This window comes from Dolichospermum sp. FACHB-1250 (assembly GCF_014696335.1).
GTDB lineage: Bacteria > Cyanobacteriota > Cyanobacteriia > Cyanobacteriales > Nostocaceae > Dolichospermum > Dolichospermum planctonicum.
Genome location: NZ_JACJPZ010000014.1, coordinates 1 through 57,671, shown reverse-complemented (window position 1 = coordinate 57,671; position 57,671 = coordinate 1). Strand labels below are relative to the sequence as shown.

55 protein-coding genes, 1 tRNA gene and 1 pseudogene (1 of these 57 running past the window's edge) are annotated in these 57,671 nt (G+C 37.4%); 32 read left to right on the top strand and 25 right to left on the bottom strand.

Annotated elements, in window-relative coordinates; all coding sequences use genetic code 11:
• Together gntT and H6F39_RS07045 are read left to right on the top strand one after the other, a co-directional pair.
• Window positions 1-204: the final stretch of a guanitoxin biosynthesis MATE family efflux transporter GntT gene (gene gntT, locus H6F39_RS07050; protein WP_137908809.1), read on the top strand. Its footprint begins 1,164 nt before the window's first position; only the last 204 of its 1,368 coding nucleotides appear in the window; the start codon falls outside the window, past its left edge; it ends in the stop codon at window positions 202-204.
• Between the two features lie 284 nt (window positions 205-488).
• Window positions 489-1,937, top strand: coding sequence for a bifunctional orotidine-5'-phosphate decarboxylase/orotate phosphoribosyltransferase (locus H6F39_RS07045; RefSeq protein ID WP_190371104.1), 1,449 nt, complete (start codon window positions 489-491; stop codon window positions 1,935-1,937).
• A gap of 323 nt (window positions 1,938-2,260) precedes the next feature.
• Here H6F39_RS07045 and H6F39_RS21115 read toward each other — a convergent pair whose 3' ends face one another.
• The 3 genes and pseudogenes from H6F39_RS21115 to hsdR form a co-directional block, all read right to left on the bottom strand.
• On the bottom strand, window positions 2,261-2,626 hold the full coding sequence (locus H6F39_RS21115; RefSeq protein WP_370539371.1) for a restriction endonuclease subunit S: 366 nt from the start codon (window positions 2,624-2,626) through the stop codon (window positions 2,261-2,263).
• On the bottom strand, window positions 2,581-2,736 hold the full coding sequence (locus H6F39_RS07035; RefSeq protein WP_137908807.1) for a type I restriction-modification system subunit M: 156 nt from the start codon (window positions 2,734-2,736) through the stop codon (window positions 2,581-2,583). The genes H6F39_RS21115 and H6F39_RS07035 overlap by 46 nt, the downstream gene beginning before the upstream one ends.
• A gap of 79 nt (window positions 2,737-2,815) precedes the next feature.
• Window positions 2,816-4,167: pseudogene (hsdR, locus tag H6F39_RS21110) on the bottom strand (EcoAI/FtnUII family type I restriction enzme subunit R); the annotation flags it as partial.
• Between the two features lie 228 nt (window positions 4,168-4,395).
• On the opposite strand from hsdR, the gene sbcC reads away from it, so the two are divergent.
• A complete protein-coding gene (sbcC, locus tag H6F39_RS07025) occupies window positions 4,396-7,422 on the top strand; it encodes an exonuclease subunit SbcC (RefSeq protein WP_190372468.1) in 3,027 nt (1,008 codons plus the stop codon).
• Window positions 7,423-7,477: 55 nt separating this feature from the next.
• Window positions 7,478-8,155 (top strand): HAD family hydrolase, encoded by a 678-nt coding sequence (locus tag H6F39_RS07020; RefSeq protein ID WP_137908805.1) that lies wholly within the window; start codon window positions 7,478-7,480, stop codon window positions 8,153-8,155.
• A gap of 48 nt (window positions 8,156-8,203) precedes the next feature.
• Here H6F39_RS07020 and H6F39_RS07015 read toward each other — a convergent pair whose 3' ends face one another.
• Complete coding sequence (locus H6F39_RS07015) at window positions 8,204-8,833, bottom strand: CPP1-like family protein (protein WP_137908804.1); 630 nt, start codon at window positions 8,831-8,833, stop codon at window positions 8,204-8,206.
• Window positions 8,834-9,576: 743 nt separating this feature from the next.
• Here H6F39_RS07015 and H6F39_RS07010 point away from each other — a divergent pair.
• Window positions 9,577-10,275: a response regulator transcription factor gene (locus tag H6F39_RS07010; RefSeq protein ID WP_137908803.1), complete on the top strand. Its 699-nt coding sequence runs from the start codon at window positions 9,577-9,579 to the stop codon at window positions 10,273-10,275.
• 120 nt (window positions 10,276-10,395) lie between these two features.
• Here H6F39_RS07010 and H6F39_RS07005 read toward each other — a convergent pair whose 3' ends face one another.
• Window positions 10,396-10,731, bottom strand: coding sequence for a rhodanese-like domain-containing protein (locus H6F39_RS07005; RefSeq protein ID WP_137908802.1), 336 nt, complete (start codon window positions 10,729-10,731; stop codon window positions 10,396-10,398).
• A gap of 171 nt (window positions 10,732-10,902) precedes the next feature.
• On the opposite strand from H6F39_RS07005, the gene mutL reads away from it, so the two are divergent.
• Window positions 10,903-12,579, top strand: a complete 1,677-nt coding sequence (gene mutL / locus H6F39_RS07000) for a DNA mismatch repair endonuclease MutL (RefSeq protein WP_137908825.1) — start codon at window positions 10,903-10,905, stop codon at window positions 12,577-12,579.
• 59 nt (window positions 12,580-12,638) lie between these two features.
• Complete coding sequence (locus H6F39_RS06995) at window positions 12,639-12,896, top strand: hypothetical protein (RefSeq protein ID WP_236097159.1); 258 nt, start codon at window positions 12,639-12,641, stop codon at window positions 12,894-12,896.
• Here the strand turns inward: H6F39_RS06995 and H6F39_RS06990 are convergent.
• Both H6F39_RS06990 and H6F39_RS06985 read right to left on the bottom strand, forming a co-directional pair.
• Window positions 12,891-13,160: a hypothetical protein gene (locus H6F39_RS06990; RefSeq protein WP_190372467.1), complete on the bottom strand. Its 270-nt coding sequence runs from the start codon at window positions 13,158-13,160 to the stop codon at window positions 12,891-12,893. The two genes, H6F39_RS06995 and H6F39_RS06990, sit on opposite strands and share 6 nt — an antisense overlap.
• On the bottom strand, window positions 13,157-13,387 hold the full coding sequence (locus H6F39_RS06985) for a hypothetical protein (protein ID WP_137908800.1): 231 nt from the start codon (window positions 13,385-13,387) through the stop codon (window positions 13,157-13,159). Before H6F39_RS06985 ends, H6F39_RS06990 begins: the two co-directional genes overlap by 4 nt.
• A gap of 306 nt (window positions 13,388-13,693) precedes the next feature.
• On the opposite strand from H6F39_RS06985, the gene H6F39_RS06980 reads away from it, so the two are divergent.
• Window positions 13,694-15,433 carry an AAA family ATPase gene (locus H6F39_RS06980; protein WP_242028618.1) on the top strand — a complete coding sequence of 580 codons (1,740 nt, stop codon included), beginning with the start codon at window positions 13,694-13,696 and terminating at the stop codon, window positions 15,431-15,433.
• A 255-nt stretch (window positions 15,434-15,688) separates the two neighbouring features.
• Here the strand turns inward: H6F39_RS06980 and nagZ are convergent, their stop codons facing one another.
• Both nagZ and H6F39_RS21105 read right to left on the bottom strand, forming a co-directional pair.
• Window positions 15,689-16,774, bottom strand: a complete 1,086-nt coding sequence (gene nagZ / locus H6F39_RS06975; protein WP_190396446.1) for a beta-N-acetylhexosaminidase — start codon at window positions 16,772-16,774, stop codon at window positions 15,689-15,691.
• A gap of 333 nt (window positions 16,775-17,107) precedes the next feature.
• A complete protein-coding gene (locus H6F39_RS21105) occupies window positions 17,108-17,920 on the bottom strand; it encodes a septal ring lytic transglycosylase RlpA family protein (protein ID WP_370539370.1) in 813 nt (270 codons plus the stop codon).
• A gap of 139 nt (window positions 17,921-18,059) precedes the next feature.
• Between H6F39_RS21105 and H6F39_RS06965 the strand changes: the two genes are divergently transcribed.
• Complete coding sequence (locus H6F39_RS06965) at window positions 18,060-19,166, top strand: IS630 family transposase (RefSeq protein WP_190396445.1); 1,107 nt, start codon at window positions 18,060-18,062, stop codon at window positions 19,164-19,166.
• Here the strand turns inward: H6F39_RS06965 and H6F39_RS06960 are convergent.
• A complete protein-coding gene (locus tag H6F39_RS06960; protein WP_190396444.1) occupies window positions 19,138-19,536 on the bottom strand; it encodes a hypothetical protein in 399 nt (132 codons plus the stop codon). The genes H6F39_RS06965 and H6F39_RS06960 overlap by 29 nt on opposite strands.
• A 564-nt stretch (window positions 19,537-20,100) precedes the next feature.
• Here H6F39_RS06960 and pds point away from each other — a divergent pair.
• The 3 genes from pds (at window position 20,101) to H6F39_RS06945 (ending at window position 22,682) form a co-directional block, all read left to right on the top strand.
• The gene (gene pds, locus H6F39_RS06955) at window positions 20,101-21,561 is read left to right on the top strand and encodes a 15-cis-phytoene desaturase (protein WP_190396443.1); all 1,461 of its coding nucleotides are present in this window, start codon (window positions 20,101-20,103) and stop codon (window positions 21,559-21,561) included.
• Window positions 21,545-22,477, top strand: a complete 933-nt coding sequence (gene crtB, locus H6F39_RS06950) for a 15-cis-phytoene synthase CrtB (protein ID WP_190372465.1) — start codon at window positions 21,545-21,547, stop codon at window positions 22,475-22,477. Before pds ends, crtB begins: the two co-directional genes overlap by 17 nt.
• 117 nt (window positions 22,478-22,594) lie before the next feature.
• A tRNA-Ser gene (locus tag H6F39_RS06945) sits at window positions 22,595-22,682 on the top strand.
• Between the two features lie 201 nt (window positions 22,683-22,883).
• Here the strand turns inward: H6F39_RS06945 and H6F39_RS06940 are convergent.
• Both H6F39_RS06940 and H6F39_RS06935 read right to left on the bottom strand, forming a co-directional pair.
• Complete coding sequence (locus H6F39_RS06940; RefSeq protein ID WP_190372464.1) at window positions 22,884-23,189, bottom strand: hypothetical protein; 306 nt, start codon at window positions 23,187-23,189, stop codon at window positions 22,884-22,886.
• 182 nt (window positions 23,190-23,371) lie between these two features.
• Complete coding sequence (locus H6F39_RS06935; RefSeq protein ID WP_190372463.1) at window positions 23,372-24,070, bottom strand: response regulator transcription factor; 699 nt, start codon at window positions 24,068-24,070, stop codon at window positions 23,372-23,374.
• Between the two features lie 19 nt (window positions 24,071-24,089).
• On the opposite strand from H6F39_RS06935, the gene H6F39_RS06930 reads away from it, so the two are divergent.
• Together H6F39_RS06930 and H6F39_RS06925 are read left to right on the top strand one after the other, a co-directional pair.
• Window positions 24,090-25,460: an ATP-binding protein gene (locus tag H6F39_RS06930; protein WP_190372462.1), complete on the top strand. Its 1,371-nt coding sequence runs from the start codon at window positions 24,090-24,092 to the stop codon at window positions 25,458-25,460.
• A 54-nt stretch (window positions 25,461-25,514) separates the two neighbouring features.
• Entirely contained in the window at window positions 25,515-26,906 is a 1,392-nt protein-coding gene (locus H6F39_RS06925) for an amidase (RefSeq protein ID WP_137908796.1), read from the top strand.
• Window positions 26,907-27,018: 112 nt separating this feature from the next.
• Here the strand turns inward: H6F39_RS06925 and H6F39_RS06920 are convergent, their stop codons facing one another.
• The 3 genes from H6F39_RS06920 to ilvC form a co-directional block, all read right to left on the bottom strand.
• Window positions 27,019-27,621, bottom strand: a complete 603-nt coding sequence (locus H6F39_RS06920) for a DUF4276 family protein (protein ID WP_190372460.1) — start codon at window positions 27,619-27,621, stop codon at window positions 27,019-27,021.
• Window positions 27,621-28,769: an AAA family ATPase gene (locus H6F39_RS06915; RefSeq protein WP_190396442.1), complete on the bottom strand. Its 1,149-nt coding sequence runs from the start codon at window positions 28,767-28,769 to the stop codon at window positions 27,621-27,623. The genes H6F39_RS06920 and H6F39_RS06915 overlap by 1 nt, the downstream gene beginning before the upstream one ends.
• 132 nt (window positions 28,770-28,901) lie before the next feature.
• On the bottom strand, window positions 28,902-29,897 hold the full coding sequence (gene ilvC / locus H6F39_RS06910; protein ID WP_137908793.1) for a ketol-acid reductoisomerase: 996 nt from the start codon (window positions 29,895-29,897) through the stop codon (window positions 28,902-28,904).
• Window positions 29,898-30,162: 265 nt separating this feature from the next.
• Here ilvC and H6F39_RS06905 point away from each other — a divergent pair, with 265 nt between their 5' ends.
• The 4 genes from H6F39_RS06905 to H6F39_RS06890 all read left to right on the top strand — a co-directional run bounded on the left by H6F39_RS06905 (window position 30,163) and on the right by H6F39_RS06890 (window position 33,373).
• Window positions 30,163-31,521 carry an NAD(P)/FAD-dependent oxidoreductase gene (locus H6F39_RS06905; RefSeq protein ID WP_190396441.1) on the top strand — a complete coding sequence of 453 codons (1,359 nt, stop codon included), beginning with the start codon at window positions 30,163-30,165 and terminating at the stop codon, window positions 31,519-31,521.
• Window positions 31,522-31,725: 204 nt separating this feature from the next.
• Window positions 31,726-32,010 carry a UPF0175 family protein gene (locus H6F39_RS06900; RefSeq protein ID WP_137908791.1) on the top strand — a complete coding sequence of 95 codons (285 nt, stop codon included), beginning with the start codon at window positions 31,726-31,728 and terminating at the stop codon, window positions 32,008-32,010.
• Window positions 32,011-32,505 carry a DUF3368 domain-containing protein gene (locus H6F39_RS06895; protein WP_190396440.1) on the top strand — a complete coding sequence of 165 codons (495 nt, stop codon included), beginning with the start codon at window positions 32,011-32,013 and terminating at the stop codon, window positions 32,503-32,505.
• 79 nt (window positions 32,506-32,584) lie between these two features.
• Window positions 32,585-33,373 (top strand): Uma2 family endonuclease, encoded by a 789-nt coding sequence (locus tag H6F39_RS06890; protein ID WP_168359398.1) that lies wholly within the window; start codon window positions 32,585-32,587, stop codon window positions 33,371-33,373.
• A gap of 93 nt (window positions 33,374-33,466) precedes the next feature.
• Here the strand turns inward: H6F39_RS06890 and H6F39_RS06885 are convergent, their stop codons facing one another.
• Window positions 33,467-35,383, bottom strand: coding sequence for a lectin-like protein (locus tag H6F39_RS06885; RefSeq protein WP_199290881.1), 1,917 nt, complete (start codon window positions 35,381-35,383; stop codon window positions 33,467-33,469).
• Window positions 35,384-35,795: 412 nt separating this feature from the next.
• Here H6F39_RS06885 and H6F39_RS06880 point away from each other — a divergent pair, with 412 nt between their 5' ends.
• Entirely contained in the window at window positions 35,796-37,082 is a 1,287-nt protein-coding gene (locus tag H6F39_RS06880) for an FAD-binding oxidoreductase (RefSeq protein WP_190396439.1), read from the top strand.
• Between the two features lie 63 nt (window positions 37,083-37,145).
• On the top strand, window positions 37,146-38,504 hold the full coding sequence (locus H6F39_RS06875) for a (Fe-S)-binding protein (protein WP_190396438.1): 1,359 nt from the start codon (window positions 37,146-37,148) through the stop codon (window positions 38,502-38,504).
• A gap of 197 nt (window positions 38,505-38,701) precedes the next feature.
• Here H6F39_RS06875 and H6F39_RS06870 read toward each other — a convergent pair whose 3' ends face one another.
• The 3 genes from H6F39_RS06870 to H6F39_RS06860 form a co-directional block, all read right to left on the bottom strand.
• A complete protein-coding gene (locus tag H6F39_RS06870) occupies window positions 38,702-38,920 on the bottom strand; it encodes a DUF433 domain-containing protein (protein WP_028082764.1) in 219 nt (72 codons plus the stop codon).
• An 81-nt stretch (window positions 38,921-39,001) separates the two neighbouring features.
• Window positions 39,002-39,427: a DUF29 family protein gene (locus H6F39_RS06865; protein WP_190396437.1), complete on the bottom strand. Its 426-nt coding sequence runs from the start codon at window positions 39,425-39,427 to the stop codon at window positions 39,002-39,004.
• A 13-nt stretch (window positions 39,428-39,440) separates the two neighbouring features.
• Window positions 39,441-40,103: a class I SAM-dependent methyltransferase gene (locus H6F39_RS06860; RefSeq protein WP_137909384.1), complete on the bottom strand. Its 663-nt coding sequence runs from the start codon at window positions 40,101-40,103 to the stop codon at window positions 39,441-39,443.
• Window positions 40,104-40,351: 248 nt separating this feature from the next.
• Here H6F39_RS06860 and H6F39_RS06855 point away from each other — a divergent pair, with 248 nt between their 5' ends.
• Together H6F39_RS06855 and H6F39_RS06850 are read left to right on the top strand one after the other, a co-directional pair.
• Entirely contained in the window at window positions 40,352-40,645 is a 294-nt protein-coding gene (locus H6F39_RS06855) for a type II toxin-antitoxin system RelE/ParE family toxin (RefSeq protein WP_137909383.1), read from the top strand.
• Window positions 40,646-40,661: 16 nt separating this feature from the next.
• Window positions 40,662-40,961 carry a HigA family addiction module antitoxin gene (locus H6F39_RS06850; RefSeq protein WP_096670912.1) on the top strand — a complete coding sequence of 100 codons (300 nt, stop codon included), beginning with the start codon at window positions 40,662-40,664 and terminating at the stop codon, window positions 40,959-40,961.
• A gap of 317 nt (window positions 40,962-41,278) precedes the next feature.
• Here the strand turns inward: H6F39_RS06850 and H6F39_RS06845 are convergent, their stop codons facing one another.
• Window positions 41,279-42,994: a bifunctional serine/threonine-protein kinase/formylglycine-generating enzyme family protein gene (locus H6F39_RS06845; protein ID WP_190396436.1), complete on the bottom strand. Its 1,716-nt coding sequence runs from the start codon at window positions 42,992-42,994 to the stop codon at window positions 41,279-41,281.
• A 585-nt stretch (window positions 42,995-43,579) separates the two neighbouring features.
• On the opposite strand from H6F39_RS06845, the gene H6F39_RS06840 reads away from it, so the two are divergent.
• The 5 genes from H6F39_RS06840 to H6F39_RS06820 all read left to right on the top strand — a co-directional run bounded on the left by H6F39_RS06840 (window position 43,580) and on the right by H6F39_RS06820 (window position 48,292).
• On the top strand, window positions 43,580-44,518 hold the full coding sequence (locus tag H6F39_RS06840) for a phosphoribulokinase (protein WP_190396435.1): 939 nt from the start codon (window positions 43,580-43,582) through the stop codon (window positions 44,516-44,518).
• A gap of 177 nt (window positions 44,519-44,695) precedes the next feature.
• Entirely contained in the window at window positions 44,696-45,427 is a 732-nt protein-coding gene (gene radC / locus H6F39_RS06835; protein WP_137909380.1) for a DNA repair protein RadC, read from the top strand.
• A gap of 91 nt (window positions 45,428-45,518) precedes the next feature.
• A complete protein-coding gene (locus H6F39_RS06830; RefSeq protein ID WP_137909379.1) occupies window positions 45,519-45,773 on the top strand; it encodes a SemiSWEET transporter in 255 nt (84 codons plus the stop codon).
• 29 nt (window positions 45,774-45,802) lie between these two features.
• Entirely contained in the window at window positions 45,803-47,425 is a 1,623-nt protein-coding gene (locus tag H6F39_RS06825) for a radical SAM protein (protein WP_190396434.1), read from the top strand.
• A 66-nt stretch (window positions 47,426-47,491) separates the two neighbouring features.
• Window positions 47,492-48,292 carry a PhzF family phenazine biosynthesis protein gene (locus tag H6F39_RS06820; protein ID WP_137909377.1) on the top strand — a complete coding sequence of 267 codons (801 nt, stop codon included), beginning with the start codon at window positions 47,492-47,494 and terminating at the stop codon, window positions 48,290-48,292.
• A 41-nt stretch (window positions 48,293-48,333) separates the two neighbouring features.
• On the opposite strand, the gene H6F39_RS06815 is transcribed toward H6F39_RS06820, so the two are convergent.
• Both H6F39_RS06815 and H6F39_RS06810 read right to left on the bottom strand, forming a co-directional pair.
• Window positions 48,334-49,707 carry a glycosyltransferase family 39 protein gene (locus H6F39_RS06815; RefSeq protein ID WP_190396433.1) on the bottom strand — a complete coding sequence of 458 codons (1,374 nt, stop codon included), beginning with the start codon at window positions 49,705-49,707 and terminating at the stop codon, window positions 48,334-48,336.
• 302 nt (window positions 49,708-50,009) lie between these two features.
• Complete coding sequence (locus H6F39_RS06810; RefSeq protein ID WP_190396432.1) at window positions 50,010-50,414, bottom strand: hypothetical protein; 405 nt, start codon at window positions 50,412-50,414, stop codon at window positions 50,010-50,012.
• A 342-nt stretch (window positions 50,415-50,756) separates the two neighbouring features.
• On the opposite strand from H6F39_RS06810, the gene H6F39_RS06805 reads away from it, so the two are divergent.
• Window positions 50,757-51,683, top strand: coding sequence for an AAA family ATPase (locus H6F39_RS06805; protein ID WP_190396431.1), 927 nt, complete (start codon window positions 50,757-50,759; stop codon window positions 51,681-51,683).
• Between the two features lie 61 nt (window positions 51,684-51,744).
• Here the strand turns inward: H6F39_RS06805 and H6F39_RS06800 are convergent, their stop codons facing one another.
• Window positions 51,745-52,698, bottom strand: a complete 954-nt coding sequence (locus tag H6F39_RS06800; protein ID WP_137909373.1) for a M48 family metallopeptidase — start codon at window positions 52,696-52,698, stop codon at window positions 51,745-51,747.
• 132 nt (window positions 52,699-52,830) lie between these two features.
• Here H6F39_RS06800 and H6F39_RS06795 point away from each other — a divergent pair, with 132 nt between their 5' ends.
• The 4 genes from H6F39_RS06795 (at window position 52,831) to H6F39_RS20605 (ending at window position 57,195) form a co-directional block, all read left to right on the top strand.
• Window positions 52,831-54,390, top strand: a complete 1,560-nt coding sequence (locus tag H6F39_RS06795; protein WP_137909372.1) for a helicase C-terminal domain-containing protein — start codon at window positions 52,831-52,833, stop codon at window positions 54,388-54,390.
• Window positions 54,391-54,471: 81 nt separating this feature from the next.
• A complete protein-coding gene (locus tag H6F39_RS06790; RefSeq protein ID WP_137909371.1) occupies window positions 54,472-54,690 on the top strand; it encodes a DUF2839 domain-containing protein in 219 nt (72 codons plus the stop codon).
• A 150-nt stretch (window positions 54,691-54,840) separates the two neighbouring features.
• Window positions 54,841-55,587 carry a creatininase family protein gene (locus H6F39_RS06785; RefSeq protein WP_190396430.1) on the top strand — a complete coding sequence of 249 codons (747 nt, stop codon included), beginning with the start codon at window positions 54,841-54,843 and terminating at the stop codon, window positions 55,585-55,587.
• A gap of 96 nt (window positions 55,588-55,683) precedes the next feature.
• A complete protein-coding gene (locus H6F39_RS20605; RefSeq protein WP_242028617.1) occupies window positions 55,684-57,195 on the top strand; it encodes a serine/threonine-protein kinase in 1,512 nt (503 codons plus the stop codon).
• Between the two features lie 22 nt (window positions 57,196-57,217).
• Here the strand turns inward: H6F39_RS20605 and H6F39_RS06775 are convergent, their stop codons facing one another.
• Together H6F39_RS06775 and H6F39_RS06770 are read right to left on the bottom strand one after the other, a co-directional pair.
• Window positions 57,218-57,340 (bottom strand): Rpn family recombination-promoting nuclease/putative transposase, encoded by a 123-nt coding sequence (locus tag H6F39_RS06775; RefSeq protein ID WP_236097207.1) that lies wholly within the window; start codon window positions 57,338-57,340, stop codon window positions 57,218-57,220.
• A 25-nt stretch (window positions 57,341-57,365) separates the two neighbouring features.
• Window positions 57,366-57,671: DUF4351 domain-containing protein (locus tag H6F39_RS06770; protein WP_242028616.1), on the bottom strand; the 306-nt coding region annotated here is incomplete at its 5' end.

Sequence of the window (57,671 nt, the reverse complement as noted above, 5' to 3'; positions counted from 1 at the left end):
AATTCTGCCGTTATTTCCTTTGCAGGAGGTTTCATGCCTATAGCTATAACAGGCTGGTATTTTCACAGTAACCATCTTTTATGGTTAGCAATGATATTATTTTCAATAACCGCTATTGTGGTTTTTTCATTTAAACTATTAGATACATTTACAAGTGAGATAAAAATTCCTACCGTTTCTCCTACAACTACTGAATTAAGTTAGCTCAAAGGATAATCATAGCTCGTCAACCACGAAAATTTACTGCCTTAGAGGATGTAGATAAAATACCGGCAATTAGTGCTAGAATTTTATAAATTTATAAAATTTTAGCAAATGGGAAGGAATGATAACATTGACCGCAGATGAACACAGATAAATACAGATAGTCATGTTACCATTGATGGTAGAAAAATTGCATATCAAATCAAATTGCACGACAGTTTGGTATTTTGGTGAATGCTTTAAGGTTAAATAAAATATATTGCCAGATATTGCCAGGAAAATTTATGAACTTTTATGATAAGCTAAATGGAGCGATCGCCCAAAATCAAAGTTTACTGTTTGTAGGACTAGATCCTAATCCAGAAATGCTCCCTGAGCGATATTCCCAGAAATCACATCCCAATACTATGATTGATAGTCTGTGGGATTGGTTGGAATTTACTATCACCCAAACCAGTGATTTAGTCTGTGCTTATAAACCCACTCTGGGATTTTACGCAGCTTTAGGTATTCCAGGATGGGAATTACTACAACGAACTTTAAAAGCTATTCCTGCCCACATTCCGATTATATTAGATGCCAAACATAGCGATCTCAATACTAGTACAATTTTCGCTAAAACTGTTTTTGAAGAATGGCAGATTGATGCAATTACGTTGAGTCCTTATGCGGGACAGGATCACGTAGCCCCCTTTTTAGTTTATCCCGATAAAGCCGTTTTTATTTTGTGTACAACTTCCAATCCAGGTGCAGTGATTTTGCAGCAATATCCCACAGCGGAATCACCTTTTTATTTACAAGTAGTCAAGGAAGCAAAAAATTGGGGAACACCTGAACAACTGGGTTTAGAAGTAGGAACTATTCAGCCAGACATTTTAGCAAAAATTCGCAAAGAAGCACCGGAAAGAGTAATTTTAGCCCGCAGTATTTGGTCTGAAGGTGGTAATCTGAAAAACTTACTATCAGCGGGATTAAATTATAATAGTGATGGTTTACTTCTTCCCGTTTCCCAAGATATGTTAGGAAGCGAAAATCTATCTACACAACTGCAATCTTTAAGGGCGGAAATTAATCATCTCAGAACTGAAATTTCCCAGGAAAACTCTGTTTGTTCTGTCTGGTTTCCTGATGTTTGTTTGTTAAATCAACACCCACTTTTAGATTTGATTTTACAACTTTATGACATTGGTTGTATTATGTTTGGGGAGTTTGTCCAAGCTTCTGGAGCTACTTTTCCCTATTATATAGACCTACGCAAAATCATTTCCAATCCCCAAATATTTCATCAAATAGTGATTGCTTATGCAGAGATTCTCAAAGACTTAACTTATGATAGAATAGCGGGTATTCCCTATGGTTCTTTACCTACTGCTACTGGATTATCATTACATCTAAATTCCCCGATGATTTTCCCCCGCAAAGAAGTAAAAGCACACGGGACGCGCAAGGTAATTGAGGGTAATTTTAATCCTGGAGAAGTTGTTGTAGTTGTTGACGATATTTTGATCAGTGGTAAAAGCGTCATGGAAGGAGCAGAAAAGTTAAAATATGCGGGATTAAATGTCAATGATATTGTGGTATTCATGGATCATGAGCAAGGGGTAAAAGACAGGTTGCGAGAAAATGGCTATCAAGCACACGCGGTTTTAACAATTTCTGAAATTACAGAAACTTTATATGCAGCAGGCCGTATTACTGAGGAGCAATTTAAAACTTTAGTAGAAACAAATTAGACATTTCTGAAGCCCTATTCTGGCCTAAGTCTTGGGTAATAATGATCAGAAAAATAGGGTAGCTAAATCCGCACTGAATTAATTTACGCAATAAATGTATAATTTAATTTAAGTGCGAAAATTTTTTTAAAGGGTAATGAGGTTGACTTTTGCCGGCGAATGTGGTATTTTTATAATGGGAGGCTATGGTTTAAATAAAATTTTGCTTACACTCGATTATATTAATATGACTATCATAGCACAACGAAATCCCAACCAACCCCAAAAATAAAAATTTTTTTTCAAAAAAACTTAGAAAAAATCATTTAAATGATAATTTAAACTTATAACACACATTCCGCTACTTTGGTAACGATGCGTTTTTGTTCATTGAGGGGTGGGAGAGGGAAAAGATAATTTTTTACTGTTGATGTAGCTAATTCTATTTGTTTTGTTGAACCAGAAGATTTTGCTTCTATTTCGCTTTGTACAAAATCACTAGCTATCCAAAAATATATAAACTTAGATTCAATCAAAATAGGACGAATAACAGTTACATGAGAATCTGCAACTACTTTTTTGTAAATATTTTCTTCATGAATATAAATACAAACACGCCCTAAAGTTCCTGTTCCTGTTGAGTTTAAAAGTAAATCTCCTGTTTCTAAAAATCTTTCATCAGAATATTTTTCAACGCTTTCAGGACAAATAAATTTAGCTTTTTGAAGCTCAATTGACTAATACGCTGGGCATCACCATCTACACCCGCATCTTTACGCATGATATCCTGAATAGTTTTAATTGTGGTACTGATTGACATATTTAATAAACTATGTTTGGTACTGTGACTAATATTATACTAAGTCGTCATCTAAAGATGATTAAAAATTTTATCCTATTTTGGCAACCAAATCACCATTTTCATTAATTAAAGCCTGACGCATTCTTTCCGCGTGGTCTATATCTTCACAGAAAACAATGGTTTTATCAAATCGGTTGGTAGCTTTGAGAAATTCGGTAATTTTTTTCGCCACTAAAATATCTCGATTTTCTAATATTAATGTGCGGTTAATGTCTTTTTGGCTGTAAAGTTTATCTGCAATTAATCGCTGATATTTATCTAATTCTCCTGGTGCTGGTTGCCAGCCTTCTAAGTCTTTATCAATGTCAATTCTGACAACTTTATAAGGGGCTAAAAATCCATCTTCTATGCCCTGTTTCAGAGAATAAGTATAAATGGGTTGGCCAAAATAATCTATATTGGAAACCTCTTTAGTTTCCTTGGGTGTAGCTGTTAAACCGATTTGCGTAGCAGCAGAAAAATATTCTAAAATTTCCCGCCATGCAGAATCATCAGCCGCGCTACCACGATGACATTCATCAATGATAATTAAATCAAAGAATCCCCTAGAGAATTGTTTATAGATATTTTTAGATTCCTCTGTTCTTGATACACCTTGATAAAGGGCTAAATAAATTTCATAGGCTGTATCTACCTGACGTTTAATGATTTTCGTCATGGGAGAACCAAAGGGTTTAAAATCATTGGTTTTAGTTTGGTCTATGAGAATATTTCTATCTGCTAAAAATAAGATTTTGTTTTTAGTTTTAGATCTCCATAACCGCCAAATAATTTGAAAAGCTGTGAAGGTTTTCTCCGTACCTGTAGCCATAACTAATAATATCCTGTTTTCACCTTGAGCGATCGCTTCTACAGTTTTATTAATAGCAGTTGATAATAACGGGGTGATTTACCACTACCATCATCATAATAACTTTGGTTAACAATAGGCTGTAATTGATCATCAATATTTCGCCATTGACAGTAACGTTGCCATAATTCTTGAGGGGTGGGAAATTTATCTAAAGGAATTTCTCTTTCTATGATTCCTGATGTTACAGTTCTATCATGTTCTAAAAATGCGTCACCATTGGAACTGTAAACGAAAGGTATATCTAACATTTCTGCATAATTAAGCGCTTGCTGCATTCCACTTCCCACACTGTGGTTATTATCTTTCGCTTCAATGACAGCAATTTGGATATTAGGTTTGTAATAAAGAATATAATCAGCGCGTTTACTTTCACCCCTATGGACCATTTTCCCCCTTACATAAATCTGTCCTGCGGTAAAAGTGACTTCTTCACGGATTTGGGTGTGTAGATCCCACCCTGCGGTTTGTACTATGGCAGGAGTAATGTATTTAGTACAGATGTCGCGCTCACTGAGGGCTTTCTTGTCAAAGTCCATAAAATTGATTATTGTGATGTCTTCAGCACATATATTACCTATTGTATCAGTAACCGCAATTTTGACAATCACTTCCCCTGACATTTAAAAAAAATTGTCTTGAGATTGTAAATTTTTGTAAAATTGATGTCTTTAAAACTAGAAATATGCCTACTAGATAGCTAAACTAACAAAAAGTGCATCTGTACTGTTAACGATCAAAATTGTCAATGTGGCACAATAGCTTGAATGATTCCAGTTCAACTTATCATTAAAAACTTTCTCAGTTACCGTGATGCAGCTTTAGATTTTAGCGGTTTGCATACGGCGTGTATTTGTGGTTCTAATGGTGCGGGAAAATCTTCTCTTTTAGAAGCTATCACTTGGGCAATTTGGGGTGAAAGCCGTGCTAATGTTGAAGATGATGTAATTCATGCTGGTGCAAAAGAAGTCCGAATTGATTTCACTTTCCAAAGTGGTCAGCAAACTTATCGGGTAATTCGCAACCGGGTCAGGGGTGGAACTAGCATTTTAGAATTTCAAATTGAAACTCCTGCGGGGTTTCGTCCTTTGACGGGTAAGGGTTTAAAAGCCACTCAGGATGTAATTCTCGAACATATTAAGTTAGATTATGAGACTTTTATTAATTCTGCTTATTTGCGTCAAGGGAAAGCCGACGAGTTTATGCTCAAACGTCCCACCGAACGTAAGGAAATTTTAGCGGAATTATTAAAATTAAATCAGTATGATGAGTTAGAAGAACGAGCCAAGGACAATTCTAAACTTTTCAAGGGACGAGGGGAGGAATTAGAACGTTCTTTGGAAAACATCAAAATTCAACTCCAAGAACGAGAAACAACGGAAAACCAACGGGCTGAGTTAGAAGCGCAACTACAGGATTTACAACAGGTACAAACTTTTGAGAATAACCAATTACAAAGTTTACAGGTTATTCAACATCAAAGACAAAATTGGGAACAACAATTAAATTTTGTGCGCCAACGATATGATAATTTTAGCCAAGATAGCGATCGCTTAAAACAAGAACAATTATCTGTTAAATCCCAATTAACAGAATTAGAAAAGATTTTAAGTCAACAAAATGATATTCAAGCCGGTTATACTCAATATCAAAATTTGCGATCCCAAGAAGAAATTTTTGCGGCCAAATTTGAACAACATACCCGCGCTACCAATTCAAAACAACAAAAACAACAACAGCTATATAAACAAATTCAAGATTTAGAACGCCAATTGCAAAAAGCTGAAGCAGAATTAGCAGCTTTGGAACAGCAAGAACTAGAAATTGTCCAAACTCTGAGTAAATCTGGAGATATAGAAACAGCTTTATTACAATTAAATAACGCCCGTCAGCATTTAGCTAATTTAGATCAATTGCAAATGCAAGTAACACCATTATTACAACAAAGGGCAAGTTTGCAAACTCAATTAGATCGGGATCATGCTACTTTAGTAGCACGGTTGGAGCAAATGCAAGCTGCGGAAAAGAAATTAGAAAATCAATATCATCGTCAACCCCAAATAGAAAAAGCAATAACAGAGGTAGAAACGAAAATTGAAGAACTAGATAAAAAGCGAGTTTATCTGCAAAGAGTCAAGGAAAAAGGACAGGAAAGACGACATTTTTTTGAACGTTTACAAGCTCACCAAAGAGATTATGAAAAGTTATTAGCAGAACTAGAACAAAAACTGCAAATGTTACAAAATCCCGATGCTACTTGTCCTTTATGTGAACGTCCTTTAAATGAACATCATTGGAGTCGAGTTGTTGAAAAAACTCAATCAGAATATGAAGATACCCAAGGACAATTTTGGGTAGTACGGGAACAAATTGCGGTTTCAGATCGGGAAATTCAGGTACTCAGACAAGAATATCGGGAAATAGACCAAAAGTTATCTGGTTATGATTTATTGCGGGAACAACGGGGACAATTAGCAGCACAGTTACAAGCTATAATGGATGTCCAACAACAATTAATACAAGTTATTTCCGAAAAAGAACAGTTAGAAATTTGCTTACAAACTGGTGATTATGCACCGGAAAAACAAGCAGAAATTCAAGAATTAGATCAATATATTCAACAACTTAATTATAGTGAACAAGATCACGCCCTCGCTCGGAATGAGGTAGAAAGATTGCGCTGGGCAGAAATTAAACAAGGAGAAATTAAAGAAGCAATAAAAAGGCAGAAAAAACTAGCAGCTAGAAAACCAGAATTGACAGCAAATATTACTCAATTAAAATTGCAAATTCAACAGGAAAAAACTGATTCTGATGGTGCGAGAGAAATCGCTAGTCTAGAACAGCAAATTGCGGAAATTGGCTATAGTTCAGAACAGCATAATTATCTGCGTCAAAGTGTGCGTCAAGGGCAAAGTTGGCAGTTACGTCATCAACAATTATTATCGGCACAAGAACAAGATCCCCAACTAAGAAATAAATGGCAAGATTTAGGAGATTCATTAGCAAGAGTTGACAAAGAAAGAGAAATATTAACTCAACAAATTGATGATATTGTCAAACAATTAACTGACAGTGCTAACCCCACAGTGCAAATTAATAATTTAGAACAGCAAATAGCAAATCGCAGACGAGAACTAGATAATAAAATCTCTCATTTGGGACAATTAAAACAAATGTCGCTGCAATTGGAAACTTTACAAAATCAATATGAACAAGAAATAGAACAATTGCAAATTTGTAAACAGCAACAGCGTGTTTATCAAGAATTAGCTCAAGCTTTTGGGAAAAATGGGATTCAAGCTTTAATGATTGAAAATGTTTTACCCCAATTGGAAGCAGAGGCCAATCAATTACTTTCTCGATTGAGTGCAAATCAATTTCACGTCCAATTTATCACCCAAAAAGCCGGACGTAGTGGCAAATCCAGTAAGAAAAATGCTAAATTAATAGATACATTAGATATTTTAATTGCTGACGCTAGGGGAACAAGGTCTTATGAAACTTATTCGGGAGGAGAAGCTTTTAGAATTAATTTTGCTATTCGTTTAGCTTTAGCCAAATTATTGGCACAAAGAGCAGGGGCATCATTACAATTATTAGTAGTAGATGAAGGTTTTGGTACTCAAGATGGGGAAGGATGCGATCGTCTAATTGCTGCTATTAATGCCATATCATCCGATTTTGCCTGTATCTTAACTGTAACTCATATGCCTCACTTAAAAGAAGCGTTTCAAGCTAGAATTGAAGTGAGTAAAAATCAGCAAGGTTCACAGTTACAATTATTAATGTAAACTCAGATCCCCGACTTCTCCAATAAGTCGGGGATCTATATTCAATTATCTACTCATGCTGAGATTAATTACTGACTTTGACGGTCCAATTATGGATGTTTCAGAACGATATTACCGTGTTTATCAGTTGTGTCTAGAGAAAACCCGATATCCGGGACAAACAATTACAGAACTTTCTAAAGCCGAATTTTGGCAACTGAAGCGATCGCATACTCCTGAACTTCAAATTGCGTTAAAATCGGGTTTAGATGCCCAACAAGGGCAAAAATTCACCCAAATCCGCAAACAAACAGTCCATACTCTACCCTACTTCCAATATGATACCTTGATCCCCACTGCATTACAAGCACTTAGTAAAGTTCAGGCTGCTGGTGTTGATTTAGCTGTAATGACTATGCGGAGGGTACGAGAATTAGACTATGCTTTTGGTCAGCACAATTTAGGTGAGTTTTTCCCGGAAAACCGCCGTTATTGTCTCAGTAATGACTATGTAAAAACCCGTGATGTCGAAGATAAACCTTTATTAATGGCTAAAGCATTAGCCGAACTCCCCCCTGCGGCTGATACTTGGATGGTAGGGGACACAGAAGCCGATATCGCGGCCGCCAAAAAACATGATATTAAAATTATTGCTGTTGAGTCTGGTATCCGCGATCGCACCCAACTAGCATCATATCAACCTGATATGATTCTTCCAGACTTAAAAACTGTGGTGGATTATCTCTTTAAGTAGTAGCGATAAAAATAATGGGTAATCGGCCATTAACCAATTACCCATTAACTAACGTAAAAAGCTACTTACTAACCAGATTAATATGAAAGTCAAAAGCGTTGAAAATTGATTCGCTGTCAAATTTATCAATGGTAATAGTAGTGGTAATATCCAGCCAGCAATTAAACCGCCCGCAATTAAGCCGATAATTAAACTAACCAGCGTGAATAAAACTGCTCGACCAAATTTGCCTTCCTTGCGATTGAGGAAGTAAACACCAACACCCACCCCAACTACCAATGCCAGTTGCAAAACCTGCTCAGTATCACCGGGATAAAACAGACTAATCGCACCCAAACCCAGATAACAGACCCCTGGTAATAGCACATCGGTCAATGTTGGCCTATCCAAACTTCTTTGTAGCCATTCAGGAGCTTGTTGGTTCGGGGTTAAACCTGCTTGGGGAATAGAACGAACTCGCATCTCTGGAAATCGGATTCGCTCAGGTACTTTGATTTTCCCTTCTTGGCGCATCCGCAGGCGCTCCATTAAAATCGCATCATAAGCTGCTTCAATGACTTCTCGGCTATTACTCTCACCACCATATTTTTCTAATAGGCGATTTCGAGCTTCCTGAATTTCATCGAAGCTTGCGTCTTCTGATACCCCAATTTTTTCGTAGGGACTTTGATCACTCATGGGAGTTTATTACTTCAGCCTTAATTCAGCGGCACTCTTTATTTTGCAAGAAAACAACTTTAGGTTTTATATTGATCAAAACAAATCCAAAAAACGAAATTTACACAGAATACTCAACCTAAAATAAATAGGAGATTTTACTGCTTGCTTCTGTGGATTTAAACCAGCCCGCGGACGGGTTTAAAGCCACAGGAGTAAATTTCGATCTGGCAATGGGTATGCAATAATTCTACACCAAATCATAAAAACCAGCACAACCATATAACTCAGAACCTTTTGTTTAAGTTTTAGTTCTAATTTTAGGGAGTGCATGATCTCCAACACTTGTGTATATTTTTATTATACAAAGGATTCCATATTTAACGTTTAATTGTCAAGATTTGGATCATATACAGCAGCTTTGAGGGGTAAAACCCTTTAGCTGCAAGGCTTCGTGATTCCAACTTTTACCTCATTGACTTGCAATATGCTGTATCTTGAACTAATTAGACGAATTATTTTATCCCTTGAGGACAATACTAGCATGAGTTTGTTTAATTGATCCAAAAATGATCTAAAAATTTATTTAATTTATCAAGAATTGCCGCAATGCCCCATTCCTCTATAGGGTGGGGAGCGTCAATCAAATAATCTGGATCATCATCTGTGTCCCCTGTAGATATTGAATTACTGCCAAAGTAGAACCTGGGTTCTTAGGCAATCATGTTTGTTAATGTTATGAACTTTTGTGAAAAATAATGGTCATGGCTGCTGCCAAGGTTCTTGTAGTTGACGACGATTCTGCGGTTCGGAATTTAATCCAACGTTTTTTGCTGCAACAAAATTATCAAGTAGAGTCCGCCGAAGATGGTAAAATGGCCCTAGCCGTATTTGAGCAATTTAACCCCGATTTGGTGATTTTGGATGTGAATTTACCAGATGTAGTTGGCTTTAATCTCTGTCAAGAAATGCAAAATCGTAGTGGTGTATTTGTGCTACTGCTGACTAGCAGGACAGATGAAGCCGATAAAATTCGCGGTTTTTCTAAGGGTGCTGACGATTACCTGACCAAGCCATTTGGTTTGGGAGAATTAGAGGTGAGAGTAGCCGCAATTTTGAGGAGACAGCGGGTTGTAGCTAATACAGAACAGCAGCGCTTAGTCTTTGAAAAGGTCATAATTGATTCTGTGCGACGGGAAGTAATGGTTAATAATGAGACCATCCCTTTAACAGCGCTGGAATTTGACTTGTTACATTTTTTAGCTAGTCATCCAGGCCGGGTTTGGCGAAGGGCCGAACTCATCCAACAAGTTTGGGACTATGAATACGTCGGGGATCAAAGGGTTGTAGATGTCCATATTGGTCAAATTCGCAAGAAAATTGAGTTAGATCCCAACCAATCAACGTTAATCCAGACGATACGTGGTGTAGGGTATAAGTTTGAATGCCCCACTTCACCGTAAAACTAGTTTTAATCAGATTACCATCTGTGAACTTTAACCACTTCCACATCTGAAAGGGGTGGGAGTGGTGACTAAATTTACGCGGTTAGCCTAACTTTTTGGTTGATTTGAGTACAGTTGTTAACCGTCTGTTCCTTCTGTAGCGCCGTTAATGGATTTCCAGGCTTGTAAACCACCTACAAGTTCGGCTACTGTTGTAAAACCAAGGAATTGTAAGGTTCTGACGGCTTGTGCTGCTTGGCTGTCATTTTCACCATAAATGTAAATTTGGCGTTCTCTATGTAAGCAAGTTTGGGCGCGATGTTCTAAGTCATTGAGGGGGATAGAAATTGCCCCGGTGATGCGGCTATGATTATAGTTTGAGCGATCGCGCACATCAATAATTGTAAAAGCAGGTTGTCCCCATTGCAGATTGGTCTTTAAGTCGTTAACATCAGCAACTAAATTAATACTCATAAGCTTTTCGTGCTGTCTAATCTATAAAAAATTTAGCAAATATCCCCTATTAATTCTTATTTCTTTAGAATGACAGCAGAATTTAGAAATTAATTTTTTGCAATCATAATATTGTAGGCTAATGTTTTCTAGATTTAGAAAATACTTAATTTTTAATTTTAATTCCTCATGATGGTATCTACTATTCAAGCTTTACCAACAGAAGTTGTATATTTAATTACGGCAGGAGAAGTAATTGACTCTTTGGTGGCCGTTGTCAGGGAGTTAGTAGAAAATTCCCTAGATGCTGGTGCAACGCGCATTGTAGTTTCTTTATGGCCACAATTATGGCGAGTTCGGGTAGCTGATAATGGTTGTGGTATGAATTTGGATGATTTGCAACAAGCTGCAACTGCACACAGTACAAGTAAAATTCATTCTAGTGCAGACTTATGGAAAATTAGCAGTTTAGGATTTCGTGGTGAAGCACTACATAGTTTAACAACGTTAGCAAATTTAGAAGTTTTAAGTCGTCCTTTAGGAGGAAGTGAAGGCTGGCGAATTGTTTATAATAACGAAGGAGAAGTAACAGAAGTAAATATTGCTGCTATTGCCCCTGGTACCGTGGTGACAGTGAATAATTTATTTGCTAATTGTACAGCCCGTCGTCAAGGTTTACCCGCGACAAATCAGCAATTAAAAGCTGTACAAGGGATAATTCAACAAATAGCTTTATGTCATCCTCATGTTCATTATCAAGTGTGGCAAAATGACAAAGAATGGTTTACAATTTGTCCCGCACCAACCGTGGGAAAATTAATTCCGCAAATTCTTCCTCAAGTCCGACAAGATGATTTATATGAAGTGAATTTAGAAATACCAAATCTGGAAAATTCGTCTTTACATTTAGTGATAGGTTTACCAGATAGATGTCATCGTCATCGTTTGGATTGGGTGAAAGTGGCAATTAATGGCAGGATAATTAAATCACCAGAATTAGAACAGAATATCTTATCAGCTTTCCATAAAACATTACCACGCGATCGCTATCCCGTGTGTTTTTTACATTTGCATATTCCTCCTGAGCAAATTAACTGGAATCGCCACCCAGCCAAAACAGAAATATATCTGCATGATCTACCTTTTTGGCAAGAACAAATTACCGCAGCTATCAACAAATCTCTGAGGATTTCCGAAACTAATATTAAAGAATCAGTTCACACTAGCAGAATTAGTAATTTATTAAAAGTAGCAGAATCTAAAGGTGAATATAGATTCAATTCTCAAAATTCTCAAAATTCTCAAAATTCTGAAAACAATGAAACTCAAAACCATTTAAAAGCAATTGCTCAACTGAGTAATACTTATATAGTTGCTGAACATTCTGGGGGAATGTGGTTAGTAGAACAACATATAGCCCATGAACGAGTATTATATGAACAATTATGTGATCACTGGCAATTAGTACCTGTAGAAACCCCAATTATTATTTATCAATTATCACCAGCGCAGGTTTCCCAATTAGAACGTATTGGTTTAGATATAGAACCATTTGGTGATAAAATTTTTTGCGTGCGGAACATCCCAACCATGTTAAAACAAAGAGAAGATTGTGCTGAGGCAATTTTAGAATTAAGTTGGGGGGGAGACTTACAAACTGCTCAAATTGCAGTTGCTTGTCGGAGTGCAATTCGTAATGGCACAAAAATGAGTTTACCAGAAATGCAGACCTTATTAGATAATTGGCAACGTACCCGCAACCCGCGCACTTGTCCCCATGGTAGACCAATTTATTTATCTTTGGAAGAATCAGCACTAGCGCGGTTTTTCCGACGTAATTGGGTAATTGGGAAAAGTCATGGGATTTGAAGTATTTTTTAACCGAACGGATGATAATATTCATATATTAGTTGATGAGATAAAAAATTATGTCAACAATGCAACGGGAGTCAGAATTATTGTTAAAGATTAATCAGGGTATTCCGTTAGATATTCAAAAATCTTACAACAATTTAATCGCTAAAAGAGATGTAAAAACTCTTAGCAATGATGAATATAAAGAATTATTGCGCTTAACTGAACAGATTGAAAAACAGCAAGCACAACGGATTGAATATTTAGCAGAGTTAGCGAGTTTAAAAGGAATTTCGCTGAATACGTTGATGGAAAATTTTGTCTTTTTATAATCGCTGAAGTAACTCATCATACTCAGCATGAGTACCTATCCAAAACCAGTAGATATGATCTTCCTCTAATAATCCGAGAACGCGATAGTTGATTCCCACACGAGCGGAGTATATTGGTTGACGCTGACTCACTTTTTTAAACTGAAGACTATTATGATAAGGGTCAAAACGCCACAAGCGGTATGTTTTAGTTGCTTGTTTCCTAACTGTTGCAGGAAGTTGACCAAGTTGCTGACGAAATGTATTTGTTACGCTTGACTTCATGGTTGAGGGGGAAAAACTTCATCGAGAGGAGTAATCTCACCAGATGCTATTTCCTGACGCACCATTTCAGCTATACTATCCCACTGATTATCTGTTGTAGCTGCAAAACGAATTTTCCAACCTTGCTCATTTTTGATTTCTGCGAGAAGACGGGTAGCAATTGCATTTTGTTCTTCTGCTGGTAATTTTTCAATTTCTGAAATAACTTGCTGTAGTAATTCAGTCATGGTTTAGAAATTTGAATTGCCTTTTACTAGCTATGATATCAAGTATTTGAATTAATAATGCGCTTTGCTGCCCTTATGCGCCTCACAACCCCAAAACAAGCGATACTTACGGTAAGCTTCGCTAACTCTCCCTTAATTTACATCTATCAAGCATCTAACACGCTGCTATACTGAGTTTATTTGATTTTACTTGTCAAATTAAGTTAAATTGTCAATAATAGAATTAACTCAATAAATAAATGAAATCAAATGTATATCAAGAAGTTACAAGTATTTAATTATAAGTCTTATTACGACTCTGGAGAAATGGAATTTTCACCAGGTGTCAATATTATTGTTGGACGAAATAATGCAGGTAAAACATCTTTACTTGAGGTGCTGACTTTGGATTTTGAAGATCATCCGCATAGAAGTATCAAGACATTGCCAAATAAAAGTTCGAGGTTAGAAGAAAAATCGAGAATAGAAATTATTTGGAATATTGAAAAAGAAGAATTACTAAGTTTTATGAAACAGATGTCTCCTGATCTTGGTATTCCAGCACCTAAATTAGATGAAAATTATATTGAAATGCTTTCACTGGACTATCAAAATTCTGAGGATTCTCCAGAAGAATATAAAATAAAGTATGGAAAGTATTTATATGGTTGTTTGCTTCGTGACTTGAGTGAATTTAAAACTTTCTTAGAAAATTCGGATTCTATTGATATAAGTTTATGTATTTATAGAAACATCAATTTAAATCATACAAGTCTACAGAAATTACTTAATTTTGAATCGTATAGTTATGATTATAATGAAGATTTTAATGGGAGATTTTATAAAATATTCTTCGACAATAATGAAATGATTATCGAAGATTTTTACCATGATGATTGCGAAGAATCAAAGGGAACAATTAATGAAAGCATTGGTAAGAAACTATTTGATACTTTTGTAAGTCGTATTTATAAGTTTAAAGCTGAACGTTTAAATATTGGTACTTATAAACTTAACATTCAGAGAACTGAAGTTATAACCAAGAGTGAATTAAAACCAGATGCTTCTAATCTTGCTGAAGTTCTTTTTAGATTAAATAGTGAAAATCGTGGAATGTTTGATTATTTTACTGAATTAGTTTCAAATATTCTGCCTGAAATAGAGTCAATTACTGTAGCATTAAGAGATAATTCAGATTTGGAAATACTGGTTTGGAATAAAGATAGTATTAAACATCGTAGAGGTGATTTAGCACTACCTCTATCTTCATGCGGAAGTGGCGTTAGTCAAGTCTTAGCAATTGTATATATCCTAGTTTCTTCTATTCACGAACCTAGAACAATAATTATTGATGAACCACAATCATTTTTACATCCAGGTGCAGCAAGAAAGCTGATAGAGACTATTAAACAATTTCCCCAACATCAATATTTTATTGCTACTCATTCACCAGAAATTATTACAGCAGCTAATCCATCTAATATTATTAAACTGCAATGTGAAAATTGTCAAACAACTGCATTAAGAATAGATACAAAAGATATAGAATCACAAAATGAAATATTAGATGAACTGGGAATTAGATTATCTGACGTTTTTGGTGCTGATAATATCCTTTGGGTAGAAGGTCCGACTGAGGAAAAATGTTTTCCGTTGATATTGGAAGAATTAGCCAAAATTCCCTTGAGGGGGCTTAAAATTTTATCTGTTAATAGTACAGATGCTCTTTTGGATGGAAAACATTCTGATCTTGTTGCTGAAGTATACAAAAAACTTACAACTGGAGCAAGTTTATTTCCACCAGCAATTGGATTTATATTTGATAGAGAAAATAAGACAGAAGCAAAGATTAAAGAATTAGAAAAGAGAAATTTTACATTTTTGAATTTACCCATGTATGAAAATTATTTACTGAATGCAGAAGCCATATCAGCAATAATTAACCAAGAGGCTAAATGGCTAGAGACACCTAAATTCAAGAATATCTGGATATTATTAAGCAGGAAAAAAGCAATTTACTTCCAGGTATCAAAAAAGAAGACGTTTCTGATGATAATTGGTTGTTGAAGATTCACGGGGCGAATATTCTTGAAAATTTGTTTCAAAAATTCTGTCAGAATCTATTAGAATTTAGAAAAACTAAGCATTCTTACAAACTTACCGAATGGCTAATTAAACATCAGCCAGCATTCTTATCTGAACTAGCAAAAGAGTTAAAAGAATGTTTGAGTAAACATAATTAACTAAACATCTTGAATATTTCTCTTGTTCTCTTCCTCTGCGCTCTCTGTGCCTCTGTGGTTCGTTAAAAATTCAATCCCCCTACAAACAACAACTTATAGCCAATTCCGCATTCTTCATCAACGTCTCCTTATCAAGAGTCGAAACCGGATATTGAGGAGTTACCCGCAATAAATTTTCCACCCTCTCCCGCGCTGCTTCCACCACTGCTATATCCAAACTACCATTATTTAAACTAGCAGAAAAATCCTGAGCTATTTTATATGTCCGTTCCAAAGAAGAAGAATTGATATTGCGAGAAACGATAAACAAATCACAACCAGCATGAAAAGCCCGCGCTACCGTTCCCGTTTTCATAAACATTTCTGATACAGCTTTCATATCTAAATCATCGGAAACTATCACACCTTGAAAACCTAACTCTTTTCGTAAAATATCATTTAAAATGATTTTAGATAACGTTGCTGGTACTTGTGGATCAATTTGCGGAAACAAAATATGTGCTGTCATGATTAACGGAATTTGTGCCTGAATTAATGTTTGAAAAGGAATCAATTCCCGGTTTCGTAAATCTTCCCAACTCAAATTTAATATTGGTAATTCCAAATGGGAATCTGTGCTAGTATCTCCATGGCCAGGAAAGTGTTTAGCACAACCTAAAATTCCCTCTTCTCGCAATCCTTGGTAATATTCCCGCACACATTGACTAGTTTTTTCCGGTGTAATTCCAAACGCACGGGGTCCAATAATCGGGTTTTGGGGATTTGAGAAAATATCCGCAACCGGAGACCAAGAAAGATTAATTCCCAGAGATTTTAATTCTCTAGCTGTGGCTTTAGCAACTTCAAAAGCGTGAGATTGTAATAAATAAGCATGAGGGAAACGGGTAATGGGTAAAGGAGTCCGCACTACTCGGCCACCTTCATGATCTAAAGTAGTAAACATGAAATCACGTTCGGTATATTGACGAATTTCATCAATGAGGTTTTTAAAGTTTTCTAACCAAATTGTATAGGGTACACCGTCGAGGAAATTTTTCCCGAAAAAGATGACACCAATGGGTTTTAATTCATTTAATACCCGTTTATCATCATCATTTAAAGTAGTTCCAGAAATACCCAAAATTAGATGATTACCAAAGCTTGGTGATGATTGAGATGTTGACATAATTAGTTTGATTAGTTGTTTTGCAGCTAAACTGGATCAGAATATGGATTCTAACTCTTGTGGGGTGGGCTTCTAGCCCGCCCAAATATATACAAAATATATAAATTAGGTACTTTTTAGCTGATCAATCAAAAGCTCCTGGCAATTTATCATTTTATGATAGCAAATAGATCCACTCTATAAAACTTATCCAAAACTACCCAAGTATAGACATATCTGGATAACGATAATCATAGTACATTCCGGCAAGTTTGTCTACATCTGGCTAGAATTTAAGTTACAGTTTCCAACCCCAACTTCTTCAAGATGTCGGGGATTTAAGGATGATTTTTACTAAAACCGAGAAACCAAGATCTCGCTTTTTGTATTAGCCAGATATTGTGTTTTTGGTGACAATGGTTTCAAGGTCATTTGTGGCGCATTTTGTTGTAAAACCACAGCCTGATAAGCTACGACTCCAGTATGTTCACTATCGAGACAACGAGCCGCTGTTCGAGATAAATCCAGGCTTCTGGGTGCAATGTAGGGGCCACGGTCATTAACACGCACAATTACGGATTTATTATTTTCTAAGTTTGTGACTTTTAAGTATGTATTAAAAGGTAGGGTACGATGGGCAACTGTGAAATCATCTTGATTATATATTTCACCATTTGCTGTTAAGCGACCATGAAAATAGCCGCCATACCAAGAAGCTAATCCAGAAAGTTTTGTGGTTGAAGACTCTAATCCATACATTGCCATTTGTCCTTGTATTAGCGTCAAGGGTTCGGTATGCAGGGCTATGCGGAGATTGTTAGTCCATTCCAGGGCTAATATGTCACCGCTGCGACCAAGTTGAGCGGACAGTTTTCGTTCAATTGCAAATAGTAAGCGAGTACCTACCATGAGGGACGGAGTTTTATCCACTAAACCAGGTTGTATTTCTGTAGGTTGTACTTTTGGTGATTTCACTAATTGCTGTAAGCGGTTTTGTAAAGCATTAGCTGTAATGCGATCAGGGAGTCTAGCAACAAAGTTGTTATTAACCCATACTTCATAATTAGATACACTACGCTTGACAATTAATACTGGTGCATAATCGTAACTGCCATTTTGCTCTACTGCATTGTTAATGACATTAAAGAAGCTTTGGAGCGATCGCACAACAGTAGGAGGTGAAAAATCGAGTTTGGGAACACTAAACTGGGTGAATTTAACTAAGCTGTTGTGCAGCTTGATTGTATAATAGGGTGTTAACTAAATAAGCGATTCCTACGGAGCGCTTCGCTATCGCTAGGGAAGTATGCCAGCAAAAAATCATCTATCTCAAAAGCAGAAGGAAAGGCTATTAAAAACCCTTAAAGAGCAAGAAAATCCCTATATAAGAGAGAAGGTTCTTATTTTATTATTGATGAATGACGGCAAAACTTACCAAGAAATTAGTGATTTTTTAGATATTGCATATCCAACAGTAGCATATTGGGCGGTGCATGGAGATCCTGATAACCTAGAAAGTTTTTTGGATGGAAGAAGAGAAGGTAACTTCCGTAAAGTGACTAAAGAATATGAGAATTTGTTATTAGAAATAATAGAAAAAGAGCCGACAGAATATGGATATGAATTTGGTCGTTGGACAGCAGCTAGATTGGCAACATATCTAGAATCAGCAACAGGAATTAAGTTAAGTGGTTCTCAGGTAGGGAGAATTTTAGCGAAAAAAAAGTACGTTTACCTTTGGGCAAGGTACAGCCTAGAAGACAAACAGAATCCAGAGAAACGGAAATTATTTAAAGAAAAATTAGCAGAATATTTAAAAATAACGAATATTGCTCCAGAGCGTTTACAGGTATGGTTTTGGGATGAAAGTGGATTTAGTTTAAGAGTGATAAGAAGAAAAACATGGGGAAAGAAAGGTAACAGAAAAAAGGTCACAGGACAAAGAAGAAGAGGAAGAGTAAATATTATGGGAGGGTTGCGTTATCATGACAAAAAAAGAATTAATTTTGTGATTAAGAAGGGAAACGCAGATGTTTTTTATGAACAGTTGACATCATTGAATAATTTTCTAAGACAAGAATGGATAGAACAAGGGAATCAAATCGAAAGTTTTGAGAATAATGCTGCCAAAATAGTTATTATCTTAGATAATGCTAGTTTTCATAAAAGAAAAGATATTTTAGCTCAGATTGAAGCAAAAATGCCAAATATTATTTTGGAATTTTTACCACCATATAGTCCAGATTATAATTTAATTGAACTGGTTTGGCATTCCGCAAAAGAATATATAGCTCATAGATTATTTGAATCCGTATCACAGCTAGAAGAATTGTTAAATAAATTGCTAAATGAAGGAGGTCTTATTATTAAATGGGAGCGCAAAATTAAAAATAAAGGTAATGCAGTTTATTAAATTTAGCTGCGTAACAGCTTAATACAGAGTTAGTAACATTTTTCCAAGGAGTTTGTGCAGCTATATTTTCTGGCACAGGGGAACAAAATTTTGTTTCTTTGGCCTTGAATGTTGTCAAATCTGGGATAATGGCGGCATCTCGATGTGATGCTAATTGTTTATTTATCCAATCAAAAGTGAAGAGAGTTTTTGATATGAAGATTTTTTGCCAAGCATTTTTATGTTGTTGAGCATTTGTCAAAAATTGATGCTGATCCTTGACTAAATTAGCTGTAAATTGTGTTGGGGATGCCAACCCCATTGGTAAAGCTGTCAACATGAAAGTACCACCCGTAAAGGATGTTAACCATAGTATTCCGTTTGATATCATAGTTTAGTTATTGTGGAAATAGATGCTAAATTTCCGGGTAAATATGCCCAGATTAAACAAAAAAGGTTTTATTAAACAAGAGACAAATTTTTGGTAATTACATAATTAAATTTCAGATTTAATGATGATTAAACTGTCTGGGATCATCATATAACGCCATGGCTATTTAAATTGATAAGAATTTTAAATATATTTGCGGTAATTAGGAGTATTTCCCAAATTTTTGCTTATTAATGCTCATAATTTTCGCTATTTAGCTTACTGATTTAGAGACATAATTTACGTCTAAATACATAAATCAAAAACTGGCTTTTGTATTTGTAATCAGCAGTTAGCCGAAAAAATGCACGGATGGAAATTGAGATATAAACTACACCAAATATTTTTCTATAAAAAATATTTAGTTAATTAAATTACTTAATGTGTAAGTAAATTACATAGTTAGTGGCAGTGGGGGGAAATTTTTTAGGAGGTAATTCAGAGAGGAAACGGCAAATGTAAAGGATTGCAACGTATAATGAGAACGACAAAACAATTAAGAAATATTAAAGAACAGTAGGTTAAATGCAAGTAGCATTCACGAAGTGCAGCGTAGCCATCGCAGGAGGGGGTCTAGCAGGACTTTCCTGTGCAAAATATCTAACGGATCAAGGTTACACCCCCATTGTTTTGGAGCGTCGAGACGTAATTGGGGGGAAGGTGGCCGCGTGGAAGGATGCTGATGGTGATTGGTACGAAACGGGGCTGCACATTTTTTTTGGGGCCTATCCCAATATGTTGCAGTTATTCAAAGAATTAGACATTGAAGATCGGTTGCAGTGGAAAGAACACACAATGATCTTTAATCAACCTGATTCCCCAGGAACTTACAGCCGTTTTGATTTCCCAGATTTACCGGCACCTATAAATGGTGTCATTGCCATTCTGAGAAACAACGATATGCTAACCTGGGCGGAGAAAATCAGTTTTGGTATCGGGTTACTACCAGCCATACTGCAAGGGCAAAAGTACGTGGAAGAAATGGACAAATATTCTTTCCGGGAGTGGTTGCAAAAACAAAACGTTCCGCCCCGGGTAGAAAAAGAAGTATTTATTGCTATGTCCAAAGCTTTGAACTTCATTAACCCAGAGGAAATTTCTGCCACGGTCTTATTAACAGCCTTGAATCGCTTCCTGCAAGAGAAAAACGGCTCAAAAATGGCCTTCCTAGACGGTTCACCCACAGAAAGATTGTGTCAGCCAATTATTGACCACATTACTGAAAGGGGTGGTGAGGTACGTCTGAATGTGCCTTTAAAAGAGATTTTACTCAATGAGGATGGAACTGTTAAAGGATTCCTATTGCGGGGCTTGAACGGGGCAGAAGATGAAATACTCACAGCGGATATTTATGTATCTGCCCTACCTGTTGACCCTTTAAAGCCGATTTTACCCAATGCGTGGAAAGAAATGCCATTTTTCCAACAATTAAACGGTTTAGAAGGTGTACCAGTGATTAATGTTCATATCTGGTTTGATCGCAAATTAACAGATATTGATCATCTACTATTTTCCCGGTCTCCACTCCTGAGCGTTTATGCTGACATGAGTAATACTTGTCGTGAATATGCCAATCCTGACCGTTCAATGTTGGAATTAGTTCTAGCACCAGCCGCAGATTGGATATCTAAATCCGATGAGGAAATCGTCGCTGCAACTATTAGCGAATTAGAAAAACTCTTTCCCCAACACTTTGGGGGAGATAATCCTACAAAAATACTGAAATATCATGTGGTGAAAACACCGCGTTCAGTTTACAAAGCTACCCCAGGTCGCCAAGAGTACCGTCCTTCCCAACAAACCCCCATTTCTAATTTCTATCTGACTGGGGATTATACAATGCAACGTTATCTCGCCAGTATGGAAGGGGCGGTACTTTCTGGTAAACTAACAGCGCAGGCCATTTCTCAAGCGCTGACGGTAGCAAATCCCTCTCACCTGCAAACGCCAACCCGACCGCCCGCCACGAATGCTGCAACTGCCTGATTCCCCCCCGCGCATGAAAACGCTGGTCTCTATAGATGAGTCATACAAGCTTTGTCGGGAACTCACTGCTAAGTACGCTAAGACTTTTTATTTGGGTACAATGCTGATGAGTCCGGCCAAGCGTCAATCTGTTTGGGCAATTTATGCCTGGTGTCGCCGTACAGATGAATTAGTGGATGGTCCTGCCTCCGCTATCACCACGCCAGAAACCCTAGAACTATGGGAAAATCAACTGGAGGCGATTTTTGCGGGCTGCCCTTTGGATAATTTTGATGTAGCGTTAGTAGATACCCTCCAACGCTTTCCTTTAGACATTCAACCCTTTCGGGATATGATTGCTGGTCAGCGCATGGATTTGCATCGTAGTCGCTATGAAACTTTTGAGGATTTATACCTCTACTGCTACCGGGTAGCGGGAACTGTAGGTTTGATGTCAACAACGATTATGGGTGTAGATAATAGCATCTATACAGCCCCTTGGCATCAAAACCAACAGCCCTATCTTCCCATAGAAGAAGCGATCGCTTTGGGAATTGCTAACCAACTTACGAACATCCTCCGTGATGTCGGTGAGGATGCCCGTCGCGGCCGCATCTATATTCCCTTGGAAGATTTGGCCAAATTTAATTACACTGAGGAAGAATGTATCCAGGGCGTAGTTGATGACCGCTGGCGTTCACTGATGCGGTTTCAAATTGATCGCGCCCGTCAATTCTATATTCAAGCAGATAAAGGTATTAGTTATCTCGCTGCTGATGCTCGGTGGCCTGTCTGGTCTGCATCTATGCTCTATGAGCAGATTTTAGAAATGATTGAGCGCAATGATTATGATGTGTTCAGTCAGCGAGCTTATGTTCCTCAATGGAAAAAGTTACGCACCTTGCCGGCAGCCTGGATGCGATCGCAAGTGCTATAACTTGTTTATTGGTCATTGGTCATTGGTCATTGGTCAATGGTCAATGGTCATTTAATTTTTTAACAAAATAACTATTGACAAGCCCAAAAACTTCTGATAACATTGTTAAACATGACTGGAGAGGTGGCTGAGTGGTCGAAAGCGGCAGATTGCTAATCTGTTAAGGGATTATATCCCTTCGAGGGTTCGAATCCCTCCCTCTCCGTTTTTATCAAGAATCGCCGCAATACCCCATCCCTCTTTAGGGTGGGGAGCGTCAAAGCTAGTGGAATTAAGGGGTTGGTTTCAACCTACCGCTACCACGACCTTCTTTTTTGGTGTTCATAAAAAATTAGATTTCCTCAAATCCAAAAACGTTGATTTCTGACACCCTGTATTTTATTTAAGGACTAAAATATTTAGTCTTTTAAGCATCTTTAACTTGACTTGCAAAATTGCTAAAGCGGACAATGGAATTTAGCAGGGATGTATATTCCTGGGCGTTGATATGATAATTTTCGTTAAACTCATGCAACAATTGAATGATTGCAAAAGTTGTAGATTCTAGTTTTGCTCTTTTTCTAGCCGCTCTAACAGCCTGAGACTTACTATGATAAACATGATTATCGCTAATACCGATTTGCTCATCTTCTATCCAACACTGAAAAATGTAACCTTTTGATGATGGTATGATTTCAATTAACCAACCATAATATGGGTACTGTAATTTCATGTTTTTTTCCCTAGTGACATCCATCTATGTTTAACCTCCTTTATTCACATCTGAACAGAACAACATTATAGAACCTATATATGCAATTACCGTGCAGGATTTGTGCAAAATTTGTGCAGATGAAAATACAGTCCCTTGCTTGTAAAATATTAGGTAAAATAAAAACTCTATCTCAAGAGGTATTATTCCTCTTTGAGACGATAACCTAAGCCATGAACTGTTTGAATTAAATCTTCTGAAGCACCTATAACTCTGAGTTTTTGACGCAGAGAACGAATGTGAGACCTAAGAGTTTCTTCTGCGGGAGAGTCGTCTATTGACCAAACTTGTTCAATAATACCAGAACGACTTAATACTCGTCTGCCATTGGCCATCAATAATTCTAAAATAGCAAATTCTTTTGCAGTTAAGGAAATGGTGTAAGTATCATAAGTAGCTTCATAGGTACTTTGATTCAAATGTAGTTTACCCCAGGATAAACCGACTGTAATTGTCGAATTACCGCGTCTGAGTAAAGCGCGGATACGAGCCATTAATTCTTCTAAGTCAAATGGTTTGGAAACATAATCATCCGCACCCGCGTCCAAGCCAGCAATTTTGTCCGATATTGTATCACGGGCTGTTAACATGAGGACGGGTACACCTGAATTGCGATATGCTGGGTTGGTGGTGCTAGTATTACGTAAGCGTTGACAGAATTTCATTCCGTCCAGTTTGGGTAGTGTGACATCTAGAATAAATAAATTATACTTCATAGACTCGGCTAAATCCCAAGCTTCTTCGCCGTCTCTAGCTACATCTACGATATAATGGCGGTTGGTTAAAGCTTCTGTTAATACCTCTGCTAATTGAGTATCATCTTCAACGATGAGAATTCGCATGATTATAAATTAGTATTTTATGAAATGGTCTTTACAAGGAAAATGGATTGCTGTAGGGTTTACTTTCACCCTTTTACTAATGAGTTTAGTTGTATTTGCTTCATTTAAGAATACATCTGAAATTAAACAAAGTGCTAATAGAGTGAATCATACTTACAAAACTCTGAATACGTTAACAAATTTTTATGCAGCAATGACGGTTGCAGAATCAGCGCGACGGGGGTATATTTTTATGGGAAGTAAACAGGATTTAGAACGGTATGAAAATGCGTTGATAAATATACATCATGGACTAAAATTGCTACAGAAGCAGATACATTTTAGCAGGAGTCAACAAGAAAGATTTACAATTTTTAACGCTTTGGTAAATCAAAGATTAGCCCTTTTAGAACAATCTATACAACTTTATCAAAAAGATAAAAATGCCATACAATCTCAAACTGAGATCACAGAGCGCAGTGTCAAAATCAGGGAACAAATTCTACCACTAATTTCTGACATTAAAGCGGAAGAACAAGATTATTTACAAAACTCTCTCCAAGAATCTGAATATATTATTCATTCAAGAATAGTCATAGAAATTTTGGCGACAATTTTAATTATTGTAGTCATTTCTGGTTTATGTATTATGCTTGAGCGTCAATGGGTAAAGCGTGATAAAATTAAATCTTTAGAATCTTCTCTATTTCAAGAAAAGAAAATTGGAGAAATGAAAGTTCAGATATTTTCTATGGTATCTCACGAATTTCGCACACCTTTGAGTGTGATTTTACTTTCTGCTCAATTATTAAGAGAATCTCTTAAGGATGTTATCAATGAAATACAATTTAAAAATCTCTCTCGTATTCAATACTCGGCTAAATTAATGAATCATATGTTAACTGATATATTAACTTTAACAAGAGCAGAAGCAGGTAAGTTGGATTGTAAAACTCAATTAATCAATATAGAAGATTTTTGTTTAAATTTGGTTGAAGATATACAAGTTTTTAATCCAGTAACCCATAAAATTATATTTATTAACGAAAGCGGAATTTTTCGGGGATATTTAGATGAAAAACTCCTATATTCTATGCTCACAAATTTACTATTAAATGCTATTAAATATTCAGATATTGGTAGTCAAATATCCTTGATTTTAAAATCAGAACCCAAATTTATCATCTTTCAAGTAATAGACAAAGGTATAGGAATTTCCCTGACAGAACAACAGAAAATATATGAGCCTTTTTATCGTTGTCAAAATGTTGATAATATCGTGGGAAGTGGTTTAGGATTATCTGTAGTCAAAAAATGCGTAGAATGTCATCAGGGAGAAATTAATTTAGAGAGTCAAGTAGGAATTGGGACAATTTTTACGATTAAAATTCCCCATCCCAATATAGGATAGGGATAATTATCAAAAATTCTGCTAAAGTAACAATAAATTAGCAAATTTATATCTATGGATAATAATGATTTAGCTTTTACCCCAGCTTTAGAGTTAGCGCAATTAATTCGACTGCGGGAAGTTTCACCCCTAGAGTTGGTAGAAGTATATTTAGAACGCATTGAACGCTTAAACCCCCAATTGGGAAGTTATTTCACAGTTACGGCAGATTTAGCCGTTGCTGATGCTAAAATTAAAACAGAATTACTCACAACAACTTCAGAATTACCCCCATTTTTTGGTGTACCAATTTCTATTAAAGACTTAAATGCAGTTGCAAATGTGACTTGTACTTATGGCAATTCAGCCCTGTTAAATAATATCGCTAATGACGATGATGGTGTAGTTACCAAAATTAAACAAGCTGGGTTTATTATTCTTGGCAAAACCGCTACTTCTGAATTAGGTTCTTTTCCTTACAGTGAACCTACGGGATTTCCTCCAGCTAGAAACCCTTGGAATTTGGCATATACTCCTGGTGGTTCTAGTGGTGGTGCCGCAGCATCGGTAGCAGCGGGATTAAGTGCGATCGCTCAAGGTTCAGATGGTGGTGGTTCGATTCGTGGTCCTGCGGCTTGTTGTGGCGTAGTTGGAATTAAACCCGCTAAAGGTAGAGTTACTAAAGCCCCTGTAGGTGAAAACTTAGGTGGTATTGCTGTGGATGGACCCATTGCCCGTACCGTAGCTGACGCAGCGGCGATGTTAGATGTTATATCTGGATATGTCACAGGTGATCCCTATTGGTTATCAGATCCACAGCCATCCTTTCTGAATGCAACTGAGGTTAAATTAAATCCTCTGAAAATTGCTTTTAGTACCAAGATCATGCCTTTCGGAGAAGCTGACATAAATTGTCAACAGGGAGTATTAAAAACAGTCCAGTTATTAGAACAATTTGGACATCAAATTACGGAACAATACCCAGATTTTAGTCGCTTAATTGAACCATTTAAAGTAGTTTGGCAAGCAGGAGTAGCAGTTGCAGGAATTCCCTCAGCAGCCTTGCAACCATTAAACCGCTGGTTATTAGCAAAAAATGGTTCTGTAGGTGAATATCTGCAAGCACTAGCCCAAATGCAGATTGTCTCCCGGCAGATTGTCGCGTTTTTTAATACCATAGATGTATTAGTATTACCAGTTTATCTCCATTCTCCGATTCGCGTGGGAGAATGGGCAGATTTGAGTCCAGAAGAGACATTTGCTAAAATTGTCCATTGGGTTGCCCCTTGTCCTGTTGCAAATGCTACCGGATTACCTGCGATCGCCTTGCCGATGGGTTTCGATAATAACGGTTTACCCATAAGTGTACAATTAATTGGTAAACCTGCGGCCGAGTCTACTTTAATTAGTCTAGCAGCCCAATTAGAAGCGGCCAACCCTTGGATTCAACATCGGCCAGCACTTTAAGTCAAAATCGTCAAAATCAGGATTTACAGGATTTGAGAACTGACAGGATGAGAATTAAAATATATCTTCAGAAAATTTTTCAATGGTAGGATGAAAATCCTGCCCCTTTCCTTCATATTGGCTCAAATTTAGATATAGCATTGATAGCCCTTTGTAAGCTTGGGGAACATAACTTAGCTACTTCCATTTGCCAGTAGTTATTAACAAAGTAAATTAACTGTCCATTATAGTCTCTACCTACCTTTGCTGTGCTATTAGACCGTGGAACTATAGCCTCATGTAATTCACGGTTTCTAGATTTTCTGGCAATATTAATCAATGTTTGTTTTGGATCACTAATTTCGTCTACATTTTGAGGAATCAATGTTTGTGAAACTCCTAAGAATTTGGCAAAGCTGTCACTATCAGCTAAAAGCCATGCTTCTACTTCCCTAACAGCAATACGAAACAAAAGATTAGGATGTTTCGTATATGGTAGCCATTCCTGAATTAGTTCCTGTGGACACTCTGCTCTGTCAAGGTCTGTTAAAACTATATAAGGTGTTCCTTGAGCAGCATTATTAAATCCTTTGATATTTTTCTTAAGATAGCCGAAACCATGTTTAGAATAACAATTACCCACTATATAACGGCGATTTGACTGGTGTAAAATTGTCCGCAATACAGCTTCACTCAGTGGGTCTTCAACAGCTAAATTAATAGGTATTAAATCCACTATAAATGAATCTCCAATTGATTAATCTCAGATGGTTTAGTTAATGGCAATACGGCTTCAGCTATGCTTAAACCGCCTTCTAGCAGATCACGTACATTATCAATTGAAGATGCTGTAGTAACTTTAGTCCCTTCTAAGCTCGGTGTTAAAAGTAATATTTCTTCACCCCCAATTCCCTCGTCTTCGAGTAGATCCGCGCTATGTGTAGTGAGTATTATTTGTCTTTTTTTCTGACGTTGAATTCGATACATTAAAGAAGGTAATTTTTTAACTATTGCTGCATTTAAAGATAACTCTGGTTCTTCAAGAAGCAGCAGTGAATCACTTTCTAGTAATGACCACAGCAAGCCAATTAGACGTAATGTTCCATCTGAAAATTGATCTTCTCTTTGTTTGCCGGCTTGAGGTCGCCAATGCTCATATACTGCTTCTAAATGAGGAACACCCATTTCATCTTTTATATCAGTAAGATGTTTCAATTGGGGAACAGCAGAACGCAAAGCATTTTCAATCTTTGTTAGTCGAGATTTGCGAATCTTTTCACGAGTTTTGGTAATGCGTTCTAGAAAACTTCTGCCAAAAGGATCTTCTGAAATTCCCGGTCCAGAAAACACCTCTGGATAACGAAGTAACTGCGGTACAAGGTGTAGATAGAGAACTGATTCAAAAAACTTAGCAATTTCTCGAAAATTACCATTAGCACTAATTTGCTCCAAGTGGGTCTGTGTTCGTTGTAATTCATCTTTTTCATCGTCTATATCTGGTCTATCAACTATTATTTCATTTCCCTTCCATACACGCTCGTAGGCTAAAATAGGTTGACGATAACCTCTAGTTTGTTGTGTTATGCCAATAGCATATTTCCATATAGGTTGATGACTAGAATAATCAGACAGGTGTACTTCAATTTCAATTTTGGGATTTTGCCGCGCTGACAAACAACGAATTTTAGATACTCCTCCACGCTCTTTTACCGCTGTTTGTAAACCACCTCCAGGTTTGGCAATGTCACGTAAAAAGCGAAATACATCCAGAAAATTAGATTTACCACAGGCGTTAGGACCAATTATAAAAACTCTGTCTCCTAATCCAACATCAACTGACAGAAAATTACGCCAATTCTTGAGTATTATATGAGAAATAAACATTATGAATAAAGATAAGATTGCAGCAGACCTATCTTTTTATTTTATCATAGCTATTTTCCAGGTAGCAATCCCTAAATAGAGATTAAGAGGTAATTGATGATTACCAATCACCTCTTTGACAATTATCCGAAATTAAGCTTTCTTCAACCAACTAAACATAGCGCGTAAATCCTTACCGACTGCTTCAATAGGATGTTCAGCTTCTTGACGACGCATAGCAGTAAAACCAGGTTTACCCGCTTGGTTTTCTAAGACAAATTCCCGCGCAAATTGTCCAGATTGAATTTCGCTGAGGATTTTCTTCATTTCCGCTTTAGTTTGAGAGGTGACAACACGGGGACCACGAGTATAATCACCATATTCGGCGGTATTAGAAATACTATCACGCATTGTTGCTAAACCACCTTCTACGACCAAATCAACAATTAATTTGACCTCATGTAGACATTCAAAATAAGCTAGTTCTGGTTGATATCCTGCTTCTACCAGGGTTTCAAAACCGGCTTTAATTAAAGCACTCAAACCACCACATAATACCGCTTGTTCCCCAAATAAATCCGTTTCGGTTTCTTCCCGGAAAGTGGTTTCTAAAATACCCGCCCGTGTACCACCAATACCTCTAGCATAGGCCATAGCGCGATCGCGTGCTTTACCGGTTGCGTCTTGATAAACTGCGAATAATGCAGGTACACCTTGTCCTTGTTCGTAAGTACGACGGACTAAATGTCCGGGTCCTTTAGGTGCAACCATGACGACATCAACATCAGCGGGGGGGATAACCTGTGCAAAATGGATATTAAAGCCGTGTGCAAAAGCTAAAACGTTTCCAGCCTCTAAATTTGGTTCAATTTCGGTTTTATAAATTGTTTTTTGGACTTCATCAGGTAATAAAATCATGATGAAATCAGCAGCTTTAGCTGCGTCAGCCACATTTTTTACAGTCAAGCCGGCAGCTTCGGCTTTCGCTGTGGACTTACTACCGGGATATAATCCCACAATCACATTAACACCGCTATCTTTTAGATTGAGCGCGTGAGCATGACCTTGAGAACCATAACCAATAATAGCAACAGTCTTACCCGCTAAAAGATCTAAATTAGCATCTTCATCATAATACATACGCGCCATAGAAGCATCTCCTGTCCGCAAAGGTTGTTGTGAAATTGGCAGAATTTTGATTCTATCGCAAATTGGGGAACTCTTAACAGACAGGAATTTCTTTCTTCCCCTTGACTCCTGACTGGGTGTAGTCCTTGCGTCCTTACCTCCTCACAAATCCCCTACTTTTACTTTTTTTTTCAGAAGTTCAAGATAAACAGAAATAATTATGACAATTTTGATACAAATTTGTTAAGAATAGTTACAACACCTGTTATCGAAGGAAATATCTGTTATGGTTGATCTGTCTGACAAAAAACCAGTCCATCAAGTCGTGATTATTGGCGGTGGTTTTGGTGGCTTATATGCTGCTAAATCTTTAGCCAAGGCCAATGTACAAATCACCCTCATTGATAAACGCAACTTTCACCTCTTTCAACCACTGCTGTACCAAGTCGCTACGGGTTCTTTATCCCCAGCAGATATCTCCTCTCCTTTGCGTTCTGTCCTCAGCAAAAGCAAAAATACAAAGGTATTGTTGGGTGAAGTTCATGATATTGACCCCAAAGCTCAGAATGTGATAGTCAAAGGGGAATCTGTCCACTATGATACCCTAATTGTCGCCACAGGGGCAAAGCATTCCTATTTTGGTAAGGATAACTGGGAAGAATTTGCACCTGGTTTAAAGACTGTTGAGGACGCTATTGAAATGCGTCGGCGGATTTTTATGGCTTTTGAAGCGGCTGAAAACGAAAGCGACCCCATTAAACGCCAAGCTTTATTAACTTTTGTAATTGTCGGCGGTGGTCCAACTGGAGTAGAATTAGCAGGAGCAATTGCAGAATTAGCCACTAAAACCCTCAAAGAAGATTTTCGCAACATTGACACATCAGAAACCAGAGTTTTATTATTAGAGGGTTTAGATCGTGTTCTTCCTCCCTTCGCACCTGAATTATCTCAGACAGCAGAAGTATCATTAAAGGCTTTGGGTGTAGATGTGCAAACCAAAACCTTAGTAACACATATTGAAAATGATATTGTTACAATCAAACAAGGTGATGAAGTCAAAGAAATTGCAGCTAAAACCGTATTGTGGGCTGCTGGTGTAAAAGCTTCACCTATGGGTAAGGTGTTAACGGATAGGACTGGAGTGGAAAGCGATCGCGCTGGTCGTGTTATAGTAGAACCGGATTTGAGTATTCAGGGATATTCTAACATCTTTGTAGTTGGTGATTTAGCCAACTTCTCCCATCAAAATGATAAACCCTTACCGGGAGTTGCACCAGTGGCCATGCAGGAAGGGGAATATGTAGCTAAACTGATTCAAAAACGCCTCCAAGGTGAAACATTACGCCAGTTTAAATATGTAGATAGAGGTAGTTTAGCAATGATTGGTCAACACGCCGCAGTTGTTGATTTAGGATTTATTCAACTCCGAGGTTTCTTTGCGTGGTTCGTGTGGTTATTCATTCATATCTACTTCCTCATAGAATTTGACAACAAGTTAGTAGTCATGATTCAATGGTTATGGAATTATTTTACCCGTAATCGTAGTGCCAGATTAATTACAGGTAAAGAAGCCATTGCACCTATCCCAATTGTAAATAATCAGAGTCACACGCCAATTGTCACCAAAAAGCCGTTAAATGTGTAGTTGCTCACTCGTTCCCAGTCTCCGGCTGGGAATGCCCTCTAGAGGCTCTGCCTCCTAATATTCCATCATTATAGAAATAGAAAATCTATCTTTAGGATTGTTAAGAATGTATCAAACAGATCCGCCACTTTCCCCTAAAGAAATATTGTTAGGGTAAGTGGTTTAAAGATTAAAATAACAGTGTAGAATTAGGAGATTTTGGTAATGGCTTTAACAATTTTAGATGAGCAATTAGAAAGTATTCAGCTTTCGGCTGAGGTTCAGGAAAAAGCTTTACAAAAAGCTAAAGAAGGTTATGTAATGACATTATTAGAGGTAGGAGAAATTAGTAGTGGCAGGGCTGGTAAAATTCTTGGTGTTTCTCGTTTAGAGGTAATAGAAATGATGAAAAAATGGGGTATTTCTCTTTTTGATGATTCTCAAAATTTGGAGGAATTACGTCAAGAAGTCGAACAGGCAGAGTTAATTTTAAATCAGCAGATTTATTAAATGATTATTGTTTCTGATACTACGCCAATTAGCGAGTTAGCAAAAGTGAATCATCTTAATTTGTTGCCAAAACTTTTTGGTAAAGTTGTGATTCCCCAAGGTGTATTTGATGAATTGCAAGTAGGTGAGCATCCAGCCGCAAAACTTGTTCAGAATTTGTCTTGGTTGGAGGTTGTAACGGTAGATAATCAGCAGTTGGTTAGGGAGTTACAACAATCGTTTAAGTTAGATTTAGGAGAGTCAGAAGCTATTGCTTTAGCAGAAGAAATTAGTGCTTCTGGGTTATTAATTGATGAAAGGGCTGCCAGGAAGGTTGCTATGGCTCAAAAGTTACCTCTAATTGGGACTGTGGGGATTTTGCTGTTAGCGAAGCGTCGGGGTTTGTTGGATAGTGTTAAGGATGTTTTAGATGAAATGCAAGAACAGGGAATGAGAATTTCAGATCGGCTTTATGTGCAGGTTTTGACTTTAGCACAGGAAAAAGACGGGGAATAATATGCAAATATTGCATTTCTAAACCGAATCATCTTGCGACATAATAGAAATAGAAATTCTATCTTTAGGATTGTTAAGAATGTATCAAACAGATCCGCCACTTTCCCCTAAAGAAACATTACCGACAATGTATGATCTTCCTAGCGAAGACCCGGAGGAACCTGGTTTACCAGATCAATTTCATTTATTCCAACCACAATTATTAGCAGAAACATTCCGTCCACCAAATTATCCTAGCGACCAAATATTTACAGGAAGTGATCTGAATCTTTATTATGATTTGCGTCATCCTTCATGGTATAAACGTCCAGATTGGTTTGCAGTCTTAGGTGTACCATATCTGTATGAAAACAAAGATTTGCGGTTAAGTTATGTAGTTTGGCAAGAAGCAGTTAATCCTTATATTGTCGTTGAATTACTCTCACCAGGAACAGAAAAAGAAGACTTAGGGCAAACATTAAGAGATGTAGAAAAACCTCCTGGTAAATGGGAAGTTTACGAACAAATTTTAAGAGTACCCTATTACGCTATCTTTGATCGTTATAAATCTGAATTTAGAATGTTTCAGTTAACAGGCGCTCGTTATGCTGAAGTAAACTTATCAGATTTTCGGTTTTGGATTCCCGAAATAAAATTAGGTTTAGGAGTGTGGCAAGGAAGTTATAAAACTGTGGAAATGCCTTGGTTACGTTGGTATGATCAAGACGGTAATTGGATGTTAACCAGCACAGAAGAGGAAAAACAAAAAGCTGAACAAGAAAAACAAAAAGCTGAACGAGAAACACAAAAGTTAGAACAAGAAAGGCAAAAAACCCAAAGATTAATTGCCCAACTGCGTGCGCTTGGTGTTGAACCTGATTTAGAATAAACAAAATCTCACATCTTCTCGTTCTTCTCGTTCCCAGTCCTAGACTGGGAACGGGGGACACTTGGGGAGTAGAAAGTGGATTATAACTCCAGATTAAGCAATAATCACAAAATCGTTAGCAGTCAAAGGATCTACAACTGCAAACTCACCACCAGTACCAAAACCTGCTGTAGCACCATCTTGGTTATAGAAGAGACTACCGCTGGTTAGACTATAAACAATCCTGGCCTCGCTATCTCCTGCGAATTCATCATCTTCAACATAGTCAAAGTCTGACAGATCGCTCAATCCTGTACCGACATCACTGGTTAGAAAATCAAATACGGTTTTACTCAGAACTAACTGGTCAACTCCCGTGGAGAAGTCAGCAATGATGTCTACTCCATTATCAGTTGTATTAAAAGGATTATCTCCACTGAATACGAACTGGTCAATACCAGCGCCACCAAACAAATTGTTACTACCCAGACCACCCGTGAGGGAGTCATCATCATCTCCACCACTCAAGGAGTCATCACCATCTCCACCAAACAAGAAGTCATTACCAGTACTTCCATTGAGGATGTCATTACCTAGACCACCTTCTAAGGTGTTGTCCAGACTATTGCCAATGAGGCGGTCATTACCATCACCACCGATTGCGTTTTCAATCGTGTCTGCGTTTAATACAACTTTTGTGTTTGTATTAGCATCAACGGTTTGACCAAAGCTGGTACCCAGATTCAGACGGATATTAGCAGACGTACCAGCAAAGCTAATGGTATCTACTCCAGATCCATCTGTAATGGTGTCCCTACCCAGTCCAATGTCATCGATGGTGAAAATATAAGTATCATTACCAATACCACCATTGAGGGTGTCATTACCTAGACCACCATCAAGAGTGTCATTACCTGCACCACCATTAAGGGTGTTATTAGCACCGTTACCAGTGATAACGTTATCACGAGTGTTACCTGTACCGTTCGCTGCTGCTGTTCCTGTCAGTGTCAGGTTTTCGATCTGGGCTAGGGCGGCAATCGCAATAGTGAAGGTGGCACTAGATTCAATGGTATCTATACCTCCGTTGGCAAGTTCGGTAATAGTGTCAGTTGTGCTATCTACAACGTAAATATCATCGCCTAAACCACCAACCAAGGTATCTCTACCCGCACCACCATTGAGGGTGTCATTACCTAGACCACCATTAAGGGTGTTATTAGCACTGTTACCAGTGAGGAAGTTATCAAGCGCATTACCTGTACCGCTAATCGCTGTTGCTCCTGTCAGTGTCAGGTTTTCCACGTTAGCAGCAATAGTGTAAGTAACACCAGATCGAACGGTATCTATGCCTTCGTCGGGATTTTCTCTAATGGTGTCAGTGGTGCTATCTACAACATAGATATCATCGCCTGCACCACCAACCAAGATATCTGTACCAGCACCACCATCAAGAGTGTCACTACCCGCACCACCATTGAGGCTGTCATTGCCTCCACCACCATTGAGGCTGTCATTGCCCAACAATCCATTGAGGGTGTCATTGCCCAACAATCCATTGATGGTGTCATTACCATTAGTACCATTGAGAATGTTATTACTATTAGTACCATTGATCAGAGTCGGAGTGACGGATTGTCTGATTTCAATGATGCCTCGGAAAGTAAAGTTACTATTATTGGGGTAATCATTCCATTGACCAGCAGCACCGAAATTCATCACCACATAATCTTCACCCGGTTCTGGTCCGCCATTATCTGGTTGAGTGGGAATACCTGTTGTACCGGGAAACCAGTTAGTGTAAGTATATGTTTCATTACTTGCCCACTGGAACTGGCCTTCTGTTACTTTATCTGTCAAGCCAATCCATAGTTGTTCAGTACCACCAAAGGTACTGACTAACCAATCTTGCTCTGCTTGTGAGTTAATAGTCACAAGATTTCCGCCTGCATTTAGGGCTTCAGCTTGAGCTTGTTCCCATGTAGAGCGGGTTGAGGTGAGGCGATAGGTACTGCCGTTATAATCGGGCATGAGGATGATCCTGTATATTATAGATAGACATTGACCAAATTCAAATATGTATTTTCCAAAATCTTGATAGAGAAATTCCCTCTGCAAGGATTCTGGATTGTACATTTTTTTTCGGATATGCCTAAAGATTGCACGCCCATGATATCATACCAATGACTGAGTTTTGTACCGAGTTTATACTGAACTTACACCGAGTTATAGTATACTCAAGTAGTATATAGTATTCGGACAGACAAGGATGCCAAACCCACAAAAAAACCCTATCTACCAGGACACACAGTTGCCAATGTGGTTGTGTAATGGGATGCACTGAGCAGTTTAGCAAGCTGACTGTGACAGTTGCCGAAGTGGCCGGGGTTTGTATCCGATTTTTTTCGGTCAAATTGATAATAAGGACATAAAAAGTAAACTGATGAATACCATAGTATCTACCCTAACTTCTATTCTCAGCACTGAAAATGCTGTTATCTCCTGGGAAAATCTCGCCCCCACCCAAAAGCAGAATCTACAACAGAGTATAGACTCTAAAAGTTATCCCATTTGCGTCGTTTATCCCCATAGCCAGGCGGAATTAGCCGCAGTTATCACCACCGCCAACCGCCATCAATGGCGTGTTCTCGCCTGTGGTAGCGGTAGTAAAATTAATTGGGGTGGTTTAGCTAAAAATATTGATATTATTGTTAGTACCGAACGTATTAACCAACTCATAGAACACGCTGTAGGTGATTTAACTGTTACCGTGGAAGCAGGAATGAAATTTGCCGAAATTCAGGAAATTTTAGGAAAATCTGGACAAACTTTAGCCTTAGATCCAGCCTTCCCAGAATCAGCTACCATTGGTGGTATTGTTGCTACTGCTGATACAGGTTCTCTGCGTCAACGTTATGGTGGTGTGCGTGACCAACTTTTAGGTATAACTTTTATCCGCGCTGATGGAGAAATCGCTAAGGCTGGGGGACGAGTTGTCAAGAATGTGGCGGGTTATGATTTAATGAAGTTATTTACTGGTGCTTACGGTACTTTAGGTATTATCACTCAAGTCACTTTGCGAGTTTATCCCATCCCTGAAACTTCGGGAACGGTGCTATTAACTGGTAAACCTGAAGCCATATCTTCAGCAGTGAGAATTTTACAAAATTCAGAATTAACACCAACTCAAGTTGATTTATTATCAAGTAAGTTGGTGACTAGTTTAGCTTTGGGAACGGGAATAGGTTTAATTACCCGGTTTCAAAGTATTCATGAAAGTGTCGAAGAACAATCGAAACGACTTTTAGCAATTGGTGAAAAGTTAGGTTTAGAAGGGGTGATTTATCAAGGAGTTGAGGAGTCTAATTTATGGCAACAATTACCAAACAAAATATATGATTATCTCACAGAATCTACAATTACTTGTAAAATAGGAGTGTTACCAACTGCTGCGGTGGAGATTATCAATCAAATAAATATTGGTTTAATTCATGTTAGCAGTGGTTTGGGTTTGGTGCGTCTGGAAAATCAAGACCAGATTTTACCTGTGCGGAATTTATGTCAAGCCAATTCTGGTTTTTTAACTATTTTATCCGCACCTGTTGAGTTAAAGGAAAGGTTTGATGTTTGGGGTTATAATGGTAATGGCTTGGAGGTAATGCTAGGTATTAAACAACAATTTGATGGTAATTTGATTTTAAGTCCCGGTCGCTTTGTGGGTGGGATTTAAGATTTCAGGATCACGAACCGCAGAGGCACAGAGGTAACAGAGGTTAAGAGGGGAGAAATATAAATGCAAGTTTCGGAAGGTTTGGTGCATAATACTGCTAGTATTAAGAATTTACAGGGTTTTGATGGTAATCATCCACCAGATCCTAAGTTAATTGATAGTTGTGTTCATTGTGGTTTTTGTCTGTCTACTTGTCCTAGTTATCGGGTATTAGGAAAGGAAATGGATTCTCCTAGAGGACGTATCTATTTAATGGATGCTATTAATGAGGGGGAAATTGCTTTAAATACCGCTACTGTTGAACATTTTGATTCTTGTTTGGGTTGTCTAGCTTGTGTCTCTACTTGTCCTTCTGGTGTGCAGTATGATAAGTTGATTTCGGCTACTAGACATCAAGTAGAAAGAAATTATCATCGCAGTTTACCTGATAAGTTAATTCGACAATTGATTTTTTCTCTGTTTCCTAATCCTGATCTTTTAAGAATTTTACTTTTTCCTTTATTAGTTTATCAAAAGTTGGGGATTTCTAAGTTATTACAAGCAACTGGTTTAATTAAGGCTATATCTCCCCGGTTAGCTGCTATGGAATCTATTTTACCGGAAATTACTCTTAAATCTTTTCAGAATAGTTTACCAGATATTATCCCCGCTCAGGGTGAAAAAAGATATCGCGTTGGTGTTATTTTAGGATGTGTACAAAGGCTGTTTTTCTCTCCTGTCAATGAAGCGACTGTTAGAGTTTTAACTGCTAATGGTTGTGAGGTGGTAATTCCTAAGTCTCAGGGTTGTTGTGCGGCGCTTCCTGAACACCAGGGACAAACGGAACAAGCGAAAACTTTAGCCAGACAAATGATTAATAGTTTTGCTGATACTAATGTAGATTTTGTGATTATCAATGCTGCTGGTTGTGGTCACACTTTGAAGGAATATGGTCATATTTTAGCAGATGATCCAGAATATGCAGAAAAAGCCAAAATATTTGCCGCGAAGGTAAAAGACTCACAGGAGTTTTTAGCTAATATCGGTTTAACTGCTAAACTTTCACCTCTGACTGAGAAAAATCTGACTTTAGTTTATCAGGATGCTTGTCATTTATTACATGGTCAAAAAATTAGCGTCCAACCTCGTCAACTGTTAAAACAAATTCCAGGAGTAACTTTAAAAGAACCCATAGACGCAGCTTTGTGTTGTGGTAGTGCGGGTGTTTATAATATGTTACAACCGGAAGTTGGGGAAGAATTAGGTAAACAAAAAGCTCAAAATTTATTAAATACTGGTGCTGATTTAATTGCTTCTCCTAACCCTGGTTGTAGTTTGCAAATTAGTAAATATTTACCAGATTTACCAGGTAAAACTATTTCTATTATGCACCCTATGGAATTATTAGATTATGCTATTCGGGGTGAGAAATTGGAGATTTAGAAAGTTATAAGACCCATATTCCTTAATACGATTCGGTTAACCAAAAATCCCAATTTTTGTAATTCTAAAGGATTTATGATTGCGTTCCGTTATTGAGAATACTGTCAATTATTAATCTGATCCGAAGCGTATTGAGGGTGATATCTTCTTCCTTAGTTAACCTGCGGTCAATACACTCATCTAGAAGCAGTTTCATCCTAAGCTACCTTGTTAATCATTTGTTTTCCTGCTTCTTCTAAAAATGTAATGACTTGTTCTCTAGTGACAGTGGGAAAACCATCTAAAAAATCATCTATTGAATCTCCTGCTGTTAAATAATCTAAGAGTGTTTGTATAGGAACTCTTGTTCCTGTAAAAACAGGAGTACCACTCATAATTTCAGAGGAGACACTTATAACTGAAGGATGATTAGACATTGTAATTGTATTTGATATTTTCAAGTTATATTTCTAGTTTAGCTATAAAAAAGAAGTTGGTGATTTTATTTATCCTGTCAATTATCGTTCCCAAATTAAATTCATGGCCTTGTTTATGATCTCTTGTCGTTCGACTAATTGGTTTAATTCTTCTGCTTCATATTGACCTTCAAAAGCTTCAATGGCTGCTTTTTCTAATGCTAAATCATAAGCATCTTCTAGAGTTGCTGCTAATTCTGTTTCACTCATATAAGTTTCTTTTGCTTTTTCACGACAATTACTGCGTTGAATTTGCTTGACAGAGTTGCGAATAGAAAGATTCCAAGACCTAGTGGTGCGATTTTCAGCAGTTTGTTTAATTAGGTGTAAAAGTAAAATGATGCCATAGCTAAATATTTTATTCAGTTTATCAGATTTGCTCATTTCTTCTAATTCTTCGACAATTAACAAGGCTTCTGTGATATTACCTTGGTGTAGAAGTTCTTTGAGGGTAAGTAGTTCTTCCATGGGCTTGATTTTCCTAATTTTTTATCGCTAAGGTTAATCCGTCTGCTATGGGAACTAAACTTATGGTAATTCGGGAATCTTGGTGTAGTTTGCGATTAAAAACCCGGATTTTATGAGTTTGATTATCCTGTATTTCTGGATCTGCTACTTTACCTGACCACAGTACATTATCAATGGCAATTAGTCCACCACTACGAATTAATTTCAGACAATGCTCGTAATAATTCTCATAGTTACCTTTATCAGCATCAATAAACGCAAAATCAAATGTCCCTGCTTCTCCTACTGTCAATAAATGATCTAATGTTTCTAAAGCTGGTGCAATATGCAAATCAATTTTATCAGCTACTCCCGCTGCTTGCCAATAACGACGGGCTATACTTGTATACTCTTCACTGACATCACAAGCGACGATTTTTCCATCTGCGGGTAAGGACAAAGCCACGACTAGGGAACTATAGCCAGTAAATACACCTATATCTAGTGTCTTTTTTGCTCCTAAGAGTTTAATTAACAAGGCCATAAATTGTCCCTGTTCCGGTGATATTTGCATTTGGGACATTGGCATTTGAGCGGTTTCCCGACGCAGTTGGGTTAAAATTTCCGCTTCTCGCAGGGAAACTGAAAGTAAATAATTATATAGGTTTTGTTCTAGTCCCAGGGTTTGTTTTGACATGATTTATATTTATTAATTATTTTATGATAGTTCTTCCTTATCGAAATCATCATAACAAATTTAAAATCAAATGTCAACCCCTAAATTCTCTTTTAAAGCGGAATTTTTTAAACAGGCTTTAAAAAATTATTTATTGACAAAGTTCTCAGTTTCGACTATGCTTATGTTATGAGTGGAAAAGTGTGCGCCCATATATATAGGGTTTTTATTTATCAAATTATTCAAAGCAGTAAAACCAACGTTTATAAATGATTCATGCTTTCAAGAACTTGGGTACACAAGACATTTTCGATGGTAAAGATTCTAAAGCTGCTCGAAAAACCTGTCCCTCATCCCTTTGGAAGCGTACAGTTCGTAAACTAGATCAATTAGACTCAGTTACAAGCCTAGAAGATTTAAAAATTCCCCCAGGTAATTGTCTAGAAGCATTAAAAGGTGATAGAGAAGGTCAGTATAGTATTCGCATTAATGATCAATATCGAATTTGCTTTTTTTGGCGAGAATTAGGGGCAGATGCCGTGGAAATTGTAGATTATCATTGAGGTATTAATCACATTTATGAAAATCCCAACCCATCGTCCTCCTACCCATCCTGGAGAAATGTTATTAGAAGAGTTTATGATCCATAAAGGTTTAACACCCCAAAAAATAGCTGAGTCTATAGGTGTTACAGAACAGCAAATTGTAGATTTAATCGCAGGTAAACAGCATATCACACCCAGTTTAGCACTGCGGTTATCCAGGTTTTTTGGCATATCTGTTGATTTCTGGATGAATTTACAAGTTCGCTGGGATCTATATTATGCTCAACAAGCAGAAGCAGAATTTCTGAATACAATTAATCCTTTTGTCGCTTAATCATCCCCAAAATCCCCACAAACAATTATCCAACAACATCCTGAAAAATCCCAACTTCCCACAAACAATCATTAAACAACATCCTGTCAATCCTGTACTTCGACTTCGCTCAGTAACCGGATATCCTGATTCAGACAATTTTACCCCTTGACAAAATTCTCAGTTTCGACTATGCTTAGGTTATTGGTGGAAAAGTATGCGCCCATATATATAAGGTTTCCACATTCAGTATTTATCTAAAAAGAATTCCGCCTAACGGCGGGGTAAGGGAAAAGAAAAAAGAGCAGAGGGCAAAAGAGCAAGAGTATAAAGGGCTACTAAGTCATCGCCGCACCACTACATACAACCCGAAAACCAATAATGCCGTTGTTGATGTCGAGGTAGTCGTTGAAGCGATAAGCAGAACGGCAAAGATCAGGATTGAAGGCCCACGAACCACCGCGCAGCATTTTATAATCGCTTCGACTAATCAAAGCACTACCATTTACAGGCGCGTTTATATAATTTTCCTGCCAATCATCTTCGCACCATTCGTACACATTCCCGTGCATATCATACAAACCAAAAGCATTAGGGGGAAAAGTTCCTACATCTGTGGTTTGTACTCGATATTGTCCTTCGGGTGCAGCAGCGTAGGCATACTCACCATTATAGTTTACCAAATCTGGGGTAATACTTTCACCAAAATAAAAAGGTGTGGTTGTTCCCGCTCTACAAGCATACTCCCATTGTGCCTCACTGGGCAACTTATAGTTTTTACCTGTTTTTTGGCTTAACTTTTGACAAAAATCAACCGCATTATTCCAACTCACTTTTTCAACAGGACGATTAGCACCTTTGGAGTAAGCAGGGTTATTTCCTATGATAGCTTCATATTGTGCTTGAGTCAAAGGATATTTACCAATAAAGAAACTGGGAACATTAACTTGATGTTGGGGACTTTCACGATCAAATCTTCCCTCTTCATTTTCCGGTGAACCCATGTAAAATGTCCCTGGGGGTATTTCCACCATTTCCAACTTCACCCCATTTCCTAAATCTTCCACAAAGTAATTTGCTGAGTGGTTGCGTTTGTTGATAATGCTTCCTTTATTGTTAGTTGTGACAACTTCAAAAGTGAAAGTTTTGAGATGATTATTTTGTGATTGAATACCTAAATATTTAAACCATTCTGTAATAGACTGAGGACGGTTTTGATAATCTAACTCCATTCCCTTGAGAATAGCATCATTTACCTTTTGACTAATTTGAGAATTGTATTTTTGTGGTGGTTTAATCGCCATTTTCATATCTAGCATGATCTTAGCATTGAGATAAGGACTAGGCAGAGGAATAAAAGGAGGTTCATGAACAGCGATAATTACATATAATGTGGCTGCTAAAGCATAGATATCTAAAGCCGGCGTGAAATTACTTCTATTTTCAAATTGTTCAGGTGGTGCAAAAACCGGAGTTTTGGCATTTGTTAAACTCATCAATTCCGCAAAGTTGACTTCTCTAGCTAAACCAAAATCAATTAATATGGCTTGATTGTCAGATTCTCGCAGTAAAATATTCGCAGGTTTAATATCTCGATGCAGATAATTACGACTATGAATATAACTTAAAGCTTCTCCAATGCCTTTAATAATTCCTAAACCTGCACTTTCACTAAAAACACCATTCGCGTATAAATATTGTTCTAAATTTTTGCCTTTGACATATTCCATCACCATACAAGATAAACCATTTTCTTGAAACAGTTCAGGATACACTTTGACAATGTGAGGATGATCAAAGGTAGCTAAGACCATCGCTTCGGTGTTAAACTTGTCCTGTTCTGCTGCTAAAAATTCTCCAAAACCTTCTGTATTCCCATATTTATCTCGATAGCGTTGTTTCAAAAAGGAGACGTTGAGGCATTTGATAGCGACTTGTTTTTTGCGTTTATGATCTTGCGCTAAATAGGTAATACCAAATCCTCCCTGTCCAAGGGTGTCAATAATTTCGTATTGTCCTCTTTTGAGTAGTTGCCCTGGGGTAAAATAAGCCATAATAAAATTTAAGTTGTCTGAATCAGGATATCCAGGATTTGAGGATTTACAGGATAAAGAGGAAAATAATCATGTTGGTGGTTGAAAAGTCTATATATATGGGCGCACACTTTTCCACCCATAACATAAATATAGCCTAGCCTTTGAGATTTGTCAAGTCTTAATAGATTAAATTGTCCAGGATTTGAGGATTTACAGGATAAAGAGGAAAATAATTATATTGGTGGTTGAAAAGTCTATATATATGGGCGCACACTTTTCCACCCATAACATAAATATAGCCTAGCCTTTGAAATTTGTCAAGTCTTAATAGATTAAATTGTGAGAATCAGTGCGTAGGGTGCGTCACCCTCGATAACTTAGTAAAAAAACAAATTCCCTGCATCTGACGCACCTAAGTAGTCGGACAAAATTAAATTCACTCTCTGCGTCTGTGCGTGAAAAAAATCATTGCATTAATCAGCAACACCACAGGGAATATATGTAGAGATGTTACGGTGATCGAAATTTCTGAAAAAAGTGTTAATTTGCCCTTTAAAATTAAAGATTATTCTGTAAACTCGCTTGCATCAGAGGGGGGTATTTATGAGTCGTCCCATTATTCTTGGTATTGTCGGTGATAGTGCTGCTGGAAAAACAACCCTGACTAGAGGTATCGCGCAGGTACTCGGTCCAGAAAATGTGACTATGATCTGTACGGATGATTATCACCGTTACGATCGCATACAACGGGCAGAGATTGGTATTACAGCATTACATCCTGATTGTAACTATTTGGATATTATGCAGCAACATTTATCGCTGCTACGAACAGGACAACCCATTCTGAAACCAGTTTATAGCCACAAAACAGGGACTTTTGAACCACCGCAATATATCAAACCCAGTAAATTTGTCATCATCGAAGGCTTACTAGGTTATTCTACTCGGATCGCTCGTGATGCTTATGATGTTAAAGTTTACCTCGCACCTCCTGAACCAATCCGCGCTAATTGGAAGGTAAAACGGGATACTCAAAAGCGGGGATATACTCCAGAACAGGTATTAGCGGAATTAGATAAACGTGAACCAGACTCAGAAGCGTATATTCGTCCCCAGCGTCAATGGTCAGATATTGTTGTTAGTTTCTATCCACCTAATAATGAAATAGATGAAACTAATGGACATCTAAATGTGCGGTTGATGCTACGTCCTTCTATTCCTCACCCGGATTTTACGGAAATTATTCACGCTGGCCGTGGTGATTCCCAGTCAGCTATCCGTTTGGGACTGGATAGAGATATGGGAAAACCAGTGGATGTTTTAGAAGTTGATGGTCATGCAACTTTGGATCAGGTGAATAAAATCGAACAGATTATGTGTGCAGATATGCCCTATTTAAAGAATGTTTGCGATCGGGAAGTTAATCCAGAATTGGGTAAAATTGCCGGTACAACTGGAGAAACTCTGCAAAGTTACCCCCTTGCTCTGACTCAATTAATTATTACTTACCATATGCTCAAAGCTACGCAGATTTATCAATAAGGAATTTCGCATAATTTGAGGTGAGTTTAAAAGGTGCATTTTCATAGTTTTATTAAACGCAGATAAACGCAGATAAACGCAGATGAAGATGGATAAATTTTCCCTGAACTTAGTTCCGAAAACTGGTGTTGCTGGGTTGGAGTATCAAACCAGGAAGATATCAAATCTCAAATTGGTATGACTTATTGTCTCAGAATAGCCGACTTGCCTGAAAATGAACGCCCCCGTGAAAGATTAATGACTCATGGACCGAAAATTTTAGCCACAGCGGAATTAATCGCTATTCTACTGGGTACTGGTCAAGGACCTGGTAAACTATCAGCGGTCGGTTTAGGGCAATATATATTACAGCACTTGGGTAAAGGACAGTGTGATCCCTTAGCCGCTTTACGAGATGTCACCCCCGCTGAGTTAATGGAAATACCAGGTGTGGGACCTGCTAAAGCGACGACTATCTTGGCTGCAATTGAATTGGGTAAACGTGCTTTTTTATCCCGTCCCTCCGACGGGACAGTTATTGATAGTCCTATGTCTGCCGCTGCCGCGCTTAGTCAAGACCTGATGTGGCAAAATCAAGAACGATTTGCAGTGCTGTTATTAGATGTCAAAAATAAGTTATTAGGAACAAAGGTAATTACTATTGGGACTGCGACGGAAACTTTAGCCTGTCCCCGTGATATTTTTCGAGAAGTGATTCGTCAAGGTGCTACACGGGTAATAGTAGCCCATAATCATCCTTCTGGAAGTTTAGAACCCAGTGAAGCAGATATAGAATTGACTCGTCAATTATTGGCTGGTGCGGAACTCCTAGCTATTCCTATTTTAGATCATTTAATTTTAGGTAATGGCAATCATCAAAGTTTACGAGAAATTACTACTTTGTGGGATAATTGTTCTCAGGTTGATTGATCATAGGATTCCTTGGTGTATGAAATCATGAACTTGTCTCACGCAGAGGCACACAGACCCCAGAGGAAGAGAGAAAGGAGAATTTTTAAAGATGGATTTTATCACTATTTTAGGATTGGTCGCAGGTGTATTAACTACGATCGCTTTTTTACCGCAAATGTTCCAAATTTGGCTGACAAAATCAGCGAAAGATGTTTCTTTTGTGATGTTAATTATTTTTATGAGTGGTTTGTGTTTGTGGTTGATTTATGGCATCATTATCGGGGCTTTACCAATTATTATGGCCAACGGGGTGACATTATTTTTTAATTTGATTATTCTATGGCTTAAAATTAAATATAGATAACTTTTAAATAACTTTACTACTAAAACACTGTGACATCATCTTTATTTGACTCAGAACGTCTTCTTTTTACCCCCGCAACTCCCAATAATGACTCTATTCCCGTGATTTTCGCTTTTCCTAATGAGTACACTGTGGGGATAACTAGTCTGGGTTATCAGGTAGTGTGGGCGACTTTGGCTACCCGTGATGATTTACAGGTAAGTCGTTTATTTACTGATATCCATGAACCACTTCCTAGATATCCAGAATTATTAGGTTTTTCTATGTCTTGGGAATTAGATTATGTGAATATTTTTCATCTTCTGGAATCTTTAGAAATCCCTATTCGGGCTAATTCTCGTCATCAAAATCATCCGCTAATTTTTGGTGGTGGACCAGTTTTGACGGCTAACCCAGAACCCTATGCTGATTTTTTTGATATCATTTTATTGGGAGATGGTGAAAATCTGCTTGGTGATTTTATAGATACTTTTAAAAAAGTTAGAAATGCTGATAGAAAAACTCAATTAAAAACTTTATCTCAAGTCCCAGGAATTTATATTCCTAGTTTATATGTAGTAGAATATATTACACCAGATGGGGCAATAAAATCAATTAATCCTATTGATTCGGAAATTCCGCCAATTATTCAAAAGCAAACTTATCGAGGAAATACTCTTTCTGCTTCTACTGTGGTGACGGAAAAAGCCGCTTGGGAAAATATTTATATGGTGGAAGTGGTGCGAAGTTGTCCAGAAATGTGCCGCTTTTGTTTGGCTAGTTATTTAACTTTACCTTTTAGAACTGCGAGTTTAGAAACTTCTTTAATTCCGGGAATTGAACGGGGTTTAAAAGTTACTAACCGCTTGGGTTTATTGGGGGCTTCTGTCACCCAACATCCAGAATTTACTGAATTATTAGATTACATTAGTCAGCCTAAATATGATGATGTGCGGTTAAGTGTCGCTTCTGTGAGAACCAATACAGTTACAGTTAAATTAGCTGAAACTTTGGTGAAGCGAGATACAAGGTCATTGACAATTGCTGTGGAAAGTGGTTCTGAAAAAGTCCGTAAAATTGTTAATAAAAAACTGTATAATCAGGAAATTATGCAAGCGGCTATTAATGCAAAAGCTGGTGGTTTATCTAGTTTGAAACTCTATGGAATGGTGGGAATTCCAGGGGAAGCAGCAGAAGATGTAGACGCAACTGTAAAAATGATGGAAGATGTTAAAAAAGCTGCGCCTGGATTGCGTTTAACACTAGGATGTAGTACATTTGTTCCCAAGTCTCATACGCCATTTCAATGGTTGGGAGTTAATAAACTATCGGAGAAGCGGTTGCAATTATTACAAAAGAAACTCAAGCCCCAAGGTATAGAATTTCGACCAGAAAGCTATAATTGGTCAATTATACAAGCTTTGTTGTCCAGAGGCGATCGCCGACTTTGCCAATTATTAGAATTAACCCGTGATTTTGGGGACTCTTTGGGCAGCTACAAACGCGCTTTTAAACAACTAAAAGGACAAATTCCCGACTTAGATTTTTACGTTTATAGTAATTGGTCAACTGAGCAAATTTTACCTTGGAATCACTTGCAAGGACCACTACCTCAGTCTACATTAATTAAGCATTTAGCAGAGGCCACAAACTCAGAATTAAATCATCAATAATGTACACAGATACTATATACAATATAGATTTAGATAGATTTAGAAATTTCTACCTCCTGACTGAAAATGAACCAAATTATTACTCAAGTTGACGCTTTTACTAATAGTCCATTCACGGGAAATCCTGCGGCTGTCTGTGTTTTAGATAGTCCCAAATCTGAGTTATGGATGCAAAATATCGCTGAAGAAATGAATTTATCAGAAACCGCTTTTGTGGTCAAACAAAATGACGGTTTTAATTTGCGCTGGTTTACACCAACAGTAGAAGTTCCTCTCTGTGGACACGCCACTTTAGCCAGCGCTCATGTATTATGGTCTCAAGGACATTTATTATTAAATCAAGAGGCTCATTTCTATACAAAAAGTGGTATATTAATAGCTAAACTCGAAAATGATTGGATTCAGTTGGATTTTCCGGTAAATCTCTCTCAAACTGTACCAGCACCTCCAGAATTAAGTCAAGTTTTAGGAGTGACTTATAAATCTGTTTTTGAAAATTCTCTCGGTTATTTAGTTGAAGTGGAATCTGAACAATTAGTTAGAGAAATGCAACCGAACTTCCAACAGATGAAAACTTTACCTAAAGCTGATATTATCGTCACTAGCATCGCTAATTCCGACTCAGAATATGATTTTGTCTCCCGCTTTTTTGCTCCCGGTTTAGGGATTAATGAAGACCCGGTAACAGGTGCAGCACATTGTTGTTTAGCACCATTTTGGCGGGATAAATTGGGAAAAGATCGGTTTTTAGCCTATCAAGCTTCTCGTCGGGGTGGAGTGGTAAAAGTGTATTATCCAGGAAAAAACCGCGTTTTTATTTCTGGACAAGCTGTAACAGTTATGCGAGGAGAATTAACTCTAGATTAAACTCTCTAATTAAGGATTAATTATTTAACTAAGGCTTGAGATCATGAGATTTTATCCGCATAAGAGTAAATGATATTCATATTTCCCAAAAATAAAATAATCATGGTCAACAGCGCAACCACACTAGCAAAAAACTTTGTTCGTTGAGATTGAATTAAAGAATGAATTAAAAAAGGTGTAATTAATAAACAAATACATCCTATAAATAAATACTTTGTCATTGATAATTCTAGCCAAAACTTACCTAATCCATATTGTAGACTGTAATTGAAACTCCACCCGACTATAAAAATACTGATTAAACAAGCATTAAGAAAATCTGGGTGGCTGATAAAATCCTCCCAAAATATTCCTAACGCTAAAAATAGAAAAGGAAAATATGGAATTAGATACCAAGCATAAAAATGGCTTTGTGATCCAGTAAATAAGAGAATAAATGAATAGACGATAATGGGAATATAAATAATTTGATATTTGATATTATCCTGATATGATCTAAAAACTGCAATCAAAACTAGCCAACTAAAGGTTAACCAACCATCTTCAAAAAATACAGGTTTTAAGATGATTTCTTTAAATAATAGAAAATTATCAAAACGCTCAGTATGGGATTGTAGTATTTTTATAAAAAGTTCAAAATCATAAATACTACCATAAATAAAATAGATAGATAATAATAATAAGCCAATTACAAAAACTACTAAACTTTCTCGCAATTTATGACGATAAATTAGCAGTAAACAAAGCACAGGTACAAGAAAAAAGCCCGTAATTTTGGCTAAAGATGCTATCCCAGCTAAAAAAGCTGAAATATAAAGATAAGTAGAGTTACTAGAGTCGCAATATTTTAAAAAACAAAGTAAAGTGACTAAACTTAAAAAAAGAATTAGATTTTCACTAACTGCTAATCTGGAAAGAAAAACAGTATTAGGATTTGTTGCAAAAATTAAAGTGGAGATGATCGCAATCTTAGTGTTACATAGTTTTAAACTTAATCTATAAAATAGAGGAATAGCGAAAATACCAAATATTAAAGATGGTATTCTTATGGATGTTAAAGTGCAATCATAAAAAGTATTTGCTCCTGCTAAAATTGCTGCGCTACCAACAATTAAACTAAATAACGGAGGATGATCTAACCAGGGAGTTACTAATTGATAAGTTGCATTTTTCCAGTCAACTGTGGGAATATATCCATAAGCTTTTAACCAAGACCAACTTGTAGGTACATGATCTTTAATCAAACTCATTCCACTCCAAGCAAAAGCATACTCGTCAGCAGTCCAATTATGTACAGGAATTTGATCATAATTATAGATTCTAATTCCAGCACCTAATATGGTAATGAGGGTACAAAAAAAATAATCTTTCCGAGCAAATAAACTTGTGAAAAATGGTGAAATTGAATTTAGCACTTTGATAATCTCTATTATTAATACTAGCTAGGGCTATTATAATCCTCCTAAGTTTTATCAATACGCCATTTTGCGTAAATCTTGATAATATATAACTGTTATTAGATATTTAAGAGATTTACAGCACTTCCCGCTGTTATGAGGTACATATCTAGCGGGCAAGATGCCCGCACCACAAGAGTTTCATGATTCAACTTTGTACTTCATCAGATTGGAAACCGCTGTATATCTATTTAATTACCAGTCGCAGAAATATGAAATTTCTCACAACTGGCATAATTTACAATTTTCCAGATCTGACTTTATTTGTGACTGTCAAGTAAAGCATGACGGGAAAAAATTCCTTTCAATTTCAAATTAGTGAATACATTTATAGAATTTACTAATTCTCGTTGTTCAGAACTTAGATTTAATGAGTCTAAAGCTTGATCAATATTATTACCATTGTGTAATTTATGGATAAGTAACTGACGTTGAGATGAATTTAAAATTCTGGCAATTTCTTTATTTCGTCGCTGACGAATAGCTTGTAATGCTTGGTTTTCTTGGGGAGTAAAATCATTTTTAGATAATTCGATATTATCCTTAATTTCCCCAGAGTTAGTAAAATAGTGATTTGCAGAAGCGAAAGGAATTTCCCATAAGAAAAACGCCAAAACAAAGACAAGCGCCAAAGTCAATAACCGTTGTGTCAATTTACTAATCATGTTGATTTTAATGTTAATAACAGCTTAAATCCAATTCTAGCTACAGGAATAGCATTAGATAATTTTTCTATTTTTGGTGACTACGTGCTAGAGATGCAAAAGTATTGATTTTTGACAGAACATATTTACTAGTAGAGAACAGCATAAATCCTAATTTCAAGAGACAGACAAGAAAATTAAGCTATTTCTATATTGGGGGTGAGGTAAAATGGATAATGTTTTCTCTATGACTAAATTCAGAAATTGATAATAAAGAAAAACATATCAGACATATAAATATTATGTTCTTTTATATTTCCCGACCCCAGGCTATCATAAAATTCATTAGCAAAGGTGATAGTCATGACAGAACAGTTATTAGAAAAACAAACAGGTCAAAATGAGGGAATAGATTTAGAAGCAGCTTTTCAAGAGTCTCATATTCAGGAAATTCTCGATAAGTTAGACCAGGAGTTAGTCGGGTTAAAGTCCGTCAAAAATAAGATTAGAGAAATGGCGGCCTTGTTGTTGGTTGACCGGATTCGTAAAAGCTTAGGATTAAATGCAGGTGCGCCCAGTCTACACATGACATTTCTAGGTAATCCGGGTATGGGTAAGACGACTGTAGCAATGCGTATGGCGGAAATTCTCTACCGTCTGGAATATATCCGTAAGGAAAATGTCATGTTAGTGACGCGAGATGATTTAGTTGGACAAGGTATGGGGCAAACTGCACCAAAAACTAGAGAAGTATTAAATAATGCCATGGGTGGCGTTTTGTTAGTTGATGAAGCCTATACTTTATACCGTCCAGATTATCCCGGAGATTTTGGTTTAGAAGCCATAGAAATTCTCATGCAGGTAATGGAAAACCAACGTGATGATTTGGTTGTCATTCTTGCCGGTTATAAGGACCACATGGAAAGGTTTTTTCATAGTAATCCGGGGATGAATTCTCGCATTGGACTACATATTGAATTTAATGATTATGGTGTGGATAATTTAATGATAATTGCCCAATCTATAGTCAAAGCGCAAAATTATTGCTTTAGTCCTGATGCGGAAAAAGCCTTCCGCGAATATTTAATTAAACGGAAGACCATGCCCCATTTTGCTAATGCTAGAAGTGTCCGTAATGCCATAGATAGAGCGCGTTTACGTCAAGCCAATCGTTTATTAAGTAGTGGTAAACTGTTAGAAAAACAGGATTTAATTACCATTGAAGCAGCAGATATTCTCGCTAGTCGAGTGTTTAGAGAAGGTGTTCCTGATTGTGAAACTGAAAGTTAATTTAATTCACATCCCGGACTTCTTTAAGAAGTCCGGGATATGAGAGTTTGGATCTTGTGGTTTATTTTTTCATTTTGTTGATTTCTTGTTGTAGTTCTTCAATTTGCTTGCGTAATCTTTCCGCTTCATTCTCACGTGTTTTTGGTGTAACATTGACTGAGCCAGCAGCAGAATATTCATAGTTACCTTTTCTGATTTCCTGGTATTCTTCTGATACTGCCCAACTGCGTAAATAGTGCAACCGCTCCACAGGAAAAGGATGACTTAACATCATTCCCTGGGCGCCATTGTAGATTAAAAACTTATATACTTGATTCAGTCCGTCATCATCTAGTGCTTGATATTTTTCTGACTGCTGAATAAATTCCTGTAAACTACATTCATGGGCATATTTGTTACTACCTCCAGAAAGTTTCATCATAGATGACATGACTGGATTTAAATCATCCATGACCAATAAAGCCGCTCTATCAGCCGATAACTCAGCTTTGCGTCGCCACTCAAAAAAGGCATAAATCAAGGCTTGACTGACAAAATTACCTAAACCCAAGGTTAATTCACCCAGGACAGAAGCGGCATTCATCGCCCACATCGCCATTTGGATTAAAATAGTATGACCGCATTTAATATGGCCTAGTTCATGAGCCAACACCGTCCGCAGTTCCGACTCATTGAGTAACTCTAGTAACCCAGTGTTAACGACTATGTATGGGTTGTCTTGTCCTAGTGCGTAACTATTGACTTGAGCATCTTGGGCAATAAATAATGTCGGTTCACCGCTAATATCCAAATCCCGGACACATTCCCGGAAAATCTGGTAAATAGTAGAATATTGCCGGGGTCCGACTTGTATGGAGTTACCCATTAAATAAACAAGTTGAGGGCGTTCATAGACAAATTCTACAAATTTACGAGCGATTAAGTCAAAGCCCGGTAAACTGCGTAAAGCTTGTTCTGCTTGAATATCTAATGGATGTCTGAAGGCTGCACTGGAAATTCCTGTATAAGTTGGCATAATTTAGATAATAAGTTGGTTGTGGGTTGTCCGTTGTTCGTTGTCAGTTGTGAGGAATTTCTATTCCCTCTTGACTCTTGATCATGTTCATGAGGTAGTTCAAAAAAACAGTTGTTATGGAATATAAAGCGCGTGATTGAAGCAGAAGTTCATTTATCATTACATAACTTCCTGCGATCGCAGGCGGGTTTCCCTTCTTGGCCTCATCATTTAACCATGGCTAGGTTGGTAGCACGCGCTTTGCGTTTGGGACGCAGCGCTTTAATTCAAGTTGGGGCGGTTTGTGGACACCAAGGTCGATATCGCACCAGTTTTATCGCTTCTGCTTTAATGTGGCATGGTTCTGTAATTATTGTCGCCTCGGAAACCGTACAGCAACGGTTGTTAAAGGTAGAAATTCCCCGACTCCAGCAGTGGCTACCAGCGAATAAATCCATTAGAACCGGGGATATTTGGCCAAGTCCCGATTTTCACGGTTTACTATTGATTTCCCCCGCTGCTTGGTTGAAGGGACAATTGGCTCATGACAATCCCTTTCCTGCTCATATTCCCACAATTATTGATGGTGTTGACGATTTAGAAGATTGGGTGCGTTTTCAGTTAACTGAAACTATTCAACCCCAGGATTGGGATCAGTTGATGCTTGCTTATCCATATCAAGTTGAGTTAATTCGGGAAGCTAAGATACAACTGACACATCAATTATTTCAGCGCCCGGAAAATCCCTATCACTGTTATCTAATTTCTCAGTCAGAAATAGAAATTTTACAACGTTTATACTTGTCTTTAGAGCCAAATCATCTTCCCGACTCTTGGCGGAATTTTTGGCAAAAAATCCCCAATTTACGAGATTCTTCCCTGAATTCTCCCTCTGACTTTCCCCTGTTTTGGGCGACTATTGCCCGTCGTCAAGGCTTATTTTCTTTACATTATGCTCCTATAGAATTAAGTAAAATCATTGCACCAATTTGGCAGCGTCAACCTGTAGTATTAATTGGTAGCGCTTTAGAACTAGAAACGGAAGCACCCCTTTTCCGTCAACGGTTGGGTTTAGAAGATGTTACCTGTTTAAAATTTGCTGCTGATAGTCAAGGAGAAGCAATTCAACTTTATGTTCCTTATAAGTTACCTTTACCAAATACACCAGAATTTCAAGGAGCTTTAATTCATCAAGTTCGTACTTTAGTATGTTTGAGTGCCACAGCCCCAGGAATGACGGTAATATTGGTAGGGGACGTGCCACTAAAGGCTAGGGTAGGAGCAATTTTGGCCTCCGAATTTGGTTCACGGGTGCAGGTGGAAAAGACTTGTTTAGATGAAAATGGGATTTTGATTACTGGTTGGGAATTTTGGCGCGAAAATCAAAGTGTTTTACCAGCACCCAGATTGTTAATTATTGCCACTTTACCTTTACCATCTTTAGAAAATCCCTTGGTAGCCGGTAGGGTAGCTCATTACAAGCGATCGCATCAAGACTGGTTTCGTTTATACTTATTACCAAAAGCCATGAACGAATTACAAAGAGCGATCGCACCTGTACGCGAAAATCAAGGTATTGTGGCTTTATTAGATACTCGTGTTGTTAACCGCAGTTATGGAGCGCAAATTCTCTCTTCTCTGAGTCCCCTAGCACGTTTAAACTACCTTGATCCTAGTTTATTTTCCAGCAATAATGAAGATGATTCTACTTAATTAATGGCGATAATCATCAACTCATGACTGATTTCTATTAAAATCTAAATTGAACTTGTCAACAAAGTCAATAATAAAATTATGGGTGAAGCAAAACGCCGTAAAAATTCACTAGGAGAGGAATACGGACAAAATACTGCTAGAATATTACCTTGGATTCCCATTACTAAAACTCAAGCTTCACAATTTGTAGCTATCACTACTCGTGGTGCATGGATAGGTATTGGTACTATGGTTGTTGTCTGGATCACAATCAGATTTATTGGGCCTGGTTTTGGCTGGTGGGAAATTGTTGGTTAATTTACAAATGAGATCCCCGACTTCTTTTTTAGATTATGTTTTATATTATAATTAATTAGTAAAGATAATTATAGTATGAATATATTTCAGAAGTCGGGATTCTGGGGACGATGATAATTTAGTTGTAAAATCCTTAATTTTTCATAAAAAATGCTCTTACATTTAAGCACTTGGCCGGAGGTTGAAACTTATTTACAACGATCTCCAGGGATTATTTTACCCATTGGTTCAACAGAACAACACGGACCAACAGGACTAATTGGTACAGATGCAATTTGTGCAGAATCTATATCAAAGGGTGTAGGGGAAGCAACTCAAGCAATGGTTGGACCAACAATTAATGTGGGAATGGCTTTACATCATACAGCTTTTCCGGGAACAATTAGTTTACGTCCTAGCACTTTAATCTTAGTAGTTAAAGATTATTTAACCTGTTTAGTAAAAGCTGGTTTTACCAAGTTTTATTTTATCAATGGACATGGGGGAAATATTGCGACTCTCAAAGCTGCTTTTTCGGAAACTTATGCTCATTTAGAAGACCTACAAATTCCTAATTTTGCCAAAGTTAAATGTCAAATTGCTAATTGGTTTATGGCTGGTTCGGTTTACAAACTCGCCAAAGAATTGTATGGTGATCAAGAAGGTTCTCATGCTACCCCTAGTGAAGTAGCTGTTACTCAATATGTTTATCCAGAAGCAGTTAAAAAAGCATTTCTTGCTCCAGAGGTTGCTGGTGGACATAAAATTTATAGTGCTATTGATTTTCGTTCTCGTTATCCAGATGGTCGTATGGGTTCAAATCCAGATTTAGCAACAACCGAACATGGTAAACTATTTTATGATTTATCTGTGGAGGAACTGAGTCAGGGATATTTGGAGTTTGTCAAGGAGGAATAGGTTTTTTCTCACGCAGATGTGCTTAAAAAACAAAGAGAAGTTAAGATGAGATGAGGATGATACAAATTCATTATATACATCCTGATTCTCAATATTATGCAAGCCTGGATACCTCACACACCACTACAGAATGGACAGTATATAATTAAAAAGGTCATCGGCACTGGTGGCTTTGGTGAAACCTATTTAGCACTAGATACGGAAGAAAATAGGTTGGTTGTGATCAAAACCCTCAACCGCGAACAACAAGAAAAACCAGATTTTGCGAAAAGACAAAAGAAGTTTCGCAAAGAAGCATTAGATCTATCAAAATGCTATCATCCCCATGTTGTCAGAGTCTACGACAATTTTGTCGAAAATGGACTTTGGGCTATTGTCATGGAATATATTGACGGGTGTAATTTACGGGCTTATCTAAATGAAAATGGCTATTTGTCAGAAACGGAAGCTTTGCGCTATATTGACCAAGTGGGACAAGCTTTAGAATGTATTCATGAACGAGGACTTTTACACAGAGATATCAAACCGAGTAATATTTTGTTGCGACCTAAAAGCAATGAAGCAGTTTTAATTGATTTTGGGTTAGCGCGGGAATTTAAACCTGGTAACATTAGAAGCATGACAGAGGTGAAAACGGAAGGTTACGCACCTATAGAACAATATCAACGTCAGGGACATTTTGGTTATTATACAGATGTTTATGCTCTAGCCGCGACTTTGTACACCTTATTAACTACCAGAGTTCCTATTCCCTCTAATTATCGCGCTGAATATGATGTACTTTTACCACCACCGAAAAAATATAATCAACAGATTAGCGATCAGGTAAATGCTGCTATTATTAAAGGAATGGAGTTAGAATTTATAAACCGTCCTCAAACTGTACGGGAGTTTCGGGAGTTGTTAGGTTTGTTGGTTGAACCTGTTGCGAATATTCCCACACCACGTTTGGTTGAACCTGTAGCAAATATTCCCACACCACCACCGATTTATTATCCTCCCGTTCCGGTACAGCAAAGACAGCAGCAAAATATCCCCACACCTCAACCAGAACGTATTTCCTCTTTCTTGTCTAAGGTGAGACAAATTTTAACTGGTCAAAATTCTACTTCCAAACCTATAAATCAAAAGCTAAAATTAAAATCATCCTCTGGAATGGACTACAGAAAACTGCGTGACTTACTTGCAGCAAGGAAATGGCAGGAAGCAGACAAGGAAACTTTGCGAGTAATATTAGCAGTTGCGAAGCGGGAACAGGAAGGTTGGTTAAATACTAGTAGTATTGATAATTTTTCCTGTGAAGACCTTCGCATTATTGACCAGTTGTGGGTAAAATACAGTAATGGAAAATTCGGGTTTTCTGTTCAGAGAAAGATTTATCAAAGCTTAGGTGGAACTAGAAGCTACGACAAGAAAATTTGGGAAGCTTTTGGAGACAAAGTAGGTTGGAGAAGAGGAGGACAATGGTTCTACTACCAAGATATTACTTTTGATAACCAAGCACAAAAAGTGCAATTCGGAAGCTTCCCACGTATGTATAATAAGAAGTATATCTATATATTGGTATATATGTTAATCTTCTCTCGCGTTGAGACTTGTAAGTTATAACACGCCCCATAATTGTAGAATTTTAGGTGTAGAATTTTAGGGTAAATTGATAATCTTTAGCATTTTCTGTAGGTTCTCCCAGAATTTCAGATAATAGGGTGTGAAAAGTGAGAAAGATTTGGTAAAATATCGTGTCTGTGTGCATTATTCCCGATTTTTATGTTTCTTAATTACTGGTTTGTTTGTGAATTTAACCATCTTTCCAAGTCATTAATATCTGTAAAATCTAATAATGCTTCTCCCAGATTTTCCAGTTGTTCTATGTTTAAACTGTTGATATTTTCAATGTAAATATCTTTTAATTTTCCAAATCTTTTCGATAACTGACGTATCAATAAAATCATCTCACCATTCTGTCTCCCCTCCTGTCTCCCCTCCTGCTTTGCTTCTTGATAGACCCTTGTTTGCTTAATATCACTCACTAAAAACATTGCTTCTATCTCCTGACGGCTTAATTGTGAAAACTTGGACAATAA

Coding starts and splice junctions, on each gene's coding strand:
- H6F39_RS06935 (WP_190372463.1), bottom strand. CDS start 24,070: ATGCGAATTCTCATCGTTGAAGATGATACTCAATTAGCAGAGGTATTA.
- H6F39_RS06900 (WP_137908791.1), top strand. CDS start 31,726: ATGGCTTTAACAATTTTAGATGAGCAATTAGAAAGTATTCAGCTTTCG.
- H6F39_RS06930 (WP_190372462.1), top strand. CDS start 24,090: ATGAAATGGTCTTTACAAGGAAAATGGATTGCTGTAGGGTTTACTTTC.
- H6F39_RS07010 (WP_137908803.1), top strand. CDS start 9,577: ATGGCTGCTGCCAAGGTTCTTGTAGTTGACGACGATTCTGCGGTTCGG.
- H6F39_RS06790 (WP_137909371.1), top strand. CDS start 54,472: ATGGGTGAAGCAAAACGCCGTAAAAATTCACTAGGAGAGGAATACGGA.
- H6F39_RS06865 (WP_190396437.1), bottom strand. CDS start 39,427: ATGGAAGAACTACTTACCCTCAAAGAACTTCTACACCAAGGTAATATC.
- H6F39_RS06850 (WP_096670912.1), top strand. CDS start 40,662: ATGAAAATCCCAACCCATCGTCCTCCTACCCATCCTGGAGAAATGTTA.
- H6F39_RS06985 (WP_137908800.1), bottom strand. CDS start 13,387: ATGACTGAATTACTACAGCAAGTTATTTCAGAAATTGAAAAATTACCA.
- mutL (WP_137908825.1), top strand. CDS start 10,903: ATGGTATCTACTATTCAAGCTTTACCAACAGAAGTTGTATATTTAATT.
- H6F39_RS07015 (WP_137908804.1), bottom strand. CDS start 8,833: ATGAGTGATCAAAGTCCCTACGAAAAAATTGGGGTATCAGAAGACGCA.
- H6F39_RS06830 (WP_137909379.1), top strand. CDS start 45,519: ATGGATTTTATCACTATTTTAGGATTGGTCGCAGGTGTATTAACTACG.
- H6F39_RS06960 (WP_190396444.1), bottom strand. CDS start 19,536: ATGATATCAAACGGAATACTATGGTTAACATCCTTTACGGGTGGTACT.
- H6F39_RS06885 (WP_199290881.1), bottom strand. CDS start 35,383: ATGCCCGATTATAACGGCAGTACCTATCGCCTCACCTCAACCCGCTCT.
- crtB (WP_190372465.1), top strand. CDS start 21,545: ATGCTGCAACTGCCTGATTCCCCCCCGCGCATGAAAACGCTGGTCTCT.
- H6F39_RS07035 (WP_137908807.1), bottom strand. CDS start 2,736: ATGTCAATCAGTACCACAATTAAAACTATTCAGGATATCATGCGTAAA.
- H6F39_RS06895 (WP_190396440.1), top strand. CDS start 32,011: ATGATTATTGTTTCTGATACTACGCCAATTAGCGAGTTAGCAAAAGTG.
- H6F39_RS06855 (WP_137909383.1), top strand. CDS start 40,352: ATGATTCATGCTTTCAAGAACTTGGGTACACAAGACATTTTCGATGGT.
- H6F39_RS06840 (WP_190396435.1), top strand. CDS start 43,580: ATGAGTCGTCCCATTATTCTTGGTATTGTCGGTGATAGTGCTGCTGGA.
- H6F39_RS06845 (WP_190396436.1), bottom strand. CDS start 42,994: ATGGCTTATTTTACCCCAGGGCAACTACTCAAAAGAGGACAATACGAA.
- H6F39_RS06925 (WP_137908796.1), top strand. CDS start 25,515: ATGGATAATAATGATTTAGCTTTTACCCCAGCTTTAGAGTTAGCGCAA.
- H6F39_RS06805 (WP_190396431.1), top strand. CDS start 50,757: ATGACAGAACAGTTATTAGAAAAACAAACAGGTCAAAATGAGGGAATA.
- nagZ (WP_190396446.1), bottom strand. CDS start 16,774: ATGTCAACATCTCAATCATCACCAAGCTTTGGTAATCATCTAATTTTG.
- H6F39_RS07020 (WP_137908805.1), top strand. CDS start 7,478: ATGCTGAGATTAATTACTGACTTTGACGGTCCAATTATGGATGTTTCA.
- H6F39_RS07045 (WP_190371104.1), top strand. CDS start 489: ATGAACTTTTATGATAAGCTAAATGGAGCGATCGCCCAAAATCAAAGT.
- H6F39_RS07005 (WP_137908802.1), bottom strand. CDS start 10,731: ATGAGTATTAATTTAGTTGCTGATGTTAACGACTTAAAGACCAATCTG.
- H6F39_RS06800 (WP_137909373.1), bottom strand. CDS start 52,698: ATGCCAACTTATACAGGAATTTCCAGTGCAGCCTTCAGACATCCATTA.
- H6F39_RS06775 (WP_236097207.1), bottom strand. CDS start 57,340: ATGCACACAGACACGATATTTTACCAAATCTTTCTCACTTTTCACACC.
- H6F39_RS06875 (WP_190396438.1), top strand. CDS start 37,146: ATGCAAGTTTCGGAAGGTTTGGTGCATAATACTGCTAGTATTAAGAAT.
- H6F39_RS06940 (WP_190372464.1), bottom strand. CDS start 23,189: ATGAAATTACAGTACCCATATTATGGTTGGTTAATTGAAATCATACCA.
- H6F39_RS06905 (WP_190396441.1), top strand. CDS start 30,163: ATGGTTGATCTGTCTGACAAAAAACCAGTCCATCAAGTCGTGATTATT.
- H6F39_RS20605 (WP_242028617.1), top strand. CDS start 55,684: ATGCAAGCCTGGATACCTCACACACCACTACAGAATGGACAGTATATA.
- ilvC (WP_137908793.1), bottom strand. CDS start 29,897: ATGGCGCGTATGTATTATGATGAAGATGCTAATTTAGATCTTTTAGCG.
- H6F39_RS06810 (WP_190396432.1), bottom strand. CDS start 50,414: ATGATTAGTAAATTGACACAACGGTTATTGACTTTGGCGCTTGTCTTT.
- H6F39_RS06880 (WP_190396439.1), top strand. CDS start 35,796: ATGAATACCATAGTATCTACCCTAACTTCTATTCTCAGCACTGAAAAT.
- H6F39_RS06980 (WP_242028618.1), top strand. CDS start 13,694: ATGGAATTTTCACCAGGTGTCAATATTATTGTTGGACGAAATAATGCA.
- H6F39_RS06785 (WP_190396430.1), top strand. CDS start 54,841: ATGCTCTTACATTTAAGCACTTGGCCGGAGGTTGAAACTTATTTACAA.
- H6F39_RS06965 (WP_190396445.1), top strand. CDS start 18,060: ATGCCAGCAAAAAATCATCTATCTCAAAAGCAGAAGGAAAGGCTATTA.
- H6F39_RS06870 (WP_028082764.1), bottom strand. CDS start 38,920: ATGTCTAATCATCCTTCAGTTATAAGTGTCTCCTCTGAAATTATGAGT.
- pds (WP_190396443.1), top strand. CDS start 20,101: ATGCAAGTAGCATTCACGAAGTGCAGCGTAGCCATCGCAGGAGGGGGT.
- radC (WP_137909380.1), top strand. CDS start 44,696: ATGACTTATTGTCTCAGAATAGCCGACTTGCCTGAAAATGAACGCCCC.
- H6F39_RS06995 (WP_236097159.1), top strand. CDS start 12,639: ATGTCAACAATGCAACGGGAGTCAGAATTATTGTTAAAGATTAATCAG.
- H6F39_RS06820 (WP_137909377.1), top strand. CDS start 47,492: ATGAACCAAATTATTACTCAAGTTGACGCTTTTACTAATAGTCCATTC.
- H6F39_RS06890 (WP_168359398.1), top strand. CDS start 32,585: ATGTATCAAACAGATCCGCCACTTTCCCCTAAAGAAACATTACCGACA.
- sbcC (WP_190372468.1), top strand. CDS start 4,396: ATGATTCCAGTTCAACTTATCATTAAAAACTTTCTCAGTTACCGTGAT.
- H6F39_RS06990 (WP_190372467.1), bottom strand. CDS start 13,160: ATGAAGTCAAGCGTAACAAATACATTTCGTCAGCAACTTGGTCAACTT.
- H6F39_RS06915 (WP_190396442.1), bottom strand. CDS start 28,769: ATGTTTATTTCTCATATAATACTCAAGAATTGGCGTAATTTTCTGTCA.
- H6F39_RS06860 (WP_137909384.1), bottom strand. CDS start 40,103: ATGTCAAAACAAACCCTGGGACTAGAACAAAACCTATATAATTATTTA.